Origin of the sequence: Yersinia vastinensis (assembly GCF_902726565.1) — a bacterium.
Classification (GTDB): Bacteria; Pseudomonadota; Gammaproteobacteria; order Enterobacterales; family Enterobacteriaceae; genus Yersinia; species Yersinia vastinensis.
On sequence record NZ_CACVAF010000011.1, the window covers coordinates 57,672 to 114,600 of the forward strand.

Here is a 56,929-nt window from a genome sequence, read left to right on the forward strand (position 1 = left end):
GTTAGCAGAATAAATGATTGAGGCGACTTGGTAGTCGCCTTTTTTTTGCCTGCTAACGCAGATTCAGCGCGTTGATACACGTATCGTGATGAATCAGGTTGGCGGTGTATCCAATAACTAAACAAAGTGATTAACGAAAGCGGTCACAATCTGGAGAGGAGAAGTACCAATGAAAGCCTATCAGCGCGAGTTTATCGAGTTTGCGCTTAACAAGCAGGTGTTGAAGTTTGGCGAGTTTACCCTGAAGTCAGGGCGAATTAGCCCCTATTTCTTTAATGCAGGGTTGTTTAATACCGGGCTTGATCTGGCAAAACTCGGGCGCTTTTATGCTGCAGCATTAATGGATTGTGGTGTCGAATTCGATCTCTTATTCGGGCCAGCTTATAAAGGTATTCCGATTGCGACTACCACCGCAGTTGCTTTGGCGGAACATCATAAGCGCGATGTACCTTACTGCTTTAACCGTAAAGAGGCCAAAGATCACGGTGAAGGTGGCAGTTTGGTGGGCAGTCCGTTGCAAGGTCGGGTCATGCTGGTGGATGATGTGATAACTGCGGGAACTGCAATTCGTGAATCCATGGAGATTATCAATGCACATGGCGCGACTTTGGCGGGGGTGATGATTTCACTGGATCGCCAGGAACGTGGGCGTGGTGAAATTTCTGCAATTCAGGAAGTTGAGCGCGATTATCACTGCCAAGTGATTTCTATTGTGACCCTGAAAGATGTCATCAGTTATCTGGAAGAGAAACCTGAAATGGCTGATCATTTGGTGGCGGTACGTCAGTATCGTCAAAAATACGGCATCTAAGGCTTCTTTAACCAAAAAGGGCCAAATGGCCCTTTTACATTGTTTCTAACCGGCGCTGACCTCAGTTTATTGTAACTGAGCCACAATCAGTGGCCAGCGGGCATCAAACTCTTGTGTTGGTCGGTAACGAAATTCTGAACGAACAAAGCGCGATAGCATCCCTTCACAAAATGCCAGTAGCTGAGTTGCCAGCAGGGCTTCGTCATGGATAAAACCTTGCCCATCACGCAGCTTTTTCTCGCGAAGCACTTGACGCAACTGCACTTCAATACGTTCAAACAACTGGTTAATTCGCCCTTGCAAGCGGTCTTGCTCAAACATCAGTGCATGCCCGGTCATAATTCGGGTTAGCCCTGGGTTGCGTTCTGCAAAGCCTAATATCAACAACAAGATAAGCCGGAGGCGGTTAAACGTCTCTTTTTCATCTTGTAGAATCAAATTAATGCGGGACATCAGACTGTCTTCAATAAACTCGATTAGGCTATCAAACATCCGCGTTTTACTGGGGAAATGCCGATAAAGCGCTGCTTCAGAAACCCCCACATTCGCGGCGAGTTTGGCGGTAGTAATGCGTTGGCTGCCATCGCTGGATTCCAGCATCTGCGCTAAAGCCTGCAAAATTTCCTCGCGCCTATTCCTTTTCGTATTTTCTTTTTCTGCCATGTCCGAGTAGACCCTTGCTAAAAATAACTTAATAACAAAAACCCAAATACCGGCCGCTCTGGGGTCAGGCCCCGGCGGCTTATGTGATAGCTTTTTTACGATATTGAGGTCTAGGGTAGGTTATTGGCGCCCAGAATGACCAAAACCACCGGTACCACGTTCACTCAGGTCAAAATCTTCAACCAGATTGAATTCTGCTTGAACAACGGGAACGAACACCATCTGTGCAATACGTTCACCAGGTTCGATAGTGAAAGGTTGTTGACCACGGTTCCAGACGGAGACCATCAACTGACCTTGATAATCAGAGTCAATAAGCCCGACCAGATTACCTAATACCACGCCGTGTTTATGCCCAAGCCCTGAACGTGGCAAAATGACTGCTGCCAGCGCGCTATCGCCGATATGAATTGCCAAGCCAGTCGGCAACAAGGTTGTTTGCCCCGGCAGTAAATCTACTGCTTCGCTCAGACAAGCACGCAAATCCAGACCGGCAGAGCCTTCTGTCGCATAAGTTGGTAAAGGAAATTCATTGCCAACACGTGGATCCAGAATTTTAATGTCGATTTTTTTCATCATAACGGCTGACAATCTCGTCTATTAAATACTGACTGAGGAGCTGCTTATCGCAAAGCGGTAAACGTTTCTCGCCAGTCGGCCAAAAAAGGTGCAAGGCATTAGTATCACTGTTAAAACCATGCTCTGCGAGCGATACATCATTAGCGCAAATAAGGTCTAGTTTCTTTCGTGCCAATTTCTGTCGCGCGTATTCTTCCACATTCTGGGTTTCGGCAGCAAATCCTACAACAAAAGGACGATTTTTAGCCATCGCAGCAACCCCTGCGACAATATCGGGGTTTTTCACTAACTTAAGGGTAATTTCATCACCCTGCTTTTTTATTTTCTCGTCAGAAACCTGCTCGGCACGGTAATCCGCTACCGCAGCACAAGAAATAAAAATATTCTGCTGGGCGACCAAGTTCTGGACGGTCTGTTGCATCTCAAGCGCACTGACAACATCAATGCGCTTAACACCTGCGGGCGTTGGCAGTGTTACAGGCCCAGCTACCAGAGTCACATTTGCGCCTCGGGCGGCGGCGGCCTGAGCAATCGCGAAGCCCATCTTGCCTGAACTTTGGTTGCTGATAAAGCGCACCGGATCAAGTGCTTCTCGTGTTGGTCCGGCGGTAATCATGACACTCAAATGTTGCAGATCTTGCTTAGCAGAAAAATAATCTTGTGCCAGTGCGACAATTTCCAATGGGTCTAGCATTCTGCCTGGGCCAACATCGCCACACGCCTGGCTGCCGCTGTCCGGCCCCCACAGTAACATTCCACGGTTGGCGAGGGTCTGTAGGTTCGCTTGCGTTGCTGATGCTCGGTACATCTGCTGATTCATGGCCGGTACGGCGGCAATAGGTGCGGATGTTGCAAGACAAACTGTGGTCAGCAGGTCATTTGCCATGCCAGCTGCCACTCTAGCTAGTAAATCGGCGGTGGCTGGGGCCATAATCACCAAATCAGCCCATTTACCCAGCTCAATGTGGCCCATGGCCGCTTCTGCCGCAGGATCGAGTAAATCATCGGAGACGGGATACCCCGAGACTGCCTGCAACGTGAGTGGCGTAATAAACGCTTTGGCGGCGCTAGTCATCACCACACGCACTTCTGCACCTCTGTCACGCAAGCGGCGTACCAGCTCAGGAGATTTATACGCGGCAATGCCCCCGCTAATCCCGAGCACAATATGTTTGCCGGAAAGTCCCGTCATCATGATTGTCCGAATGAAAGCTGTAAGAGGCGATATTTTAGCATAACCGTAGTGGAGATTAGCTATCAGGGCATCTCCTGATGCCATCAATCATCAAATTTGCGAGACGCTACGCATGCTGATAACCATAAGGTCGTCAGCCACAACGCCTTCAGGCATGCTGCTCGCGCTGCTTAGGGATAACAGGAACCAAGGAATGGATGAGTGGAACGGGTCGTTGGCCCCAAGGGAGAAATTACTGAAATATGGAGCTGCCGTACTAACTGATGCCGAGTTGCTCGCTATTTTTCTGCGCACCGGTATTCCGGGCATGCATGTCATAAAAATGGCTGAATATCTGATTGAAGAATTTGGTTCGCTGCATGGGCTGCTATCGGCAGATTATTCAGCATTGTGTGCAAAAAAAGGGATTGGCGTTTCGAAATATAGCCAGATCCAGGCCATTGCAGAACTGGCCGGTCGCTGTTTTTCATCTCATCTTATGCGGGAAAGTGTTCTGCTCAATCCCGATATTACTCAAAAATTTCTGCAAAATATTCTTTCGCACCGTGAGCGTGAAATTTTTTTAGTCATGTTTTTAGATAACCAGCATCGTGTTATTCGCCATGAGGAGATGTTTACTGGTACCATCAGCAGCGTAGAAGTCCATCCGAGGGAAATTGTGCGTGCAGCGCTGAAGGTTAATGCCGCCGCGCTAATTCTGGCGCATAATCACCCTTCGGGTAAGGCTGAACCGAGCCAAGCCGACCGTTTGATGACTACGCAGGTCGTAAAAGCCTGCTCATTATTAGATATTCGAGTGCTCGATCATTTGGTGGTTGGACGGGGTGAATGTGTCTCATTTGCCGAACGCGGATGGCTTTAGCGAAAGAATAATTGATCCTTTCGGGATCTTTAGCTGTTCGGGACTTGAGCACTTACGCTTCAGAGCGTATACTACGCCACCTTTGAGAATCTTGGGTTTGGCGTGAAGAGCCTATCTCAGCAGGTTTATAGCCTGGTGACAGGGGTTTCTGACCTGATGACAGTGAGTCTTCTCAGTGAATTTGCTGAGATGGGCTCTAAAGCCTGACGAGGCGGCCAAATCCTATACGAAGCTCGAGCTGATTTGATTTTTGGAGAATAGACATGTCCCGAGTCTGCCAAGTTACTGGCAAGCGCCCGGTGAGCGGTAACAACCGTTCCCACGCAATGAACGCGACCAAACGCCGTTTTCTGCCGAACCTTCACTCTCACCGTTTTTGGGTTGAGGGCGAGAAGCGCTTTGTAACTCTGCGCGTATCTGCTAAAGGTATGCGTGTTATTGATAAGAAGGGTATCGAAACGGTCTTGGCCGAAATTCGCGCCCGCGGTGAGAAGTATTAAGGAACTGAATCATGGCTAAAGGTGTTCGCGAGAAGATCAAGCTGGTTTCTTCTGCTGGTACTGGTCACTTCTATACCACTACGAAGAACAAGCGTACTAAGCCGGAAAAATTGGAATTGAAGAAATTCGATCCAGTTGTCCGTCAACACGTGATCTACAAAGAAGCTAAAATTAAATAATTTTAATTTTGGTGGATTAAGAAAACCCGGCCTCGGCCGGGTTTTTTATTATATAAAGTTCAGTGAAATACGGTTAGGGAGGTTACATGCCTGAATTACCAGAAGTTGAAACCAGCCGACGCGGGATTGAACCTTACCTTGTCGGCCAAACCATTCTGTATGCCGTGGTGAGGAATGCTCGTTTACGCTGGCCGGTATCGGATGAAATTCTCGCGCTCAGTGACCAACCTGTATTAAGTGTTCAACGCCGAGCAAAATATTTGCTGATCGAACTGAAAACGGGTTGGATTATCGTCCATCTGGGGATGTCAGGCAGCCTGCGCGTTCTATCTGAAGAGACTGAGCCAGAAAAACACGATCATGTTGATTTGGTTATCGGTAATGGAAAAATACTGCGCTATACCGACCCGCGTCGCTTTGGGGCCTGGTTATGGGCGAAAGACCTTGCAACCAGTAACGTATTAGCACACTTGGGGCCAGAGCCTTTGAGTGATGAATTTACAACTGAATATCTGCTTGAAAAATCACGGAATAAACGTACCGTGATTAAACAGTGGCTGATGGACAACAAAGTGGTGGTGGGGGTTGGTAATATTTACGCCAGTGAATCTTTGTTTGCCGCAGGTATTTTACCTGATCGCGCTGCCGGTTCATTAACCGAGTCCGAAATCGCATTGTTGGTTGCCACGATAAAAGCAGTGTTATTGCATTCTATTGAGCAAGGTGGCACAACGTTGCGTGACTTTTTACAGTCAGATGGCAAGCCGGGCTATTTTGCTCAAGAATTACAGGTATATGGAAGGGCGGGAGAACTTTGCCGCCGTTGTGGGAATGTAATTGAAATTGCAAAACACGGGCAGCGCAGTACGTTCTTTTGCCGCTACTGCCAGCATTAACGCTATTTATTTAGCTAATTTGCTCATCAAAGCCTGAGTAACTGGTGCTGGAAGGAATGGCGTGATGTCTCCACCATGTCGCGCAACTTCCTTCACCAGTGAGGATGAGATAAATGACCACTTTTCAGATGGCATCAAGAAGACACTTTCCAATTTTGGCATCAGATGACGGTTCATATTTGCCAACTGCCATTCATATTCGAAATCTGAAACTGACCGTAAGCCACGTACCAAGATATTCGCATCATGCTTTTTGGCAAATTCGGCCATTAGTTCACTGAATCCCAAGACTTCAACATTCTCCAGCGAGGCGGTCACTTGTTTTGCCAAATTAACCCTCTCAGCCAGAGTAAACATGGGTTTTTTACTGGAACTGTCCGCAATAGCCAAAATCACGTGGCTAAACATTTTTGAAGCGCGGGTAACTAAATCCAAATGCCCATTGGTCATAGGGTCAAATGTCCCCGGATAGATGGCTTTAGTGGTCATGAATTCTCACTTTTCTGATATTGATGGCTCAATGCCCACAGAGCCGCATATTTATTAAAGGTATATTGCGCATTTACCACTGCCAGCAATAGCCCCTGTTTACCATCGAGGAAACCAGCACGTAATAGCCATGTCTTACAAAATGCCCCGAGAGTATGGCTGAGAATTGAAAAGTAACGGCAACTTTTGCCTTGTTGATGGCGCTGCTCCGCCCATGCTTGAGCATAGTTAAGTTGCTTACGTTGGAAAGCAAAAAAATCACGGCAAGTCAGATGCAGTAAATCACCCGTCAATGGAATAATTTTAGCAGAACCACTGTTGAGTGATTCATGAACTAAATCGTCGTTATAGTGGTATTGGTGGTGCGGATACAATCGTGTCACTCTATCGGGATACCAGCCGCTATGGCGCATAAAGCGGCCTAAAAATAGGTTTCGCCGAGCACAGCTATAAACGGCCCCCTCTTCAGGTGCTGATAAGGCGGTTTCAATCGCGGTTTTAAGCTCGGGGGTAACACGTTCATCAGCATCCAGCATCAGAATGTAATCGCCAGTGGCATATTGCTGGGCTAATTGCCGTTGTTTGCCATAACCGGGCCATTCGGTGTTGCTGTAAACTTTTGCGCCAAATTGTTGGGCCAATGTGACGGTTTCATCTTCACTGCCAGAATCCAATACCACTATTTCATCAGCCCAAGTAACTGATGCCAAACAATCTGCCAGTAGTGAGGCTTCATTTTTGGCGATCATCACCACTGACAGGCGTTTTCTTGCACTCATTTAGTGGCTCCGTTGCGGCAGATAAGGCTCCAGCAAGTGCAATAACCGTTGTAGTGCACCTTGATTTTCATGCAAGACATCAACTGCATGACGGCCATAATAGAGGCGACAATCCTCATCTGTCAGCAGCATGGTAATTTCTTTTACCAACGAGGAGGTATCGGTGACGGTAATCAGCCCTTCTGCTTGTTCTAGCTTTGCACAGATATCTTTAAAGTTGAACCTATGTGGCCCCATCAGCACTGGAATAGCGTGGGCCGCAGCCTCTAACGGGTTATGACCACCACGTTCAACCAGACTCCCGCCAACAAAAGCTAAATCAGCAATGCCATACAGTAGCATCAGCTCGCCCATGGTATCGCCAATCACGACTTGTGTATTGGTCGATGGGACTTCGCCTTTGCTGCGCAATGTGTAACTCAGACCGGCTTTTTGCGTTAATTCAACCGCTTTTGGGAAACGTTCTGGATGACGGGGCACCAATATCAGCAATAATGTCGGGAAGTGCTGCAATAACTGACGATGGGCCTCCAGCAAGATAGTTTCTTCGCCGTCATGCGTACTGGTGGCAATCCAAACTGGGCGATGTGGTGCCCACTGGCGGCGCAATGTTATGGCTCTGGCGGCTAATTCAGGTGTGACGGAAATATCAAATTTTAAGCTACCCGTGACGGTCAGTTGCGAACGCTTAAGACCCAACTCGATAAAACGATCGCCATCTTCTTGATTTTGCGCGGCAATCAGTGTGATTCGTTGCAGTATGTTGCGTATAAAACTACCGATCTTTTTATAACCCGCGGCAGACCGGGCAGAAAGACGTGCGTTAGCAATCACCAAGGGTATTTTGCGGCGATGCAGTGCATTGATCAGGTTCGGCCATAATTCAGTTTCCATGATAATGACCAGTTTGGGATTGACCTGATCAAGAAAACGATTCACCGAACCGGGAAGGTCATAAGGAAGATAAACGTGGTGAACATCTTTACCAAAAGCCGACTGGACGCGCTCAGAGCCGGTGGGGGTCATGGTGGTCACGGTAATAGGCAATGATGGATAACGATGGCGCAGCGCCCTAACTAATGGGATAGCAGCCAGTGTTTCACCGACTGAAACGGAATGCAGCATAATGCCGCCGGCAACAACTTTACCAGCACAAAAACCATAGCGTTCCCCCCAGCGCTTGCGATAAGCAGGGGCTTTACGGCTACGTAACAGCAACCGCAGCCAAATCAGAGGTTGAATAAGGTAGAGTAATACCTGATATAAACGCAGCAACATTCTATCAATTTCATTTATATGGATTATTAAGAATAATACCATATTTGAGCAAGAAAGGCTCTTTTCGACTGGAGCCGCCTGATAACCTGAGCAGAGTCAGGTCATTCATAAAAAAGAATATAAATTTTCAACAAATGGTAAGTCGTAAAATTGATTTTTTATGTTTAAAAATGAGAATCATTGTCATTATTGCTTGGTGGGTGTCATGGTGTAGCCGTAGATTCCACCCGCTTATTTAATTGTGATATTTTTATCTGATAATTTTTGTATCCTCAGTGGTTTATCACTGACTCAATAGCGTCTATTTTATCGAAATAGTATTGAGTCATTAATTGGGTATGTAAAAGAACCGCATGCAGTTATTAACCCGATGTGAATTAACGAACATGCTTAATAACTTAAATAATCAATTAATGGCGCTTAACAATCAGAATACTGAGAACAATTGACTCCGATAATTAACAGAGCCAATTGTTATTACACAATTTAGAAAATCAGTGTTTCCAATCGTGCCATGATGGTTTCAGCCGAAATGGTATCCATGCTTTTTTGCTCAGAAATAACCGCAATCTGGTTTTTTCCATAACCGCCAATCAAGCCAGGATCAGTTGGGCCGAACAGCGTTATGTTGGGGCGGTCCAGTGCGGCGGTCAAATGACTTAAGCCGGTATCCACGGAGACGACAGCTTTTGCTCCCGCCAGAACCTCAGCGACTTGCTGAAGACTGAGTTTAGGTAATACCTCAACATGAGGAAAATCCGCGGCTAACCGCAAAGCGCGCTGATATTCATGTTCCGCGCCCCAAGGCAGCTTTATTTTTAAGCCTGTCGGCGCGACCAGCTCAATCAATTTGAGCCAATGGCTTTCAGGCCAATGTTTGCTGTCGCGGGTTGTTGCATGCAGGAAAACCAAATACTGACCTGCATCGGTTGGTAATTGGCTTAAAAAACGCGGCGCGATGGCGTAGTCGCCGTAACTCTCTGGTTTGTCGTAGCCGAGGCTTTTGGCAAATAGTTGGCGTATGCGCTCGACGGCATGCAGTTTGGTATCAATTTCATGGCGGGAGTTATAAAACCAACTAGCAAACGGTTCGCGCGCGCTTTTGCAATCTGGGCCATGTTTAATTCCTTTGGCGATACGAGTAATCAGTGCGGCACTTTTAATTAGCCCCTGAGCATCGATCACCACATCGTAGCTGCGCTGCTGTACAACACGCTTAAAATCGCAGCGCTCTTGCCGAGTATCACTACCAAACCAGTTTTTACGCCAACGACGAATTGCCACCGGGATGACTTTATCCACCGCAGGGTGCCAACTGGGGATCTGGCTGAATCCCTCTTCTACTACCCAATCAAAACGAATGCCGGGAATAGTATTCATTGCATCCGTCAGTGCAGGCAACGTATGTAAAACGTCACCCATTGAAGAGGTTTTAACGATCAATACATGCATTAATCAGCCTCACTGACAGCGCTTTTGCATGCAGATAGTTGCGCCTCGAGCGCCGCCATCACTTGCTCTGGCTGGATATCAATCAAGCTCTGATGATAACCCTGAGCGCTATCACCTTTACGCACTTTATGGTAACCGGTAATCAGGCGGATCACGGTGGCTTTATCAGACAGTGGCGGGGTGAAGTCCGGGCTGCTTGGGCCATACAAGGCCACTAATGGCTTGTCTAATGCCGCCGCAACATGCATTAAACCGGAGTCATTACTGACCACTGCGTTACAGGCAGCAATCATTACCACAGCTTGGTCTAACGAGGTTTGGCCCGCTAAATTGAGGCAGTATTCGCGCGTGCTTTCGCCCAGAGCCTGACGGATTTCCTCACCGGCTTCATTATCTTTGGCAGACCCCAATAAGATAACGCGATAGCCAGCATCAATCAGTTTCTGGGCAAGTTGTGCATAGTGATAATGTGGCCAGCGTTTTGCGGGGCCAAACTCAGCACCTGGGCAGAATCCAATAATAGGCCGGCTATCGGTGAGATTGAATGAAGCGGTAACCTCTGCAATCTCTTCATCTCGAACCTCTAATTTAGGCCAGAGCAAAGGTTGCGGTAAATCGTCGGCTGAATGAATACGTTCTTTATCATAGGCCAGTGCAACATAGCGCTGAACCATCATCGGGAAGGCGTGTTTATCCAAAATGCGCATATCATTGAGCAAGAAGTAACGCATCTCGCCCCGCCAGCCAATCCGCTGCTTAATCCCAGAGAAATAAGGGATCAGGGCAGATTTAAACGAGTTTGGTAGCACATAAGCGCGGTCATAGCCTGTCTCACGCAATGCCAGACCCAAGCGGCGACGCTCATCAAACGCAAAAACCCCATGACCTAATGGCATAGGGACTGCGTGACGCACTTCTGGCATTCTGGCCAAAAGTGGACGGCACCACGCGGGTGCCATCACATCAATATCTGCTGCCGGATATTCGGCCTTCAGGGTACGGTAAAGACTTTGCGACATCATCATATCGCCAACCCAAGAAGGGCCGATGACCAGTATTTTCATACCGTTTATCAATTCCTTGCAGCAAGTGATTTAGACTGAGCGATTGAGCCAGGTCAGATATTCTTTGACGCCTTCAGCGACGGTTTTGAAGGGTTTGTCATAACCGGCAGCACGCAAATTGGTTAAGTCTGCTTGCGTGTATGCTTGATAACGACCTTTCAGTTTCTCTGGGAATTCAATGTATTCCACTGGTCCGCTTTGGTGGAAATCCACTACCGCATCAGCAACAGCCTGGAAAGATTCAGCGCGACCAGTGCCGCAGTTGAAAATGCCAGAGACACCGTTTTTCCAGAACCACAGATTAACGTCAGCCACATCACCCACATAGATGAAATCGCGTTTGAAATTTTCGCTGCCGGAGAACAGCTTAGGATTTTCACCTGCATTGATCTGATTATTCAGGTGGAAAGCAACGCTTGCCATGCTGCCTTTGTGGCCTTCACGTGGGCCATAAACATTGAAATAACGGAACCCACAAATCTGTGAGTCAGCTTGCGGCAGAATCTCACGCACATACTGATCAAACAAGAATTTGGAATAGCCATAAACGTTAAGTGGCTGTTCGTACTGACGGTCTTCGATGAAGTTATCAGTACGTCCACCGTAGGTTGCCGCCGATGAGGCATACAAGAACGGAATGCCGCGATCCAGGCAGAAGTGCAGGATATCTTTAGAGTACTGATAGTTATTATCCATCATGTACTTACCATCCCACTCGGTGGTGGAAGAACAGGCACCTTCATGGAAAATGGCGTCGATATCACCCATATCATCACCGGCAACAATACTGGCAACGAAATCTTCTTTATCCATGTAATCAGCAATATCCAAGTCAACCAGATTGACGAATTTGGTACCGTCTTTCAGGTTGTCTACCACCAGAATATCTTTATAGCCGATATTATTCAGTGCCTTAACGATGTTGCTGCCAATGAAACCGGCGCCGCCAGTGACGATAATCATCAGGTTCACCCTTGCTAATCTTCTTGGTCGGGCACAATGCCCCACACTAATTTGTCGTTATCATAACATTTCATAGGATAGCGCACAGCCGAAAGGGGCTAATCTGTCAGTTTCTATGCGGGTTTAGGAATGTTCACCGTGATATGTGCTGCATTTTTTATAATATAAGCCAAGGTTTCTCGTCAGTTCATCCGTCAAGCAGTAAAATATACGGTGAAATTGCCCATCCTGGAGATAACTGCATGTCCCTGCCTTTTGTTAGAAACCCTTTTTATCAGCAATTAGAACAACAACTCGAAACGACCCGTGCTGAAGGGCTGTATAAAAACGAACGGATCATTACCTCTGCTCAACAAGCAGATATTGCTGTGGCTGATGGCCGCCATGTAATCAATTTTTGCGCCAATAACTATTTAGGTCTGGCAAACCATCCACGGCTGATCGAGGCCGCGAAAAAAGGCATGGATACCCATGGTTTTGGTATGGCCTCGGTGCGTTTTATCTGTGGAACTCAAGATACTCATAAAGAACTGGAGCAAAAGCTGGCCAGTTTTCTGGGCATGGAAGATGCCATTCTCTATTCCTCCTGCTTTGATGCCAACGGTGGCCTATTTGAAACCCTGCTGGGGCCAGAAGATGCCATTATTTCTGATGCGCTGAATCATGCTTCTATTATTGATGGCGTGCGGTTATGTAAAGCGAAGCGTTACCGCTATGCCAACAATGATATGAGCGAGCTGAAGGCCCAGCTTGAGCAAGCCAAATCAGACGGTGCGCGCCATATCATGATAGCCACCGACGGTGTGTTCTCCATGGATGGGGTGATTGCCAACTTGAAAGGGGTCTGTGACTTGGCTGACGAGTATCAAGCATTGGTGATGGTTGATGACTCCCATGCGGTAGGTTTTGTCGGTGCCAATGGTCGCGGGACTCATGAATACTGCGAAGTGATGGATCGCGTCGATATTATTACTGGCACCTTAGGTAAGGCATTGGGCGGAGCATCAGGGGGTTATACTGCGGGGCGTAAAGAAGTGGTTGAGTGGCTACGTCAGCGTTCACGCCCTTATTTGTTCTCAAACTCATTAGCTCCAGCAATTGTTGCTGCTTCAATTGAAGTGTTATCACTCTTGGAAGAGGGCGCAGAACTGCGCGATCGTTTATGGGCTAATGCTCGTTTATTCCGCGAGAAAATGAGTGCCGCGGGTTTCACTCTGGCCGGTGCTGATCACGCTATTATCCCGGTGATGCTGGGCGATGCGGCATTAGCGCAAGAGTTTGCCAATGCGTTGCTGAAAGAGGGGATTTACGTCACCGGTTTCTTCTATCCGGTAGTGCCAAAAGGGCAAGCGCGCATCCGTACCCAAATGTCAGCAGATCACACACCAGAGCAAGTCGAGCAGGCTGTTGAAGCCTTCGTGCGTATTGGTAAACAGCTTAACGTTATTGCGTAAGGAATGGTTCATGAAAGTTTCGTCTATGAAAGCGCTGTCCAAACTGAAAGCAGAAGAAGGTATTTGGATGACCGAGGTGCCACAGCCAGAGCTGGGTCACAACGACATCATGATCAAAATTCGCAAAACGGCCATTTGCGGCACTGATGTACATATTTATAACTGGGATGAATGGTCGCAAAAAACTATCCCTGTCCCGATGGTTGTTGGCCACGAATATGTGGGCGAAATTGTGGCGATTGGTCAGGAAGTTAAAGGTTTTAATATTGGTGACCGGGTGTCTGGCGAAGGCCATATTACGTGTGGGCATTGCCGTAACTGCCGTGGTGGCCGTACCCATCTTTGCCGCAATACCGTGGGTGTCGGTGTGAATCGTCCGGGTTCTTTTGCCGAATATCTGGTGATCCCAGCCTTTAATGCATTCAAAATACCCGACAATATCTCTGATGAACTCGCCGCTATCTTTGACCCCTTCGGCAATGCCGTACATACCGCGCTGTCCTTTGATTTAGTCGGGGAAGATGTGCTGGTGTCTGGCGCGGGTCCGATTGGTATTATGGCCGCGGCAGTGTGTAAGCATGTGGGCGCCCGTCATGTTGTTATCACTGATGTAAATGAATATCGTCTGGATCTGGCGCGTAAAATGGGCGTGACGCGAGCCGTCAATGTTAGTAAAGAAAATCTGAATGATGTGATGGCCGAACTGGGTATGACCGAAGGGTTTGATGTAGGACTAGAGATGTCCGGCGCACCTCCTGCATTCCGCACATTACTGAACTCAATGAATCACGGTGGGCGCATTGCGATGCTGGGAATACCGCCGTCTGACATGTCCATCGATTGGAATCAGGTCATTTTCAAGGGGCTGTTCATCAAGGGGATTTATGGCCGCGAGATGTTTGAAACCTGGTACAAAATGGCGGCTCTGATTCAATCTGGTTTGGATTTAACCCCGATTATTACTCACCGTTTCTCTATTGATGAATTCCAGCAAGGGTTTGATGCTATGCGCTCCGGCAAGTCTGGGAAAGTGGTATTGAGTTGGGATTGATTTAATTTAAAAATATCAGATAGTTAAATAAATCGGGGCAGTCAGTGATGGCTGCCCCGTTGTTATCTATTGGGTTGTGGATTTATCTGCGGGTGGCGCTACTGTTTCATTTTCAGGCGCGATCGGCATTGGCGGGAAGTATTGCTGCCAATGTCGCTGTACAAATACCACGGCTGGATTTTGCATTAGGCTTTCACCTAACAGCGTAAACATCTTATCGGCATAGAGTTTCTCTGGTACGTAGCTGGCTTTCGCGTTGCATTGCTTGATAACCTTCAAGCGGCCATTTTTCGTCGGATCACGCGGTTTTGTTTTGTCCGGAGAGACGTTGCCCCCGCCGCTATAATTGTGCACAGGTTCATTTAGCAGTGCACTAGGCCTAACCAAAACGATGTCAGAAGGTAGCTGAGGCAGCATTTGTTGCAGCACCTTAATCGTGGAAGGATGTGGATGCCCGATAGCTATTGCGGAGCCGTTACGGCGCGCGAGATCGACTGCCCGATTAAATTGTTGTCGAATGGCCGCTTCGTTTTGCGAGTCATCCAAAAAGACTTTTCGCTTGATCACTTTGACGCCAGTTCCCTCTGCCGCCCTACTGGCCTGACTATTGCCGATAGTCACGCTGTCGAGGAAATAGAGCTGGTAATGCTCCAGCGTCTGCATCACTTTCTGCATCCCTGAAAAACTTGACGTCATCGCGCTACCCATATGGTTATTCATGCCGCTGGCGTAGGGAACGTTATTCACCGCTTGGCGAATGATGCGCTGAATTTCTTCGCTGCTCATGGAGGGCTGCAAAGTGTCGCGCTCTAATGGCTGCTTACTCAGTGGTGCCATAGGCAGGTGAATCAGAATTTCTCGCCCTTGATTGTGGGCTTTGACTGCCATCTCTTTGGCGTATGGAGCATTAGGTAGGATCGCCACTGAAATTGGCAGTGGCATCTGTAATATCTTGTTTTCGTTCTGGGGACGATAACCAAAGTCATCAATAACAATGGAAAGTTTGCCCGCTTGTGCGGCATTGGCGATGAGCAGGGTGCTTACGATGATAAATCGGCGTGTGTTGAAATAGCGCAATACATGTTCCCTAACGTTGTTCCCTATCTTCCTAACCAGGGTTGTGGGTTAACAGCTTGTCCTTGGCGGCGGATTTCAAAATAGAGTGAAGGTTCACCTTGGCCGCCACTGGTCCCAACGAGCGCAATCGGCTGGCCCGCTTTCACTTGCGCACCAACATTGACTAACGCACTCTGGTTGTAGCCATATAAACTCATATCCCCTTTGCCGTGCTCAACAACCACAACCAAACCATAGCCCTGTAGCCAGTCAGCCAGAAGCACCCGACCATCGGCGATGGCTTTGACTTCACTGCCTTCCGGTGCGGAAATCACCATCCCTTTCCAGCGTAGTTCACCTTGCAGTGCTTCACCGAAACGATGGGTCACATTACCGCGAACTGGCCAGACGGCCTGAGCACTTGGCCGCCCTAAACCACCGGTTCTGGCCATTAATGAGCGCTCACTCTCACTTGGCTTATAGCTGGAACCGGTTTTCTTAGCTTGCTGTTCTTTCGCTTTCACTTGCTCGCGTACCCGAGCCGCTTCTTTCGCTTCCCGTTCAGCTCGGGCTTTGGCTTCCCGCTCTGCTTTGGCGATTTGATCACGCAGACGTGATTCGTTCAGTTTTAACTCGGCCAGACCCTGCTGATTTTTTTCCAGTGAGGCTTCTAGCGAAGTGAGGGTTTTCTTGCGCGCAGTACGTGCTTGTTCCAGCTTCTCTTGCTGCGTTTTCTGCTCATCCAATAACGCTTTTTGCTGATTTTTCTTTTGTTCTAGTGTCTTTTTCTCAGCCGACAGATCAGTACGAGTTTGTTCCAGTTCTGTAATCGATTTTTGGCGAGCTTCATTGAGATAACTGAAATAGGCCAAAATACGCTCACTGCGCTGGCTCTCTTCACCACTTAAAATAAGCTGCAAACTGCTGTGCTGGCCTTGTTTAAAGGCGGCATCCAATTGTTTTGACAGAATATCTTGTTGCTGAGATTGTTTGCTTTGTAGCTTGGCGATTGAGGCGGTGAGGCTGGAAATCTCTTTGTCTAGCTCAGTCAGTGTACCTTGAGTTTCACGCAGGCTGCGGCTGGCTTGAGCAATGGTATTTTCCTGCTGTTTCAACTGATCGAGTAGCGAACTGCGTTGCTGTTTTTGCTGCTGAACACTTTTTTCTTTCTCAGCGATATCTTGCTGAATAGTCTTCAACTGGGTTTTGTTATCTGCCGTTTTTACAGTTTGAGGGGCATCAGCTGCGTGGCCAATCAGTGGCAACAGCAATACGCCAGCGCAAAAAACGCCGGCGTACAGTGCTGACCACGGACGACGTACCACTTCACTCGGCAACAGGGAGATGCTCTCTTTGTTGCCGGTGATGGTATCTTCCGTAACCATTGATATCGCAAATGATGCCCTTTCCTTCATAACGAAGGATTATTCCACGATGAACAGCGGCTTACCAGTCATCTCTTGCGGGATTTCCATTTCCATCAGTGACAGCATGGTTGGTGCGATATCTGAAAGTTTGCCACCTTCAACCGTTTTAACCTCTTTATTACCGACATAAATCAAGGGTACAGGCAGGCTAGTGTGGGCGGTGTGTGCCTGACCCGTCGCCGGGTCGCGCATCTGCTCAGCGTTGCCGTGGTCGGCAGTTATCAGCAATTGACCATCAACGGCTTTCACCGCAGCAACAACTTGCTCAATGCAATTATCCAGCGTTTCTACTGCTTTTACTGCCGCATCATAATCACCGGTATGACCGACCATATCGCCATTTGGATAGTTACAAATGATCACATCATATTTGCCGCTGGCAATTGCACCGATGAGTTTTTCCGTCAGTTCTGCGGAGCTCATTTCAGGTTGCAGGTCATAAGTGGCCACTTTCGGTGAGTTAACCAAAATACGATCTTCACCTTTAAATGGTTCTTCAACGCCGCCGTTATAGAAGAAAGTGACGTGAGCATATTTTTCAGTTTCAGAAATACGAAGCTGAGTTTTGTCATGCTTCATCAACCATTCACCGAAAGTATTTTCCAGAGATGCCGGTGGATAAGCACAAGCGACTTTAATATCCGCAGCATATTCAGTCAGCATCACGAAATCGCCGAAGTTCACCACTTTATCGCGTTTGAAACCGTCAAAATCGGCATTAACAAAGGTGCGGGTGATTTGACGAGCACGGTCAGCACGGAAGTTCATGAAGATTAATGCATCGCCATCATTCATGGCCGCATCGGCTTCACCTGCGGCTTTAATCACCGTTGGTCGAACAAACTCGTCATTTTCATCACGCGCATAGGCCGCTTGTAGACCGGCAACAGCACTGTCTGCGGTGAACTCGCCTTTGGCCTGAGTCAGCAAATCATAAGCCAGTTGTACACGATCCCAGCGGTTATCGCGGTCCATGGCGTAGTAGCGGCCAATAATAGAGGCAATGCGGCCTTTACCTAGCTCTGCAAATTTCTCAGTGAATCGTTTCAGTGATGACTCAGCACTGCGTGGTGGAGTGTCGCGTCCATCGAGGAAGGCATGCAGATAAATAGCTGTCGCACCGCGTTTGGCCGCCAGTTCAACCATCGCCAGAATGTGGTCTTCGTGGCTGTGAACACCGCCGGCAGACAGCAGGCCCATGATATGTACCGCTTTGCCAGCTTTGACCGCTTTATCAACAGCGGCAGTCAGTGTTGGATTTGTGAAAAAGTCACCGTCTTGGATTTCTTTGTCGAGGCGAGTCAAATCCTGATAAACAATACGACCAGCACCGAGATTGACGTGACCCACTTCGGAGTTGCCCATCTGCCCATCAGGCAAGCCGACATCCAAACCGGAAGCCGCAATTAATGTGTGGGGTTGTTGTTGCCATAAACGGTCCATAACCGGTGTTTTGGCATTTAAAATGGCGTTATCTTGCTGTTCTTCACGGTGGCCGTAGCCGTCCAGGATAGTGAGAACCAGTGGTTTTTTCGTGCTCGACATTGCATAACCTTTTTATTATGTAGAAAGGCGGTAATTTACTACAAAACCGGTTAAAAATAGCCCAAAGAGATCAACATTGGTGTGGGGTTTTGGGTAAATATCATCAAAGCGGAGATAAAACTTCCCGAGATTGCTCGCAGTTTCTGCAATAGCACTTGCATATTGGCTGTATTTGCCGCAACGCGCAGGTATACTCTGTCCCCTTGAATATTATCCCCTAACTAACGGGAGTTTTTACCCCCATGTTGCAAGAAATTATGCAATTCATTAGCCAGCATCCGGTTTTGAGTCTGGCCTGGGTAGCGTTGTTCGTTGCCGTTATTTTCACCAGTTTTAAAACTACGCTGTCAAAAGTGAAAGAGATTACTCGCGGTGAAGCGACGCGTCTGATTAACAAAGAAGATGCGGTTGTGGTTGATATCCGCACGCGTGATGATTACCGCAAGGGCCATATCGCCAGTTCTATTAATTTACTGCCAAGTGATATTAAAAACGGCAGTCTGGGCGAGTTGGAAAAGCACAAAGCACAGCCTATCATTGTAGTTTGTGCCACCGGGACAACCTCCCGCGCTTCTGCCGAGTTGCTGAATAAAGCCGGTTTTGAGCGAGTGTTTACCTTGAAAGAAGGTATCTCTGGCTGGAGTGGCGAGAACCTGCCACTGGCACGCGGTAAGTAATTGTTATAAAGATTAGTCATATCAATAGATTATAAATTTAACTGAGGTTCACCATGGCGAAAATTGAGATTTATACCAAAGCAACCTGCCCTTACTGCCATCGTGCTAAAGCACTGCTGAACAGCAAAGGAGCGGCTTTTCATGAAATCGCTATTGATAATGACCCGGCCAAACGTGAAGAGATGATTGCTCGCAGCGGGCGGACGACGGTGCCTCAGGTATTTATTGATGGGCAGCATATCGGTGGCTGTGATGATTTACACGCCCTGGATGCGCGCGGTGGGCTTGATCCACTGCTTTAACTCGCCAGTGGGCCTCATTATATTAATGGAAAGAGCCCACGGCGGCTGTGCTGTTTAATAAGGACGTCTAACTTTAGGGTATCTATACACATGTCAGAACAAAACAACACCGAGATGGCTTTCCAGATCCAACGTATCTACACCAAAGATATCTCTTTCGAAGCACCTAATGCTCCGCAGGTTTTCCAGCAAGATTGGCAGCCAGAAGTTAAACTTGATCTTGATACTGCTTCCAGTCAGCTGGCTGAAGATGTGTATGAAGTGGTACTGCGTGTGACGGTAACGGCCTCTTTGGGCGAAGAAACTGCATTCCTGTGTGAAGTACAGCAGGGTGGTATCTTCTCCGTTGCCGGTATCGAAGGCACCCAACTGGCGCATTGCTTAGGTGCATATTGCCCGAACATTCTGTTCCCGTATGCGCGTGAATGTATCACCAGTCTGGTTTCTCGCGGTACTTTCCCACAGCTGAATCTGGCACCGGTTAACTTTGATGCCCTGTTCATGAACTATCTGCAACAGCAGGCTGAAGGCGAAGGTGCTGAACAACGTCAGGATGCCTGATGAACACCACCCATGCTTCAATGACTGTCATCGGTGCCGGATCTTACGGCACCGCATTAGCCATTACGCTGGCGCGTAATGGCCATCAAGTCGTGTTATGGGGCCATGACCCTAAACACATTCAGGTTCTACAACAAGACCGCTGTAACCAAGCCTTCCTGCCCGATGTTCCTTTCCCAGAGACTTTGCTACTGGAAACTGACCTCGCACGCGCGTTGGCAGCCAGCCGTGACGTACTGGTCGTCGTCCCCAGCCATGTTTTCGGCGCGGTATTGAATCAGCTCAAACCTCATTTACGCCCCGATGCACGCATTGTTTGGGCGACCAAGGGGCTTGAGGCTGAAACGGGCCGTTTGCTGGCAGATGTGGCGCGAGAAGCGCTGGGAGAAACTATCCCACTGGCTGTTATTTCAGGCCCAACTTTTGCCAAAGAACTGGCTGCGGGTCTCCCTACTGCGATTGCGCTAGCATCAACGGATGCGCAATTTAGTGAAGATCTACAACAGTTATTGCACTGTGGTAAAAGTTTCCGGGTTTACAGTAATCCCGATTTTATCGGGGTGCAGCTTGGTGGCGCGGTTAAAAACGTTATTGCGATTGGTGCCGGGATGTCCGATGGTATTGGCTTTGGTGCCAATGCTCGCACAGCCTTGATAACTCGTGGCTTGGCTGAAATGTCTCGTTTAGGTGCGGCATTAGGTGCTGATCCCTCCACCTTTATGGGCATGGCGGGGTTAGGTGATTTGGTGCTAACCTGCACGGATAATCAATCCCGTAACCGCCGTTTTGGCATCATGTTGGGTCAGGGATTGGGCGTGCAAGAAGCGCAGGACAACATTGGTCAGGTGGTTGAAGGTTACCGCAATACCAAGGAAGTTCTGGCATTAGCGCAGCGTTATGGCGTTGAGATGCCAATAACTGAACAAATTTATCAAGTGCTGTATTGCCACAAAAATGCTCGCGAAGCGGCGCTGACCTTGTTAGGTCGAACCAAAAAAGATGAAAAAAGCGGCATTTGATAGGTTGAGTGGGTTGGCTGCAATAAAATAATAATGATATATCCACACCATTGGGGTTACTGGCTCAATGTAAAGGGTATGGGGTTGCTTTGGCCGTTCCCCGAAGCGACTTGTTTATGGGCAGGAGTAGGCAATGTCGTCAGAAGAGTTAGAGCTGGTCTGGAGTAGCATTAAATCAGAAGCTAGAGCACTGGCAGAGTGTGAGCCAATGCTGGCGAGCTTTTTTCACGCGACATTATTGAAGCATGAGAATTTAGGCAGTGCATTGAGCTATATTCTGGCGAATAAGTTGGCTAATCCTATCATGCCGGCTATTGCTATCCGTGAGGTCGTTGAAGACGCCTACCGTGCGGATGCGCAGATGATAGTCTCTGCTGCGCGTGATATTTTGGCGGTGCGGTTGCGTGACCCTGCTGTTGATAAGTATTCCACGCCATTACTTTATCTTAAGGGTTTTCACGCCTTACAGGCTTATCGTATTGGCCATTGGTTGTGGGCGCAAGATCGCAAAGCACTGGCGATTTACCTGCAAAATCAAGTCTCTGTCGCTTTTGGTGTGGATATTCACCCAGCGGCGACCATCGGTTGCGGCATCATGCTAGACCATGCCACTGGTATCGTGATCGGTGAAACCGCAGTGGTTGAAAATGATGTTTCCATTCTGCAATCCGTCACTTTGGGCGGGACCGGTAAAACCAGTGGTGATCGCCATCCGAAGATCCGTGAAGGTGTGATGATAGGTGCGGGCGCAAAAATTCTGGGAAATATTGAAGTTGGGCGTGGTGCCAAAATCGGTGCCGGCTCAGTCGTGTTGCAAGCTGTTCCTGCCCACACTACCGCCGCCGGTGTACCCGCGCGAATTGTTGGCAAGCCAGAGAGTGACAAACCGTCACTGGATATGGACCAGCATTTTAATGGGATGAGTCATGGGTTTGAGTACGGTGACGGCATCTGACCCCTTTCGTCCTTGACGCTACAGGGTTGCTGGTCGGCTGCATTTGCTCACCCGAATCACTTACTCGTGTAAGTTCACCAAGGCTGATTCATCTGCCGCTTACCTGCAACTCCAATGGCTTTGGGGATATGTCGTTATAGGTGGCAGCGAAGTATGTTGCCGCTGCCCTATATTCGCTATTCTTTCAGTAATGCACCCGGATAACCCAATTGCCGCCAAGCTTCATACACCACAACCGATACTGCATTTGACAGATTCATACTGCGGCTTTCGGCTAGCATCGGAATTCTGATTTTTTGTTGAGCCGGTAAGGCATCCAGTACATAGGGTGGCAAGCCACGGGTTTCTGGGCCAAACAGCAGATAGTCATTAACCTGATAACTGACAGCGCTGTGAGCGGGTGTGCCTTTGGTTGTCAGTGCAAATAAACGGGCCGATTGTGGGCCAGTAGATTGCGCGCCATCAAGGTTTTCACTGTCAAGAAAAGCCTGATAGTCATGATGATGCTTAATGTTAGCAAACTCATGGTAATCAAGACCCGCGCGGCGTAAGCGTTTGTCATCCCAGGTGAAACCCAAAGGTTTAATCAGATGGAGCTGGCAGCCAGTATTCGCACACAACCGGATAATATTACCGGTATTGGGCGGGATTTCGGGTTCAAATAGAACGATATTAAGCATATGTCCCCCAATAATAAGGGGCGCAGGATATCAGAAAGCCTCTATCAGTGCAGCGGTTGCCGGTTGAGTCGTAAAACAAAAATTTAAAAGCAAGGAGCGGAGAGCACGAAGTCTGGTGATTTTATATGCTGATTCCACTGTCAGTATCAATGGGGTACTCATCATGACATCAGTTAACGGGTTGATAGATACAGCGCAAGATTCGCGTTGGCTTGCGATAAAAAATCGCGATAAAGCGGCGGATGGCCAATTTGTTTACGCGGTGAAAACGACCGGTGTGTATTGCCGGCCCTCTTGCCCATCCCGTCGGGCCAAAGCAGAACACATTGAATTTTTTGCTGATAATCATGCCGCCGAGCTTGCAGGCTTTCGCCCTTGTAAACGGTGCCAGCCCACAGAGCTATCCAAAGAGCAGCAGCAGGCAGAAAAAATCAGTCAGGCGTGCCGTTTAATCGAACAGGCTGAAACACCCCTTAAGCTTGATGAGTTGGCGGCAAAACTGAATCTCAGTCCTTTCCATTTTCATCGGCTATTTAAAGCCTTTACCGGGCTCACTCCTAAAGCGTATGCCACTGCAACTCGAAGTGCGCGTATCCGCACGCAATTGGCGGGACAAGGTTCAGTGACGGATGCCATTTTTGACGCCGGTTATAACTCTAGTGGTCGATTTTATGAACAATCTAATCAATTACTGGGCATGACGCCGACACGCTATCGTAAGGGCGGGCGTGATGCCACGTTACGCTTTGCCGTGGGAGAAAGTTCTCTCGGCGCGATTTTGGCGGCAAAAAGTGACCTGGGCATTTGTGCCATTTTATTGGGCGATGATCCGCTGCTGTTGGTGCAGCAATTACAGGATAAGTTTCCGCAGGCCGAGTTAATCGGGGGGGATGCCGAATTTGAGCAATGGTTTGCTCAGGTGGTCGGCTTGGTTGAAGCACCCCAGCTTGGGCTTGATTTGCCATTAGACATTCGTGGTACCGCTTTCCAGCAGCGAGTATGGCAGGCATTGCGTGAAATCCCAGTGGGAAAAACGGCCAGTTATGCCGATATTGCCGCGAAGGTTGGTTCACCCAAAGCGGTGCGTGCTGTTGCTGGTGCTTGCGCGGCCAATATATTGGCTGTGGCAATTCCGTGTCATCGGGTTATTCGCCAGGATGGGGCGCTGTCAGGATATCGTTGGGGGGTCGAGCGCAAGAAGCGGTTGTTGGAAAAGGAAGGGCGGGGGTCTGAATAAGCATTAAAAGCCCGCAGCTACCCGATCAAACTTATCAGGTAGTTGCGGGATTGATGCTGGTTTACGGTTTATGACTTGAGTGGGTGTAGTGGTAGCCAGAGAATCAAGCGCAGACCGCCCAGCGGGCTATCTTCGGCTCGCACCCATCCGCGGTGCTGATTGACGGCTGTTTCGACAATCGCCAGCCCCAAGCCTGTCCCGCCAGATTCACGATCACGGGCTTCATCCGTGCGGTAGAAGGGGCGGAATATCTGCTCGCGGTCTTCTGGGCTGACACCTGGGCCATCATCGTCGACAGTGATAGTAATACCCTGATTATCAGAGCTGAATGCCACGGCAATGTGATGATGAGAATAACGCAGTGCATTACGCACGATATTCTCCAGCGCACTGTCAAGGGCCGCTGGATTACCAAAGAGAGTCCATGGCCCCGGCGGTGCTGTCACCTCCAGCGTTTTGCCCATTTGGTCAGCTTCGAATTGCGCGTTTTCCAGTACATCAGACCATAAAGCATTCGCCTTAATAGGCTCACGATGTAACTCATTTTTATGCTGACTGCGAGATAGCACCAGCAAGTCATTGATCATGCTATCTAGCCGCTGTGCTTCCATTTCGATACGCTCCAGCTCCTTCCCCTCTCCGTGGCGGCGGCGCATTAACGCAGTAGCCAGTTGCAGGCGAGTCAGCGGGGTACGTAACTCATGAGAAATATCAGAAATCAGCCGCTGCTGGGCGACAACCATTCTATCGAGAGCCCCAATCATTTGGTTGAAACTGGCCCCGGTGGCCAGAAACTCTTGTGGCCCGGACTCCAATTCAGGGTGCGGTTTCAGATTACCTCTTGCGACGTCATCAGCCGCATTTTTCAATTTACGTGCCGGTTTTGCCAGACTCCACGCCAACCATAACAGCAAAGGAGCACTGATCAACATCGTGGCTATCAATAGCAGCAGTGGCCGGTCAAACATCAAGTTAATAAAATCTGACTGCGGGCTATTGGCTGGGCGTATGAGGTAGAGCTGATAATTATCTTCTCCATCACGGATGGAGAAAGGGCCGACGAGCTCGACGCGGCCATACTTTTTCTTCTTCGGTTGATCAGCATTATCTGACTGGCCGATAAAGTTACGCACAATTTGCATTTCGTGGCGTTGCGCGCCGATCACTCGACCTTCGGTGGTGACAAGGACTAAATGCTGACCCGGTGGTGCCCATTTTTCAATAGCGCGGTAAAGCCGACGCCACCACATAAGGTCATTCGCCGGGTCACTTGCCAGCTCGGCTTCAATATGTTGCTCCAGCATCGTTCCTTGGCGCTGTTCACTGTCGAGCAAGGTAGTCAGTTGACGCGAGTCGAGCTTTGGCACCATGAGCACCAGCATTAACACCAGTGCTAAGGTAAACCAGAAAATAGCAAAAATTCGCGTCGTTAAACTGTTAATCATGTTTCAGAAACCATCAGATACCCGCGACCACGCAGGGTTTTAAACCAAGGTAGCCCGTCTTTACGGTCTGGTAATTTACGGCGCAAATTGGATATGTGCATATCAATGGCACGGTCAAAAGGCGTCAATCGTTTCCCCAGCACTTCTTGGCTGAGATGCTCCCGTGAAACCACTTGGCCGAGATGTTGAGCCAGTAAGTAGAGCAAGGTAAATTCAGTGCCGGTCAATTCCAGTGATTGGCCTTCAAAGCTGGCTTCCTGACGGCCCGGATTCAATTGCAAACAATCCACCTCCAGTATTGGCGCGCCCTGATCAACATTTTGTTGCTGTTCACTCCAGTTAGAGCGGCGCAAAATAGCGCGGATACGTGCGACAAGTTCACGGTCATTAAAGGGTTTGGCCAGATAATCGTCTGCACCCAATTCCAAACCCAGTACGCGATCCAATTCGCTGCCACGGGCAGTCAACATGATCACGGGGGTCTGGTGGTGTTGACGCAGCTCTTTCAATGTCTCGATACCGTTTTTGCGCGGCATCATAATATCAAGTAATAACAAATCGATAGAACTGTCCAGCAGGTTTAATGCCTGTTCGCCATCGTGGGCAACAACAATATTAAAACCTTCCATTTCCAGTAATTCTTTCAACAGCGACGTCAGTTCACGATCATCATCAACTAATAGGATTTTATGCATGATTGTTTCTCCTCTTGACGCAAAATACGTTATCAATTGCCGGTATTCCATGACTTTACTTAGCTTTACATGCACTGACTCCAGTTTTACATCCTACTGACGCTAGTTTGCAGCCGGGCCGCTAGACTGCTTCTCATTGAAACGCAAAGCACTAAATTGCAGAGCAGATAGAAACCAGGAGTTAATAATGCGCAAAGTAACTAAAGTATCAACGTTAATCATGGCGTCAATGTTAGTTCTCGGCTCTCATGCCGCCTTCGCCGCTGATAAGCCCGTAGCCACTGATGGCTGGTGCCACGGTGACGGTATGATGATGAATAAGAAAGACGGTCGCGGTCACCATAACATGTTTGATGGGGTCAACCTGACCGAACAGCAACGTCAGCAAATGCGCGACTTAATGCGCCAATCTCGTCAAGGTCAGCCTCGCATGGATATCGCTGACCGGGAAGCCATGCACAAGCTGGTTACCGCTGATAAATTCGACGAAGCTGCGGTAAGAGCCCAAGCTGAGAAAATGTCCAAAAACCAAATTGATCGTCAGGTCGAAATGGCGAAAGTCCGCCACCAAATGTTTAACTTGCTCACACCAGAGCAAAAAGCTGCCTTGAACCAAAAGTATCAGCAGCGCATTGAGAAAATGCAGCAGGCACCGGCAGCACAACCCTCTTCTGCCCAGAAGTAAGTAGTACCCTGTAATACCCAGTAGTACCAAGTAATACCCTGTTTTCCTTGCCATAGACACCATCCCTGTCTTTCCCCGCCATGATGGCGGGGCTTTTTTTTGTTCATTTCCGTTATACTGATCATCCTTAAATATCATTTGGGATGAGTTATGGATCCGCAATATGCGCGACTGGTTAAAGCCGCTGCGCTGAGTGCCACTGTGTTGGCATCAACCTTACTGATTATTAAAATTTTTGCCTGGTGGCATACCGGTTCAGTGAGCTTGTTGGCAGCATTAGTCGACTCGCTGGTGGATCTGGGGGCCTCGCTGACAAACCTTTTTGTCGTGCGTTACTCTTTGCAGCCTGCCGATGAAGAACATACTTTTGGTCATGGAAAGGCGGAGTCTCTGGCTGCATTAGCGCAAAGTATGTTTATCTCCGGCTCGGCACTTTTCCTGTTCCTGACAGGGTTCCAGCATTTAGCTTCACCTGAGCCGTTGCAAGATCCTAGTATAGGTATCTGGGTAACGTTAGTTGCATTATTCAGTACACTGATATTAGTCACATTTCAGCGTTGGGTCGTACGAAAAACTCACAGTCAGGCCATTCGTGCCGATATGTTGCACTATCAATCCGACGTCATGATGAATGGTGCTATCCTTATTGCATTGGCATTGAGTTGGTATGGCTTCCACCGTGCGGATGCATTGTTCGCATTGGGTATCGGTGTTTATATTCTTTATAGCGCATTGCGTATGGGATATGAGGCGGTACAAGCTTTGCTGGATAGGGCATTGCCTGATAATGAGCGGCAGGAAATTATTGATATCGTTATGTCATGGCCGGGGGTGATTGGTGCCCATGACTTACGCACTCGTCAGTCGGGGCCAACTCGCTTTATTCAGCTTCATCTTGAAATGGAAGACATGCTGCCATTGATGGACGCGCATAGATTAGCAGAGCAGGTTGAGCGAGCATTGTTGCATCGCTTCCCCGGTGCTGATGTGCTTATTCATCAAGATCCCAGCTCTGTGGTGCCAAAAGAGCGTCATGCGCATTGGGAGTTATAATTTCTTCATCGGTTATTGCTACATTAACTATTGCTGCCTTAGCAGCAGGTAAATTGTGGTTACATAATGGTTATGTCGTGAAGAAAATACCGCCAAATGGCATGACTTGAATCAATTCAGCTTGGTGTTTTTGCTATAATATTCGATATTAAGCTCATGAAGCTGATTTTCTGTACTGTTCGCCTGTGCAAGACATAATCGGCAAATAAAGAATTTTAAAAAATCGCATCTACAAGTTCAGAGGTAGTCATGGTCAAGAAAATCGGTGTACTCACAAGCGGCGGTGACGCGCCAGGTATGAACGCAGCCATTCGTGGAGTTGTTCGTGCAGCTTTGTCAGCAGGATTAGAAGTTTACGGTATTGAAGATGGCTATCTTGGCTTGTTTGAGAATCGTATGAAAAAGCTGGACCGCTATAGCGTGTCCGATATGATTAACCGCGGCGGCACCTTCTTGGGTTCTGCGCGTTTCCCTGAATTCCGTGACCCAGAAAAACGTAAAGTTGCACTACAGAATATGAAGGACCGTGGTATTGATGGCCTAGTGGTTATCGGTGGTGACGGTTCTTATGCTGGTGCAGACTTGCTGACCAAAGAAGGCGGTATTCACTGCGTCGGCCTGCCGGGCACTATTGATAACGATGTGGCTGGTACTGACTACACGATCGGTTTCTTCACTGCATTAGGGACTGTGGTTGAAGCTATTGACCGTTTACGTGATACCTCTTCTTCACATCAGCGTATTTCCATTGTTGAAGTGATGGGTCGGTATTGCGGTGATTTGACTCTGGCGGCGGCCATTGCTGGGGGCTGTGAATTTATCGCCATCCCTGAAGTTGAATTTAAACGTGATGATTTAGTTGAAGAAATCAAAGCCGGTATCGCTAAAGGTAAGAAGCACGCTATCGTTGCCATCACTGAAAAACTGGACGATATCGATGAACTGGCTAAGTACATCGAGAAAGAAACGGGTCGTGAAACCCGCGGTACCGTATTGGGCCATATCCAGCGCGGTGGTGCTCCAGTCGCTTATGACCGTATTTTGGCTTCCCGTATGGGGGCTTATGCTGTGGACCTGCTTTTGCAGGATCATGACTATAAACAAGGCGGTTTCTGTGTCGGCGTACAAAACGAGAAAATGGTGCATGAATTAATCTCCGTTTGTATCGCGCCAGAGAATAAGAAAAGTAAATTTAAAGAAGATTGGTACGACACGGCGAAAAAACTGTTCTAAAACAGTTGATAGCCTGAAAAGAAAGCCTCCGTTCGCGGGGGCTTTTTGCATTTAATTAGCGGTATATTTCGTATTGATATAATCAGAACTTTTTTATTCTTTAGTTGAAAGAAAAGTTTCTGGCACGCTCTGTATCAAGCCAACCAATTGGGTTGATTAGCATTTAGGTTAATAACATTGAGTTAATAACAACAAATCTGGGGAGCGGGTCAATGCGTAAATGGGGTGTAGGTTTGTCATTACTGCTGCTGGCATCGGGTGCCATGGCAAAAGATATTCAATTGCTGAACGTATCATATGATCCGACACGCGAGTTTTATCAGGAATATAACCAGGCATTCAGTAAACACTGGCAAGAACAAACCGGCGATAAGGTGACAGTGCGCCAATCACATGGCGGTTCTGGTAAGCAAGCGACCTCGGTTATTAATGGCATTGAAGCTGACGTTGTGACTCTGGCTCTGGCTTATGACGTCGATGCTATTGCTGAACGTGGTCGTATTGATAAAAATTGGATTAAGCGCCTACCGGATAACTCTGCGCCTTATACCTCCACGATTGTATTTCTGGTACGTAAAGGGAATCCAAAGCAAATTCATGATTGGTCAGATTTAGTGAAACCGGGGACTTCGGTTATCACGCCAAATCCAAAAACCTCTGGTGGCGCACGCTGGAATTATCTGGCGGCGTGGGGTTACGCGTTAGAGCACAACAATAACGATCAGGCTAAGGCGCAAGAGTTTGTCAAAACGCTGTATAAGAATGTCGAAGTGTTGGACTCAGGTGCTCGCGGTGCGACGAATACCTTTGTTGAACGCGGCATCGGAGATGTATTGATTGCTTGGGAAAATGAAGCGTTGTTGGCTGTTAATGAAGTGGGTAAAGACCAATTCGATATCGTGACGCCAAGTGTCTCTATTCTGGCTGAACCAACGGTATCTGTGGTGGATAAAGTCGTCGATAAGCGCGGAACTCGTGATGTGGCTGATGCTTATTTGAAGTACCTGTATTCACCAGAAGGCCAAACTATCGCTGCGAAGAATTACTACCGCCCGCGTGATCCGGCGGTTGCCGCCAAATTCGCCAGTGAATTCCCGCAACTCAAATTGTTTACCATTGACGAAGTCTTTGGTGGCTGGACTAAAGCACAGCAGGTACATTTTGCTACTGGTGGCGTTTTTGATGAGATCAGTAAACGTTAACATGAAGTCTTAATTGACTCAGCGCCCGTAGGTTAATTCTTACGGGCGTTTTACTTGGTAAATTATATCTCTTTGTTGATGATCCCCATTTCCTCATTATTTTCATTATTTCTCTCATTCTTACAGATAAGAACTCCTCGATTCGGCATATGGAACTAAATGCGCTATTTATCTCAACTGATTGAGCTGACAACTTTATAGGGAGAGGAATATGCAAATTACTAATAACCATAGTAGCTTGAATCCAATACTGGAAAGTGACGAGAAACAACCTTTATTAAGCGAATATATACAGACGGAGTACGAAATAGGTGCGTCATTTAGTTCTGCATATGGGATATTAGAACCGGAGCATGTGAGTAATATTGAGACCTATCATTCGTCTGCCGCAATAGAAAATGAAAAGGACCCCTACGGGGTAAAACTAAGTCAATTCGCAGGTAATGTAAAAACATGCGTAGGTAATGTAAATAAATACGTAGAGTGCGAGGAGATGAATAGTAAAAATAGTTATGTAGAGCGTTATTTATTAGAAAACATCAATCGTAATGGTAAAGCCCCTTTATTATTAAGGCCTTTGGCGGCTTTACTTGCCTTATTTGGGATTCATGGTTTTGGACAACAGAATTGCATATCTTGTGCCACCGCCGTTATTGATTCATTAGAAAAAGATATCCCATTGACTGCTCTACCTAATTTGCGGGGGGCCTCTGTTGCAGACAATATGAACATCCGCTTCCATCAAGGGATATTCACGGAAGAATTGATCGTTCAATTAAGTTATTATCAAAAAAGTGATGAACTCAATGCTCTTCTCGCCATTAACCGTCCAGCAATAATGCGTATGCTACCGGGTGCGACACAAGGGCATGCTTGTAATCTCATTAAATTTAAAGATAGCGATGTTATTCATTTTCTTGATACTCAAAAGAGAACACATTTTAGCTGTAACTTGAAGGAGATTGAGAAAAAGGGGGCAGAGATAAAGAAATTCCTCGGTTCAGTCGGGGCTGAGGGGATTGATGTATGGAAAGAGAGACCAGAAGAAATATATATATAAAGCCGGAGCTATGACCCCGGCTTTATCAGCAACTTAAAAGCAAAGATTAAGCTTTTTTAGCTTCTGCAGCAGCTTTCACGATAACAGCGAAAGCATCCGCTTTCAGAGATGCACCGCCAACCAGCGCGCCATCGATATCTGGCTGGGTGAACAGTTCTGCTGCATTTTTATCATTTACAGAACCGCCGTACTGAATGATAACTTGTGCGGCAACAGCAGCATCTTGTTTAGCAATATGGTCGCGGATGAATTTATGAACCGCTTGAGCCTGTGCTGGCGTCGCTGATTTGCCAGTACCGATAGCCCAGATGGGTTCATAAGCAATCACTGCGCCTTCGAACGCTTTGACACCGAGAGTGTTCAGCACGGCATCCAGTTGTTTAGCACAAACCGCTTCAGTTTGGCCCGCTTCGTTTTCTGCTTCGGACTCACCGATACACAATACTGGGATCAGACCCGCATCTTTCAACACGCCGAATTTCTTCGCGATGAACTCATCACTTTCTTTGTGATAAGTACGGCGCTCAGAGTGGCCAATAATGATGTATTGCGCGCCAATATCTTTCAGCATTTCAGCAGAGGTTTCGCCGGTAAATGCGCCAGACAGATTCACATCAACATTCTGTGCGCCCAGAGCGATACGGCTGCCTGCTAAGGCATGTTTAGCTTGGCTCAGGTAGATAGCGGGTGGGGCAATAGCTACGCCACAGCCTTCAACGGTGCTCAGTTCTTTACGCAGGCCAGCGATAAGCTCGTTAACCATGTGAGTGCTACCGTTCAGTTTCCAGTTACCCATAACTAATGGATGACGCATGTTTCTTCCTCCAACAAGGGGACACGAGGGTCAATAATAATGACTGCCCGACAGGCAGTTTACCTGTCCAACAGTATAGAGATGATTAGCGGTAATGGCTTTGCTTTTCGTCATTAATTGCAGCGAGATTATGCTTCAGATAGTGACAGCTTAATCGGTTCAACAGCGAAGGTTAGCCCTTTTTCGCCGTTATCTGCTACAACATAGCGAATTGCACCGACAGGATGGGCGTAGAAAGGCAAGCCTTTACCTTGTGTCAGCAGCTGCTGCACGTTGTCGAGGCTTTGTTCGACAGTGAGTGTCGGCTCAAATTGGCGCATCAGCGCCGCCATATAGTTCACTGCAACACGCCGAGCTGCTTTTTCTTCATTTCCTTTAATGGGCAAATAGGTAATTTGGAGAGTCTTAATCTTACCTGTCCCTTTTTCCAATGCGGTTGAAGCATAAAGATTTTCATTAATCTTGCTGGCCGCACGCGTCAGTGGCGGAGCATCACCCTTCACGGTGATGGCGTGGAACTCACTGATGGGGAGTGTCGGGTTAGCACGATTATAGCGCTCACGAAATTTCACCAGTGTTAAATCAAAGGTGGGGGCGCCCGAAAGCAGATAAGGGGCTGTTGGCTGCGTTTCTACTGCTGGCTTATCATCGCCATCGGTAGGGTCGGCATGAGCGCGGCTGACCGTTGCTATCAGCAGCAGTATTGTCAGCATTGCGGTTATTTCATTTCTCATGACTTACGCCGTGGTTCGAAGTGTATAGGGGATTAAAGCGGTAATGGGCAGTGAATGTCAAAATTCACTGCAAAGATTATAGGTTAGTTGGGGTGTTAGGTTACACTTTGGCAAAATTATATCAGGTAAATGGATAGAGTCATCGATGACAATACAGCAATGGTGTTTCTCGTTTAGAGGCCGTATAGGGCGACGAGATTTTTGGATCTGGATTGGCTTGTGGCTGTTGGCGATGCTGGTGATTTTTACTCTGGCAGGGAAAGATTGGATACCGATTCAGACTGCCGCTTTCGCTATTGTTTTTCTGTTGTGGCCGACGGCAGCGGTGGTGGTTAAGCGGCTTCATGACCGCAATAAAGCGGGTTGGTGGGCATTGTTGGTTGTACTGGCCTGGATACTGATGGCGGGTAATTGGCAGATGTTGGCCCCAATTTGGCAGTGGGGCGTTGGGCGATTTATTCCCACACTTATTATTGTCATGATGTTTATCGACTGCGGCGCATTTCTTGGTACGCAAGGGGATAACCGTTTTGGCCCGGAAGCGGTGCCAGTGAAGTTTCTCGCAGATAAAGCACAGTAGAGAATGTGGGTAAAGCAAAAGGGCGCAATCGCGCCCCTAGATATTTAGATTATCAATATTACTTCTTACCAATACTGCTCACTGGTCATATGCCCCGGTTTACGGCGTAAATGTTTACGCATCCCCCGCTGATCCTTCAGCAATTGCTGAGTATCACGCACCATTTGCGGGTTACCACACAGCATTACATGGCTATCTTCAGCATCAATCTTCAAGCCAACTGCGGCTTCCAGAGATCCATTTTCAATCAACGCGGGGACTCTACCGGTTAATGAACCGGGGGATTCTTCACGGCTCACTACTGTCTGAATACGTAATTTGCCGTTATAACGTTGCTCAAGTTGTTGCATCAGCGGCAAATAACTGAGGTCACGGGCAAAGCGGGCAGCATGAACCAACACGATATTTTTGAAGCGCTCTAAATCGCGCCCCTCTTGTAAGATAGACAGATAAGGCCCAATCGCGGTACCGGTTGCCAGCATCCATAAAGTATCGCAATCTGGGATTTCTTCCAGCACAAAGAAGCCAGCGGCTTGCTTGGTCACCATCACTTCGCTACCCACCGCCAGTTGGTCCAGCCGTGGGCTGAGTTTCCCCTCTGGTACCGTCACCAGATAAAACTCCAGATTATCGTCGCTCGGGGCGTTGACGTAGGAGTAGGCCCGTTGCACCCGCTCGCCATTAATATCTAATGCCAGCTTGGCAAATTGACCGGCGGTAAAGGGATCGACGGGCGCATTGACCCGAATACTAAACAAAGCGTCTGTCCAGTGTTCGACGTGAGTAATCTTACCACTAACCCATTCAGCCATATTTATGGTCCCTGTTATTCAATGATGCTCAAAGCGCAGGCGCTATTTTAGGGGATCTCGTTGAAAAGTATTATCGATTAAATGTTATCCCGTCGATCCTTGGCTTCACTCACTAATCTGGACACTTTAGTTTACGTCGCTGGTGTTTTTATCTGCCAGTTACCCATTTGGCAATATGTCATGCTGGCTCGCTAAAAAATCTGAATTTGTTAGCTTATGCGCCAATAGTGAGGTGTGCCCCAAAATACGGTTTTTTAGCTGTCTGTTGTGGCACGATGTCCGGCTAACGATTAGTTAAGATAATGAGAAAAATAGAGAATTTCCACCTGCTGGTGATGTTGATTCTGTTGGTCGCTGTCGGTCAAATGGCACAAACCATTTATGTACCGGTTATTGCGGATATTGCCCGTGATTTATCGGTTCGTACTGGTGTGGTACAGCGCGTCATGGCGGCTTATTTGTTGACCTACGGCTTCTCGCAATTGATTTATGGCCCACTCTCCGACCGCGTTGGGCGTCGGCCCGTTATTTTGGCGGGCATGATGATATTTATGCTCGGTGCATTGGGGGCTTGGCTGGCTGGTAGCTTGACGATGTTGGTGGCCGCCAGTGCTTTGCAGGGGATGGGGACTGGGGTTGCGGGCGTGATGGCGCGAACCATGCCTCGGGATTTATATGCAGGTACGGCACTGCGCTACGCTAATAGCATGTTAAATATGGGTATTTTGGTTAGTCCACTGATAGCTCCAGTCATTGGTGGAGTGCTGGCGAGCCTGTTTGGCTGGCGTGCTTGCTATGCTTTCTTGCTCTTTTTGTGTGGTGGGGTGGCCTTTTGCATGTTCCGTTGGTTGCCGGAAACCCGCCCACTGCAAACCGAAAAACGGCGTATGTTAGCGAGTTTCCGCTTGCTGTTATCTGATCGTTCTTTTAGCGGCTATTTGGTGATGCTCATTGGAGCGTTGGCAGGGATTGCTGTCTTTGAGGCCAGTGCTGGTGTGCTGATGGGCGGGGTATTGGGGTTGAGTGGGGTAACCGTCAGTATTCTATTTATCTTGCCGATTCCTGCCGCATTTTTTGGTGCTTGGTATGCGGGCCGTGATGGTAAAACTTTCCATAGTTTGATGTGGCACTCGGTTATTAGCTGCCTGTTGGCAGGGTTGATGATGTGGATACCCGGCTGGTTTGGCGTGATGAACATTTGGACGTTGGTGATACCGGCGGCGCTGTTTTTCTTTGGCGCTGGGATGCTGTTTCCATTGGCCACCACCGGTGCGATGGAACCTTTTCCTTATTTAGCGGGCGCTGCTGGGGCTTTAGTGGGCGGGTTGCAGAATGTTGGGTCAGGTTTAGCCACTTGGCTGTCCGCCATGCTGCCACAAACCGGGCAGTTCAGTCTGGGGTTGCTAATGTTTGCAATGGCGGTACTGATTTTGCTGTGCTGGTGGCCATTATCCCATCGGATGCAACCACAAGAACACCGCGTTTAATCAATAGAATACACGAAGACTAAAAACGGGCATCGCTTGAATGTGATGCCTGTTTTTAATTAATGCCCGCAATATCGGTGAACCGAATTATAGTAAGAATTCATGTAGCGCGGGATCTTTGCGATCCAGAAAATGGGTCGAGCGAATACGGCGGATAGTGCGGGATTTACCACGAATTAGCAGTGTCTCGGTGGTCGCCATGTTCCCTTTGCGGTAAATACCTTCTAGCAAATCACCTTTGGTAATCCCGGTAGCAGAGAAAATCACATTGTCATTGCGGGCCATATCACCTAGCAACAACACTTTACCTGCCTCAATACCCATGGATTTACAGCGTGCTAATTCTTGTTCACCGATACGGCGGTTGTCTTCGTTATCACCCTTAACTTGATGGCGCGGCAGTAAACGGCCTTGCATGTCGCCGTCGAGTGCCCGGATCACTGCCGCTGAAATGACCCCTTCAGGCGCGCCGCCGATGCAATACATCACATCCACTTCACTTTCTGGCATGCAGGTCAAAATAGAGGCTGCAACATCACCGTCTGGAATGGCGAACACTTTCACACCGAGTTGCTGCATTTCGGCGATAATCCCATCATGGCGCGGTTTAGCCAGCGTGATAACGGTTAAATCGGTCAAGGGTTTATTGAGCTTGATGGCGATGTTGCGCAGATTGAGTTTCAACGGCAGGTTAAGGTCGATAGCGCCTTTTGCACCGGGGCCAACTACCAACTTTTCCATATACATATCCGGCGCATGCAAGAATGTGCCTTTATCTCCCACTGCCAACACAGCCAGTGCATTAGCCTGACCCATCGCCGTCATGCGAGTACCTTCAATGGGGTCAACAGCGATATCCACGGCATCACCTTGGCCGGAGCCGACGCGCTCGCCGATAAACAGCATCGGTGCCTCATCGATTTCACCTTCACCAATAACAATTTGCCCATCAATATTGACCTGATTGAGCATAATACGCATGGCCCGTACAGCAGCGCCGTCGGCAGCATTTTTATCGCCCCGACCCAGCCACTTATAGCCCGCCAGTGCGGCAGCTTCAGTGACACGGGAAAACTCGATGGCTAATTCACGTTTCATGGTTCGACCTGTTGATTGCGATATGGGAGAACGGATATAGGGCGAGAATTCTATCACATTGAAGAATAAGCCGAGGTAGGCATGAATAAAAAACGCGCCACCGGGGGAGTGATGGCGCGTTAGCAATAGAAGAGACGTTCAGTATAAAACAGGCGAATCGTTACTCGTCGTGCTCTTCCCATGCCTGAGCGCGTGCTACAGCTTTCTTCCAGCCTTTGTAGCGGAAGTCACGCTCAGTAGTTTCGATCCCAGGGCGGAATTCGCGGTCAATAGTCGCTTTGCTCCGCACTTCGTCTAAGTCATTCCAGAAACCTGTTGCCAGACCTGCCAGGAATGCGGCACCCAACGCGGTACTTTCACGCACAACAGGACGTTCAACACGGGTGCCCAGAATATCGGCTTGGAACTGCATCAAGAAGTTGTTGGCTACTGCACCACCATCAACACGCAGTGATTTCAGACGTTCGCCAGAATCGGCTTGCATCGCATCCAGCACATCGCGAGTTTGGTAAGCAATTGATTCCAGTGTTGCGCGGATAATATGGTTGCTGTTCACACCACGGGTCAGGCCAAAAATAGCGCCACGGGCATACGGGTCCCAATAAGGTGCACCTAGGCCGGTGAAGGCAGGCACCACATAGACCCCATTGCTGTCTTTAACTTTCGTAGCAAAATATTCAGAATCGAATGAGTCACTAATCAATTTCAGCTCATCACGCAGCCATTGGATAGAGGCGCCACCAATAAACACAGCACCTTCCAGCGCATAGTTCACTTCGCCTCGAGGGCCACAAGCGATAGTGGTTAATAGACCATTTTTGGATTCAACCACTTCAGTACCGGTGTTCATCAGCAAGAAGCAGCCTGTACCGTAAGTATTTTTCGCCATACCCGGTTGTACACATAACTGGCCGAACAGTGCAGCTTGTTGGTCGCCAGCAATACCTGCGATTGGAATACGAGTGCCGCCTTTACCACCAATGTTGGTTTGGCCGTAAATTTCAGATGATGGGCGAACTTCAGGCAGCATGGCACGTGGAATATTCAGCGCTTTCAACATGCGCTCATCCCACTCTTTGGTACGGATATTAAACATCATGGTGCGTGATGCGTTGGTGTAATCCGTCACGTGTACGCGGCCCTGCGTCATGTTCCACACTAGCCAAGTGTCTACAGTACCAAACAGTAACTCGCCACGTTCAGCACGATCACGTGCGCCTTCTACGTTATCGAGGATCCATTTGACCTTGGTGCCAGAGAAGTAAGGGTCGACCACTAAACCGGTGTTATGGCGGATATACTCTTCCAGCCCTTCTTTTTTGAGTTTCTCACAAATTTCGGCAGTACGACGGCATTGCCAAACAATCGCGTTGTACACCGGTTTACCGGTCGCTTTATCCCAAACAATGGTGGTTTCACGCTGGTTAGTAATGCCGATACCGGCGATTTCATCAGAACTGATACCGGCTTTAGCCAGTACTTCGACCAGTGTTGAGCTTTGAGTTGCCCAGATTTCCATTGGGTCATGCTCAACCCAGCCCGCTTTCGGGTAAATTTGGGTGAATTCGCGCTGAGAAACACTCACGATATTAGCATCGTGGTCCAGTACCACAGCTCTGGAACTGGTCGTTCCCTGATCAAGCGCGACAATGTATTTCTTTTGAGTAGTGTTTTCAGTTGTCATAGTTAGCCTACTTTTAAGTTGCCGTTTATACCCGTTATCTTTCATGGCGTTGGTACGTTGGCTGTGCCATGAAATCTACCGGGTATATTAGATTATCTATTAATTACGCTTTGCGTTCTGTGGTCGTCACCGTGGTTTCTTCATCATCAATGGCACACACATCGCAAGGTAAGTGGCGGCCAATCAGAGCACGATAGCCAAAAGCACCGACCAAAGCGCCGACGATAGGCCCTAAGATAGGGACTAGGAAGTAAGGAATGTCACGCCCGCCAGTGAAGGCGACTTCACCCCAGCCGGCAAAATAAGCAAATAGTTTTGGACCAAAATCACGTGCTGGGTTTAATGCGAAGCCTGTCAGCGGCCCCATTGAACCACCGATAACAGCAATCAGAATACCAATGAGTAACGGTGCCAGTGGGCCGCGAGGAATACCATTACCATCGTCAGTCAGTGCCAAAATCAGGCACATCAAAATAGCAGTAATGACGGTTTCAACCAGGAAAGCCTGGAAAACAGAAATGTGCGGATTTGGATAAGTAGAGAAGATACCGGCCAAGTTCAGGCTTTCAACACTGCCACGAGCTATCTGATGGGTTTGTTCAAAATCGACAAACAGGTTGTAGTAGAGACCATACACTAATGCCGCTGCACAAAATGCCCCTGCAATTTGCGCCACAATGTAGGGAATGACTTTACGGCGATCGAAGCAGGCAAATAACCACAATGCAATGGTTACCGCCGGGTTAAGATGAGCGCCAGAAATTGCTGCTGTTAGGTAGATGGCCATGGCAACACCCAGGCCCCAAATGATACTGATTTCCCACTGCCCAAAACTGGCGCCTGCCAATTTCATTGCAGCAACACAGCCCACACCAAAAAAGATGAGTAGAGCAGTACCGAGAAACTCCGCGATACATTGGCCCTTCAAGGTCGAACTAGCGGTTTGGCTCATAGTAGATGTCCTAGAGACAGAGATTTATAGGGTATTTCTTATTTTTGCCCTTCAGACAACGAAGGGAGTGATGTAAATTTATCGTTAACGAGCACAAACGAGAAATAGCGAAATCAAAATGTGTGTGGTGTGTCATAAAAATGAGCGATTTCGCGTTATTCACGGACGTTAAGGTACTTTGAAAGTGTGATCAGACCAGTACTTTTGTTTTCAGTTGTTAAGGGCATGTATAACTTTACAGGATTGGTCATAAGGGTTTTTCAGTTTTTGCTGATGGTTCCTGAAACGAAATTGCTACAGAGTGTGGTTTGTACGGGTATGGCGCTAGACAGGGGGGGGCTGGCTACATACAATCGTTTCACAGGGTCATCGTTTTTATCAAGCGGCGTTGCTTTGATGAGGAACGCGTTAAACCAGCGCTTGTTACACGAGTTCGATAGCCATATAGCGCGATAAGTATTCACAGCAGTTTCATCTGCTAGTTGTTGTTTTAGTTAGAGCAGCAACTCAAGCTAAAAATGATGACTGCGACCAAGAGATGTACGCCTTGCTACCATAAGGGGACCGAAGAATGTCATTTGAAGTATTTGAGAAATTGGAAGTTAAAGTTCAGCAGGCGATTGATACCATCACTTTGTTACAGATGGAAATTGAAGAGCTGAAAGAGAAGAATAACACCCTGTCCCAAGAAGTTCAGGAAGCGGCTGGTGGCCGTGAAGCGCTAGTGCGCGAAAATGAGCAACTGAAACAAGAACAGCATGTTTGGCAGGATCGTCTGCGGGCTTTGCTGGGAAAGATGGAAGAAGTTTGATTTTGGCGGTTAACGTGTAAACAATAACCGGCGTCAAATGAGAAGGGTAAAGGGCGATATCGACATCGCCCTTTCTTATGAAATCAGTGGTATATTACTCAATATCCAACGGTTCTTCTGACAGAATAATACCGGTGTTGTCTGCGTACAAATGGTCGCCGGAGAAGAACGTCACACCGCCAAAGTTCACGCGGATATCACTCTCGCCGATACCTTCATCTGCAGCACCCACCGGGATGGCTGCCATCGCTTGGATACCAATATCCAACTCAGCCAGTTCATCAACCTGACGAACTGCACCGTAAACAACAATACCTTCCCACTCGTTTTTCAGCGCCAGGTCAGCTAATTCAGCATTAATTAATGCACGGCGAACTGAGCCACCGCCATCAACAACCAGGACACGGCCCAGACCATTTTCTTCAAGTAGGTCAAATAATAAGCCGTTATCTTCGAAACATTTTACAGTGGTTATCTTGCCACCAAATGAAGTACGTCCGCCAAAATTGGAGAACAGTGGTTCTACCACATTTACCTCTTCATGATAGATATCACAGAGATCGGAAGTATCATATTTCATAGGATTAACGTCTGGTTGCGGCTGGGATGTTAAGTATATCCCTTTCTGGCTACTGTTGGCAAAATCATCAATTGTTAAATTTCTCCGAGTAGACTTTATTAGCCGCCACCCGGAGAAAGAAAGCGGCGAGATTAGCTGAGTACTAGGCCGACGGCAAATAGGATATTGGTCAATAGCGCGGCTTTAACCATATGCTCAAGCATGGGGCGCATTCCCGCAGCCGTAGGTTCGCGCAAGACAAATAGGGCGTGTTTGACCAACAATGGAACAGCCAGAATAAAGATCCAACCCTTCCAAGTGTGCAGATTTAATAGGCTAAATAAGGCCAGACAGAAGATAGCGGCAGTGATCAATAGAGCATGGTAATAGCGTGCGATGACTGGGCCTAAACGCACCGCCAGTGTATTTTTACCATTGGCCTTGTCATTTTCGATATCGCGCAAATTATTAATATTGAGAACTGCGGTGGCCAGTAAACCACAAGCCGTGGCGGGAAGCATGACGATGCTGTCAAAGTGCCCAGCCTGAAGATAGTAAGTCCCGGCAACACTTAACCAGCCGAAGAATACTAAGACGGAAATATCACCTAACCCCATATAACCATAGGGTTTGTTACCTACGGTATAGGTAATCGCCGCCACAATGGCCATCAACCCAAGCAGTAAAAAGCCTAAAATATCACTGGGTTTTTCACAGGCCACAGCGATAAGTGCAATACCAGAAATAATGGTCAGGCTTACAGTAATGATCAGCGCCACTTTCATCTGGTGACGAGTAATCATCCCTTTTTGCATGCCGCGCAGTGGCCCGATGCGCTCTTCGGTATCACTGCCCTTAATAGCATCGCCATAATCATTGGCCAGATTAGACAGAATTTGCAGCAGGCCAGCTGTTAGCAAAGCAAGCAATGCGACTGCGGGTTTAAAACTATCGAGCCAGACAGCAAGCGCTGAACCGGTAACGATAGAGGCAAAAGCCAGTGGTAGTGTTCGTGGCCGCAGGCTTTCCAGCCAAGCCTGAGTCTGGCTGGTGTTGGTTGATAGGCTCATTTTCCGCTTCATTTTATTATTTACCTTCCATTATTGAAGCCGCAGGGGTTAGCTAAGTTCATTGGCCGCCTACCTGCAACGCCACTAACGTCGGGTATTAGGAGTCTGGTCCGCCTATTATTGGCGAGTTAAAAAAATCATTCGATAAAAATAAGAGTGGGAGGCGATGCCTCCCACTCAATATTATTTTGGCGAACCATTTTATCCAGCATAGGCTTATAAAGCGAATTATAGGATAAAACGACTCAGATCTTCATCTGCTACCAGCTCATCCAGATGCTTACCGACATATTCCGCATCAATAGTAATGGACTGGCCATTGCTTTCACTAGCGTCATAAGAGATATCCTCCATCAGACGTTCCAGCACGGTATGCAAACGGCGAGCACCAATATTCTCGGTACGCTCGTTAACCTGCCAGGCTGCTTCAGCGATTTTGCGGATACCTTCGCGGGAGAACTCAACAGTCACTCCTTCGGTCGCCATCAGTGCTTTGTACTGTTCGGTCAGCGATGCACTCGGTTCAGTCAGAATGCGCTCGAAATCATCTGTAGTCAGTGCTTGCAATTCTACACGGATTGGCAAGCGACCTTGCAATTCCGGAATCAGGTCAGACGGGCTTGAGACCTGGAATGCACCGGAGGCAATAAACAGAATATGATCTGTTTTCACCATACCGTGTTTAGTCGATACGGTGCAGCCTTCTACCAGTGGCAGCAAGTCACGCTGTACCCCTTCGCGAGACACATCCGGGCCTGAAGTCTGGCCGCGTTTACAGATTTTATCGATTTCATCGATGAATACGATCCCGTGTTGCTCAACCGCATCAATCGCTTGCTGTTTTAGCTCTTCAGGATTAACCAGCTTCGCGCCTTCTTCCTCAATCAGCAGTTTGAATGCATCTTTGATTTTGATTTTACGCGGCTTTTGTTTCTGACCAGCAATGTTCTGGAACATGGATTGTAACTGATTAGTCATCTCTTCCATGCCCGGAGGTGCCATAATTTCAACTCCAACCGGAGCGGCTGCCAAATCGATTTCAATCTCTTTGTCATCCAGTTGACCTTCGCGCAGTTTTTTGCGGAAAGCCTGACGAGTCGCAGATGGCTCTTGGGTTTCATCCGGTTGGCCCCAGTTATTTTTGGCCGGCGGAATGAGCACATCCAGAATGCGCTCTTCGGCTAATTCCTCAGCCCGATAGCGCATTTTTTCAATTGATTGATGGCGAACCATTTTCACGGCTGCATCGGTCAGATCGCGGATAATCGAATCCACCTCTTTACCCACATAGCCCACTTCGGTGAATTTAGTCGCTTCAACTTTGATGAACGGTGCATTAGCCAGTTTTGCCAGACGGCGGGCAATTTCGGTTTTACCCACACCGGTTGGGCCGATCATCAGAATGTTTTTTGGAGTAACTTCATGGCGCAACTCTTCATTAAGTTGCATCCGACGCCAGCGGTTACGCAGGGCAATGGCCACTGCACGTTTAGCTTTATCCTGGCCGATAATGTAGCTATCAAGTTCGCTGACGATTTCGCGTGGGGTCATTTCAGACATGTCACTCTATCCTTACGCTTTGTATGTTAATAACGTTTAGTACGTTAATTCTTCGATGGTTTGGAAGCGGTTGGTATAGATACAAATATCCCCCGCAATGCTCAGAGATTTCTCAACGATATCTCGAGCACCCAATTCGGTGTTTTCCAGCAGAGCGCGTGCCGCTGACTGGGCATAAGGCCCACCAGAACCGATAGCAATCAAATCATCTTCAGGCTGAACTACATCGCCATTGCCTGTGATGATCAGTGACGCGGTTTCATCAGCGACGGCTAGCAGTGCTTCAAGCTTGCGTAGCATACGGTCGGTTCGCCAATCTTTGGCTAACTCGACAGCTGCTTTCGTCAGGTGGCCTTGATGCATCTCTAGTTTGCGCTCGAACAGCTCAAACAGCGTAAAGGCATCAGCCGTACCGCCAGCAAAACCGGCAATCACTTTATTGTTATAAAGGCGACGTACTTTTTTGGCGTTACCTTTCATTACGGTATTACCCAGAGTGACCTGGCCATCGCCACCGATAACGACATGACCATCACGGCGTACACTTACAATTGTTGTCACGAGCGGACCCTCGTTGCAGACTGAATGAGTCCCCATACTGCCTTTCAGAAAAACAGTATGGGGTATATTGAGATTATAAATGGGGGAGGATTACTGCTTTTCAACCCCCAACAGCGAGGGGAATGCATCCTGATTGACCTGCGCTTTTCAAACGCTGCAAGGCATTATCTGCGGCAGCCTTGGTGCTGTATGGGCCGAGCACCACACGATTCCAACCACCACCGGCGGTTATACGGCTTTCAATACCTTCAAATGCTAATTGAGCACGAATAGATTCGGCCTGATCGGCGGCTTTGAATGAACCACATTGCACCATCCAGCGCTGTGCTTTCTCTTTCTCTTTCTCTTTCTCTTTTTCCGGCTTCGGTGGTGTTGCGGCCTGTGTAACCGGTGCCGTTGGCTGTTGTGCTCGCGGCGGCTGTACCGGTACTTGCTGCTGTACTGGCGCAGTCGTTTGACGCGGCGGTGTTAACGGTTGCTGCTGCACATTGGTTGCCGGTGGTGTGATGGTCACCGAAGAGCGGGGCACTTGTACGCCTTGGTTATAAGGCACCTCTGACAGCTGTGTTGGTTGCTGACGCATGTCCGCCTGCATTTGCTCAAGCAATTGGCGCTGCTCATTGGTCAGTTGTGTCTTGGAATTCACTTCACCACCGGCAGAGGGTTCTGTTGGTGTAGGGACGCCAATCTGGCGATTTTCCAGCTCTTTAATATAGCGCCAGCGCTCTTCCGGTTTCGGCGGTAGCCCATTGCCCGCACGAGGGTCATGGCTAGGCAGTAGCGGAAGATCACCCGGCTTGTTGTGGGTAATGAAATAAAGTCCACCAACAAATACTACTAATAGCGCGACAGCCAGTGCCATCACGGTTTTAGATACTGCTGGAGCACTGCGTTTTTTTCGGCTGGTGCTTTTGCGCCGCGCTCCTGAGCGCCCTCGGCTTACATAATCTCTTTGTGCCACTGTCGTTTCGCTGCGTCGTGATGATGGAATAAGTCCGTCATGTTACTGAACCCCTGAATATTTGCCTAGCGTTTAGGCGCAGCAGTACTTTCCCTGATGATTAATTCGGTGTCTAACAAGCGGGAGCCACTTTGTACTGAATGCCCTTGTAACTGCTCAAGTAATAGTAACATGGCTTGCTGACCAATTTGATAGCGTGGTTGCGCTACGGTGGTCAAGGGAGGATCACAATACTGTGACAGCTTCAGGTCGTCAAAGCCAACCACTGAGATATCCTGCGGGACGTGCAACCCCATTTTCTTGGCTTGCCACATTGCCCCTATCGCCATTACATCATTGTGACAAAATATTGCAGTAGGTGGTTGTGGTAGCGCCATGAGTGTGGCAAAAGCCTCAGCACCAGCCTCGTAACTAAAGTCACCCCGCAGAATATAGTCGCTGTCGACCGCAATACCGTTACGGCGTAGAGCCTGAATATAGCCCTGTAGCCGATACTGACACAGCGGAAAACTCTCAGGCCCAGCCACACAGGCAATACGTTTGTGACCTAACTCGTGCAGATAGTTTACGGCTTCATAGGCTGCGGTCAGGTTATCGATATGCACCGTTGGTAGTTCCAGTTCTGGTGTAAATTCGTTTGCCATGACCATGGGCGGCAAATTGCGTTGCTCTTCTTTGCTGGCATCAAACGGCAGATTGGAGCCTAGCAACAACATGCCATCAATTTGTTTGGTGATGATTAAATTAACAAAGGTGCGCTCTTGCTGTGTCTGTTGCGCGCAATCGCCAATTAATATCAGATATCCTTGCTGGGCGGCAGCATGCTCAATGCCTTGAATGATATCAGCAAAAAATGGGTCACTGATATCGGGGACAATCACCAGAATAGTGCGTGACTCATTGCGTTTAATATTGCGAGATAAAGCATGAGGAGAGTAACCCACAGCCAGTACGGCTTGTTCCACTTTTTGCCGGGTCACGGTAGAAACCTTCTCGGGGTTCATTAGTGCACGCGATACCGTCGCAGTTGAAACACCTGCCATTTCGGCAACGTCTTTCATGGTGGCCATCGTGAATTCTTTCTTCTGTTCCAACGCCTTTCTCCTTGCTCTGGCTCCGAGCCAGCACGAATGCTTGAGATATCCTGTGGCCCGTGGCTCAGAATATTAACGGGTTGTCACACGTAAACCGGTATGCCCGGTTAGCGCGCTCATATCCTTTCATGGCAGTGTGGTTTCGGTTAAATACTGACTTTCCGTCATTCTATACAGATAGTGAGGGCAATTTGTTACCTAATTTGCATTAAAAGTGTGACATAAGTAGGTTTTTTCGAACTGGCTCGCACAAAGCAGGGTAAACGATTGCTTAGAGTGGCAAATCAAACAATAAATTACGTAAATAACCAGCGTTACAACTTCGAGTAAGCAGGTGATTTAGCTGTCGATTGGATCCACATCTAACGTCCACTTAACTTTTCGCGCTTGCGGTAGCGTGTTGATCAACGGCTGAGAGGTTTTAATCAGCCGTTGCAATAATTGCCGTGAAGGGTGCTGTAACAATAATTGCCAGCGGAAGCGGCCACCACGTTTAGCTTGCAATGCCGGAACTGGCCCCATAATCCATAGCGCATCATCTTTCAGTGGGCTAGCCTCCAGCAAATTACGTAGCTGTTGCAGGAACAGTGCTGATTGCTGGTTATCGTGGTCTTCACTGCGCACGATGATATGACTGGTATAAGGCGGTAAAAATACGCTTTTACGTTCGGCCAAAGCCTGTTTGGCAAAAGCGTCATAGCCTTGCTGGAGTAGAATTTGCAGTAGTGGATGCTCAGGATGGTGCGTTTGTAAAATGACTTCACCTTGTTTACCCGCACGGCCTGCGCGGCCAGATACTTGGGTATAAAGCTGTGCAAAACGCTCCGCCGAGCGAAAATCGGCGGAAAACAGCGCTCCGTCAACATCCAGTAATGCGACCAGCGTGACATCAGGAAAGTGGTGGCCCTTCGCCAGCATTTGGGTACCAATCAAGATGCGCGCGCCTCCCTGATGAACATCAGCCAGATGCTGTTCCAGTGAGCCTTTACGGCTGGTGGTATCGCGATCAATTCGGGTAATTGGGGTATCAGGGAATAGCGGCGCAAGCTCATTTTCTAACTGTTCTGTACCAACGCCAACCGAGACTAAGTGAGTTGAGCCGCATTTGGGGCACTGTTGCGGCACGGGCCGTTGGCTATCGCAATGATGGCAACGCAACTGGCGGTGATTCTGATGGAGCGTGTAATAGTGGTCACAGCGCTGGCACTCGCCAATCCAGCCGCATTCATGGCACAACAGGGCGGGTGCATAACCCCGGCGGTTGAGGAATAAAATCACTTGATTGTCAGCTTGCAAATGGGCTTTCATGCGCTTTAGCAGTGGCTGAGAAAGGCCAACTTTTAACGGTAGCCCTTTGAGATCCAATAAGTGTTGTACTGCGGGTTTTGCATTACCCGCCCGTTTCGACAGTGTGAGCTGGCGATATTTCCCCATCTGCACGTTATGTAATGTTTCCAACGCGGGGGTCGCCGTGCCCATCACGATGGGAATATTTTCTTCGCGTGCACGGAATACGGCTAAATCTCTGGCATGGTAGCGCCAGCCTTCCTGCTGTTTATAAGAGCTATCATGTTCTTCATCGATAATGATGACCCCTAGCCGCGAGAAAGGGGTAAACAGGGCGGAGCGAGTACCAATCACGATGGCGGCCTCGCCGTTGCGCGCCCGCAGCCAGACAGACAAACGCTCGCTGTCATTTAAGCCGGAATGGAGTACCTCAACCGGTGCCGTGAACCGTTCGCGAAAACGCGCAATGGTCTGCGGTGTCAAGCCAATTTCAGGTACTAAAACTAGCGCCTGACGGCCCTGCGCCAGAATGTTTTCCAGTACACTGAGATACACTTCGGTTTTGCCAGAACCGGTCACCCCCGCCAATAACCAGGCAGAAAACTGGGTATCTTCACTGCGGATCGCCCCAACGGCAGTGGCCTGTTCGGTATTGAGCCGCAGGCGCTCGCCTAATACCGAAAAGCCAACACGCCAGTCGATGGTAGCGGCTTCCTGAGCGCGTAGGTCAACTAACCCTTTGCTGCGCAAGGCTTGCAGCGCACTTTCCGTGAGTGCCATGTCATTAACTTGATGGCGATAGACTGGTTTTTGTAATAATGCAGCGAGGGCCTGCTGCTGTTTCGGCGCACGTTTTAAACTTTCCGGCGGAGTGGCTCGCCCAAGTTCAGTAGCGAACCATTGCCACAAAGGGGCGGATTGTGCCGGTTTCCCTTGGCGCAGCAAGATGGGTAGGGCATGAAACAGGACTTCACCAATGGGGTAATGATAATACTCGGTCGCCCAACAGAGTATGCGCCACAGACTGGGGGGAAATAGGCTGTCACTATCCAACACGGCATCAACGGTTTTGAGTTGTTCGAGGGGGAAGGCGCTGGTATCACTGATACCCACGACAATCCCAATGGCTTTGCGTTTACCAAATGGCACACTGACGCGTGCACCCACCACCGGGCAGGCCATGGCACTGTCTAAACGGTAGTCAAAGGTACGGCTCAGTGGGACGGGTAAGGCCACTTGGACAACGAACATGTATTGCCATCCTGAATAAAAAACGGGCTTGAATAAAAAAAGATTGAATAGTTTACACTGAGTGCTTCAGAATGTGCGGATTCGATTGCGCGGTTTGGTCAAATTCTGTATGATTCGCCGCCTTTGATAGAATTCGATATCAAATCCTGTTAACAAGCGTTGTTTATTTTATCGACGATTGTTATTTATCAATCGTGTGGTGTCTGGCGGAACAGGGCTGGATAGCGACACGGCCTAAATATAGAGGTTTTCCATGAAACAAGGTATCCACCCTAAATACGAAGAAGTTACTGCTTCTTGCTCTTGCGGTAACGTTATCAAGATCAACTCAACTGTTGGTCATGACCTGAATCTGGACGTGTGCGGCGAATGCCACCCGTTCTACACTGGCAAGCAGCGTGATGTTGCTACCGGTGGCCGTGTTGACCGCTTCAACAAGCGTTTCAGCGTGCCGGGTGCTAAGAAGTAATTATTGCCCGTCAGACGAAAAAGGCGCCTTGGGCGCCTTTTTTCATTTCAGCAGCCCGGTTCATTTGACTTATGAACCGGGCTGCTGCCGGAAATCAATATTCCCAGGTATCGGGATCAACACCCAACTCACGCATTAAAATCTTCGCGGCTTCCGGGATTTCATCACTGCGCTCTTTACGCAGGTCTTCATCATTCGGCAGCGGTTGTCCGGTAAATGCATGCAAAAAAGCCTCGCATAACAATTCACTGTTAGTCGCGTGGCGCAGGTTGTTCACCTGACGGCGGGTCCGCTCATCGGTGAGGATTTTTAATACCTTCAGCGGAATGGATACCGTAATTTTTTTGACCTGCTCGCTTTTCTTACCGTGTTCAGCGTAAGGGCTGACATACTCGCCGTTCCACTCAGCCATGGGACACCTTAAATTTGTCGGAAAATACAAAATTCTGAAAACCGGCCAATTATGCCCGATCTTCGCTGTTCTCACTAAATAAATGTCGATTTTACTAGACTAAGGTCACTGAAATAACCCTTTTTGCTATTTATTGATAGCTATTACCTTCTATACCTATCATCTTTCAAGCTGCTGGGGGCTGACTGCCATCATTCACTCAAGTCATTGAGTTAGCTAAACTCCTTGAGTTTATTCTGTTGTTGCTGACCTGCAACTTGAAAACTATTGGGTATAAGCCATTTTTTGCGATTAAAACAAGATCCCCACCGAAATCTGACTGACATCATTAAGATATCTAAAACCTACATAATTTTAGCGGTTATTATTCCATTGCTCAATCTATACGCAAAGAAGTTTAGATGTCCAGATGTATTGACGTCCGTAATTTGTGCGTCTACTCTGGCATAACATTTTCTCGATCCCGGCTGGTGGAAATCCTTATGACGCGTAAACAAGCAACAATAGCAGTCCGTAGCGGGTTGAACGATGACGAGCAATATGGCTGCGTCGTCCCCCCGATTCACCTCTCCAGTACCTATAATTTTATCGACTTTAATCAGCCTCGCGCCCATGACTATTCACGTCGTGGTAATCCAACACGCGATGTAGTACAGCGGGCATTGGCTGAACTGGAAGGGGGCGCGGGTGCTGTTATGACCAGCAGCGGGATGTCAGCGATTCATTTGGTTTGCACCACATTTCTCAAACCGGGCGATCTATTGGTGGCGCCACATGACTGCTACGGCGGGAGTTACCGTTTATTTAATAGCTTAAGTCAGCGCGGCGCATATCGAGTGTTGTTTGTTGATCAAGGTAATAAAGAGGCATTGAGTCAAGCCTTGGCTGAGAAGCCTAAGCTGGTGTTGATTGAAACCCCAAGCAACCCCTTGTTACGTGTCGTTGATATCGCAGCAATTTGTGAAGCGGCACATGCGGTTGGTGCGTTAACGGTTTGCGATAATACTTTCCTCAGCCCGGCATTGCAGCAACCTCTCTCTTTAGGCGCGGATTTGGTCGTGCATTCCTGCACTAAGTATCTCAATGGGCATTCAGATGTGATTGCGGGGGCGGTGATTGCCAAAGATCCTGAACTGGCGGTTGAGCTGGCATGGTGGGCGAATAATATCGGCGTAACGGGGGCTGCATTTGATAGTTACTTGTTATTACGTGGTTTACGTACCTTGTCACCGCGTATGGCTCAACAGCAACGTAACGCAGATGACATTGTTCGCTATTTACAGCAGCAGCCTTTAGTGAAAAAGCTGTATCATCCTTCTCTGCCACAACATCCCGGCCACGAAATTGCTTGCCGTCAGCAGTCAGGTTTTGGTGCGATGCTCAGTTTTGAGCTTGATGGTGATGAACAGGTACTGCGTCGTTTCCTCTCTGCCCTTGAACTTTTTACCTTGGCAGAATCGTTAGGTGGCGTCGAAAGCCTGATTTCCCATGCCGCAACCATGACTCATGCGGGTATGGCGCCAGAAGCGCGCACTGCCGCAGGTATTACCGACAGCTTATTGCGTATTTCCGTGGGTATTGAAGATAGCGAAGATTTGATTGCCGATTTGGAAAATGCCTTCCAGTTGGCGGGAACGAGGTAAGCATGAATGCAACAGCGGTAGCAGCGGCGGTGACGGGTCGTCAACTGCATAAATTTGGTGGTAGTAGCCTTGCAGATGTGAAGTGTTACTTGCGAGTGGCCAATATTATGGCCAACTACAGTCATCCCGGCGATCTCATGGTGGTGTCTGCGGCAGGTAGTACAACTAACCAGCTGATAAGTTGGTTGAAACTGAGTCAAAGTGATCGTCTTTCTGCTCATCAGGTACAGCAGAATTTACGCCGTTATCAACACGATCTGATTAGTGGCTTATTGCCACCAGAAATAGCCGAGCGGCTGATCAGCGAGTTTATCCATGATTTGGAGCGCCTGGCCGGCCTGCTGGATAACAAAGTTGATGATGCAATTTATGCTGAAGTGGTCGGGCACGGTGAGATTTGGTCGGCCCGCTTAATGGCTGCAGTACTGAATAAGTTGGATATGGATGCTACTTGGCTTGATGCCCGTAGCTTCCTGCGTGCGGAACGTGCGGCACAGCCACAAATTGATGAAGGTCGTTCTTATCCGTTGTTGCAACAATTGATGGCGCAACATCCGCATCAGCGCTTGGTAGTGACCGGTTTTATCTCGCGTAATAATGCCGGTGAAACCGTGTTGTTGGGGCGTAATGGCAGTGACTACTCTGCGACCCAAGTTGGGGCGTTGGCAGGTGTTGAGCGCGTTACCATCTGGAGTGATGTTGCCGGGGTATACAGCGCTGACCCGCGCAAAGTGAAAGATGCCTGCTTGCTGCCTTTACTGCGTTTGGATGAAGCCAGTGAACTGGCTCGTCTGGCAGCACCTGTACTACATACCCGCACGTTGCAGCCAGTTTCAGGCAGCGATATCGATTTGCAACTGCGCTGTAGCTATCAGCCGGAGCAAGGTTCAACTCGTATTGAGCGCGTACTGGCTTCGGGATCTGGTGCCAAGATTGTTACCAGCCATGATGATGTTTGCCTGATCGAACTACAGATTGCCAGTCATCACGATTTTTCGCTGGCACAGAAAGAAATTGATTTGCTCCTGAAACGTGCGCAAATCAAACCGTTAGCGACAGGTATCCATCCTGATCGCAATCTATTGCAACTTTGCTATACCTCCGAAGTGGTCAACAGCGCACTCAGGGTGCTGGAAGATGCCACCCTGCCGGGGAAATTATCGCTGCGTGAAGGGCTGGCACTGGTGGCATTAGTCGGTGCGGGAGTGAGCAAAAACCCATTGCACAGCCATCGTTTTTACCAGCAACTTAAAGATCAGCCGGTTGAGTTTATCTGGCAGGCCGAAGACGGAATCAGCATGGTTGCTGTTTTGCGTCTTGGGCCAACTGAACACTTGATTCAGGGTTTACACCAGTCGTTGTTCCGTGCGGAGAAGCGTATTGGTCTGATGCTGTTCGGTAAAGGCAATATCGGTGCGCGCTGGTTGGAGTTGTTTGCCCGTGAGCAAAAAAACATTTCAGCCCGCAGTGGTTTTGAGTTCGTGTTGGCTGGTGTTGTCGACAGCCGCCGTAGCCTGTTGAGTTATGACGGGTTGGATGCGAGCCGGACACTGGCATTTTATGATGATGAAGCCAAAGAACAGGACGAAGAATCACTATTTTTGTGGATGCGGGCGCATCCGTTTGATGACTTGGTGGTGCTGGACGTGACGGCGAGTGAGTCACTCGCCGAGCAGTATCTGGATTTTGCCAGCTATGGTTTCCACGTGATCAGTGCCAATAAATTAGCCGGAGCTTCGAGCAGCAATAACTACCGCCAAATCCGCGACGCTTTTGCGAAAACAGGTCGTCATTGGCTGTATAACGCGACTGTCGGTGCGGGGTTACCCGTGAACCACACCGTGCGTGATCTGCGTGATAGTGGCGACAGCATTTTGGCGATCAGCGGTATTTTCTCCGGTACGCTGTCTTGGTTATTCCTGCAATTTGACGGCACTGTGCCCTTTACTGATCTGGTGGATCAAGCTTGGCAACAAGGGTTGACCGAGCCTGACCCTCGGGTGGATCTTTCAGGCCAGGATGTCATGCGCAAACTGGTGATTTTAGCCCGTGAAGCTGGTTACGACATCGAACCAAATCAGGTGCGAGTGGAGTCATTGGTGCCCGCAGGGGCGGATGTTGGGTCCGTGGATCAATTCTTTGAAAATGGTGAAGCATTGAATCAGCAAATGATTCAACGCTTAGAGGCAGCAAATGAAATGGGGCTGGTATTGCGTTACGTTGCGCGTTTTGATGCCAATGGTAAGGCGCGCGTGGGCGTTGAAGCGGTACGTACTGACCATCCACTGGCGTCCTTGCTGCCGTGCGATAACGTGTTTGCCATTGAGAGCCGTTGGTATCGCGATAACCCGTTAGTGATTCGTGGCCCGGGGGCGGGACGTGATGTTACCGCAGGAGCCATTCAGTCAGATTTAAATCGCTTGTCTCAACTGCTATAAACCTGCATTAAATTGCCTCCTCTACTTTTTGCGTCGGGGAGGCAAAATATCACGTGATCCCCTACATGAATTTTCTGCGTGTTGCGTGTGAAGATTAATCATCGGCCTAAACTTATTTAAAAGTTGACTCTTTCGCCAACTTCGGTCATTTTCTATTTAGACGTCTAAACGTATAGACGCTCATAAATGGACAGTGACAGATAACATAAGTCGTCAAAGCGACAATCATAGGCAATGGAGTAACAGGGTATGAGTTTTTTTCACGCAAACCAGCGGGAAGCGCTAAATCAAAGTCTGGCAGAGCTGCAAGGCCAGATTAATGTTTCTTTTGAATTTTTCCCGCCGCGTACCAGCGAGATGGAAGATACTCTGTGGAGCTCAATTGACCGCTTGAGCACCCTAAAGCCAAAATTTGTCTCAGTGACTTATGGTGCTAACTCCGGTGAGCGTGATCGCACCCATAGCATTATCAAAGGCATTAAAGAGCGCACCGGTCTTGAAGCTGCGCCACATTTGACCTGCATTGATGCTTCCCCAACCGAGTTACGTGATATTGCGACGGATTATTGGAATAGTGGTATTCGCCATATTGTTGCTTTACGTGGTGATTTACCCCCAGACAGTGGCAAGCCGGAAATGTATGCCTCTGATTTAGTGACGTTGCTGAAGGATGTGGGCGATTTTGATATCTCTGTTGCAGCTTATCCGGAAGTACATCCAGAAGCGAAGAGTGCACAGGCAGACCTCATTAACTTAAAACGTAAGATTGATGCAGGTGCCAACCGAGCGATCACTCAATTCTTCTTTGATGTCGAAAGTTATCTGCGTTTTCGTGACCGCTGTGTTGCTACAGGGATTGATGTTGAGATAGTTCCTGGCATTTTGCCCGTTTCCAATTTTAAGCAGCTTAAGCGCTTTGCCACGATGACCAATGTGCGAGTGCCAAATTGGATGAACACTATTTTTGATGGGCTAGATGATGACCCTGAGACTCGTAAAATGGTGGGCGCATCTGTTGCGATGGACATGGTGAAGATTTTGAGCCGCGAAGGGGTGAAAGATTTCCATTTCTACACCCTGAACCGCGCAGAATTAAGTTATGCAATTTGCCATACCCTCGGGGTAAGACCGTAGATTTTTAAAGGGGGAGTCTCCTCCCCCTGCCTCTCTCTAACCTGTATTGCGCATTCCCGCGGCCACACCGGCTATCGTCACCATCAATGCCTGCTCAACACGGGCATCTGGGTGTTCTTGCTGGCGCGAACGATGCAACAACTCGGCTTGCAAGACGTTTAGTGGGTCGGTATATACGTTACGTAACGCGATAGACTCCGCAATCCACGGTAAATCAGCCATTAAGTGGTCATCGTTGGCAATGGCCAGCACCACTTTAATGTCAGCTTCCAATTGGTCGCGTAATTGCTGACCTAACGGCCATAGCGATTTATCCACCAGACGCTGATCGTAATATTCAGCCAGCCACAAATCGGCTTTAGCGAATACCATCTCCAGCATGCCAATGCGCGTTGAGAAGAACGGCCAGTCACGGCACATCGTCGCCAATACTTCTTTCTTACCGGCATCAATTGCTTTTTGCAACCCGGCACCGGCGCCCAACCAAGCTGGGAGCATCAAGCGGTTTTGTGTCCAGGCAAAAATCCATGGTATGGCACGCAGGCTCTCGACACCACCGTTCGGACGGCGTTTAGCCGGGCGTGAACCCAGAGGTAATTTACCTAATTCCAGTTCTGGCGTTGCTGCACGGAAGTAAGGGACAAACTGTGGATTTTCACGCACGTAACCGCGATACATATCGCAAGATGCATCCGACAGCAGATCCATCACCTCAACCCATTCTTTCTTCGGTTCCGGTGGGGGCAATAAATTGGCTTCCAGAATCGCACCGGCGTACAGCGCCAAGCTGCTGATAGTGACTTCTGGCAGACCAAACTTAAAGCGGATCATCTCGCCTTGTTCTGTGACGCGTAACCCCCCTTTCAGACTACCCGGAGGCTGAGAGAGTAGGGCTGCGTGAGCAGGAGCACCACCGCGGCCAATAGAACCACCACGGCCATGGAACAGTGTCAAAGAAATGCCTGCTTTCTCACAGGTTTTGATTAATGCATCTTGCGCCCGATATTGCGCCCAAGAGGCAGCCATCACACCAGCATCTTTTGCTGAGTCAGAATAGCCAATCATCACCATTTGCTTGCCTTGAATCAGGCCACGATACCAGTCGATATTCAACAACTGGGTCATCACATCGTCGGCGTTATTCAGGTCATCCAGAGTTTCAAACAGTGGCGCGACCGGCAGCGTGAATGGGCAACCTGCTTCTTTCAGCAGCAAATGTACCGCCAGCACGTCCGATGGCACTTTTGCCATGGAGATGACGTAAGCGGCGATAGAGCCTTGTGGCGCTTCGGCAATCACTCGGCAGGTTTCCAGCACTTCCTGCGTATCGGCGCTTGGCTCCCACTTCAGTGGAACCAATGGGCGCTTGGAGTTCAGTTCGCGAATCAGGAAGGCTTGTTTATCTGCTTCAGACCAGCTTTCATAGTCACCGAGGCCCAAATAGCGGGTCAGTTCAGCAATGGCATCGGTGTGACGAGTACTTTCCTGACGCACATCGATACGCACCAATGGCACGCCAAAGCAGCGCACGCGGCGTAAGGTGTCCAGCAATTGGCCGTTGGCGATAATTTCCATGCCACAGGCTTTCAGGGACTGATAGCACGCGTAGAGCGGATCCCATAATTGATCATTACTAACCAGTAAATCCGTTGGTGGCAATACGCGCTCGCCTTTCAAACGGCTTTCTAAATAGGCTTGAGTATTGGTCAACTGCGTGCGTACACGCTTCATCAACTCACGATAAGGCTCAACAACTTCTTCACCGCCAGCCAGCTCGTGCAGTTCTGGCGTACATTCCGACATGGAAAGTTCAGAGACCAACACCTGAATATCACGCAGGAATAAATCGGTCGCTTTCCAACGGCTCAGTAGCAGCACATGACGAGTAATTTCGGCAGTGACGTTCGGGTTACCGTCGCGGTCGCCACCCATCCATGAGGTGAAACGAATGGGTACCGCCTCGACAGGTAAGCGGTAATCAAGGGAGTCCTGCAACTGCTCGTTAAATTCACGCAGGAATGCAGGCACACCTTCCCATAGGCTGTTTTCAACCACAGCAAAGCCCCATTTGGCTTCATCAACTGGGGAAGGGCGAATTTTACGAATTTCGTCAGTATGCCAAGATTGTGCAACTAACTGGCGCAAACGACGCATGATCTTGTTGCGTTCGTAGTCGGCCAAATCATTGTGATCCAACTGACTCAGGCAGGAATTTACTTCAACCAGTTTATGAATCAGAGTGCGGCGAGTGATTTCCGTTGGATGAGCGGTCAGTACCAGCTCAATGGATAACTCATCAACTGCGCTGCGCATGTCCTTCTCGCTCAAATTTTTCTCTTTTAAGCGGGTAAACAGTTGGGCCAGGGCTTCCGGATTACTTGCGGCTTCGCCGTGTGGCGAAATACTGTGGTATTGCTCTGCCGTATTCGTCAGATTGAGGAATTGGCTAAAAGCACGGGCCACTGGCAGCA

General features: G+C 48.6%; 56 protein-coding genes (2 of these 56 only partly in view). 26 read left to right on the forward strand and 30 right to left on the reverse strand.

The genetic code is table 11. From position 1 onward, the window contains the following. Positions 1–13, forward strand: partial view of a ribonuclease PH gene (rph, locus tag HUZ92_RS16175; RefSeq protein ID WP_050101104.1) — the 3' portion only. 704 nt of this gene lie to the left of the window's left edge; only the last 13 of its 717 coding nucleotides appear in the window; its start codon lies off the left edge, out of view; its stop codon occupies positions 11–13. Between the two features lie 156 nt (positions 14–169). Beyond that, on the forward strand, positions 170–811 hold the full coding sequence (gene pyrE, locus HUZ92_RS16180; protein WP_050141067.1) for an orotate phosphoribosyltransferase: 642 nt from the start codon (positions 170–172) through the stop codon (positions 809–811). Positions 812–877: 66 nt separating this feature from the next. Here the strand turns inward: pyrE and slmA are convergent, their stop codons facing one another. The 3 genes from slmA to coaBC all read right to left on the reverse strand — a co-directional run bounded on the left by slmA (position 878) and on the right by coaBC (position 3,248). Then, positions 878–1,474 carry a nucleoid occlusion factor SlmA gene (gene slmA, locus HUZ92_RS16185; protein ID WP_004710465.1) on the reverse strand — a complete coding sequence of 199 codons (597 nt, stop codon included), beginning with the start codon at positions 1,472–1,474 and terminating at the stop codon, positions 878–880. A gap of 120 nt (positions 1,475–1,594) precedes the next feature. Beyond that, the gene (gene dut / locus HUZ92_RS16190) at positions 1,595–2,053 is read right to left on the reverse strand and encodes a dUTP diphosphatase (RefSeq protein WP_050101102.1); all 459 of its coding nucleotides are present in this window, start codon (positions 2,051–2,053) and stop codon (positions 1,595–1,597) included. Continuing rightward, positions 2,031–3,248, reverse strand: coding sequence for a bifunctional phosphopantothenoylcysteine decarboxylase/phosphopantothenate--cysteine ligase CoaBC (gene coaBC / locus HUZ92_RS16195; RefSeq protein ID WP_050141068.1), 1,218 nt, complete (start codon positions 3,246–3,248; stop codon positions 2,031–2,033). Before coaBC ends, dut begins: the two co-directional genes overlap by 23 nt. Before the next feature lie 193 nt (positions 3,249–3,441). Here coaBC and radC point away from each other — a divergent pair, with 193 nt between their 5' ends. The 4 genes from radC to mutM all read left to right on the forward strand — a co-directional run bounded on the left by radC (position 3,442) and on the right by mutM (position 5,685). Then, positions 3,442–4,110 carry a RadC family protein gene (radC, locus tag HUZ92_RS16200; RefSeq protein WP_050101100.1) on the forward strand — a complete coding sequence of 223 codons (669 nt, stop codon included), beginning with the start codon at positions 3,442–3,444 and terminating at the stop codon, positions 4,108–4,110. Positions 4,111–4,373: 263 nt separating this feature from the next. Then, positions 4,374–4,610 carry a 50S ribosomal protein L28 gene (gene rpmB, locus HUZ92_RS16205; protein ID WP_005164747.1) on the forward strand — a complete coding sequence of 79 codons (237 nt, stop codon included), beginning with the start codon at positions 4,374–4,376 and terminating at the stop codon, positions 4,608–4,610. Positions 4,611–4,621: 11 nt separating this feature from the next. Beyond that, positions 4,622–4,789 (forward strand): 50S ribosomal protein L33, encoded by a 168-nt coding sequence (gene rpmG / locus HUZ92_RS16210; protein ID WP_004392084.1) that lies wholly within the window; start codon positions 4,622–4,624, stop codon positions 4,787–4,789. Positions 4,790–4,875: 86 nt separating this feature from the next. Continuing rightward, complete coding sequence (mutM, locus tag HUZ92_RS16215; protein ID WP_050101099.1) at positions 4,876–5,685, forward strand: bifunctional DNA-formamidopyrimidine glycosylase/DNA-(apurinic or apyrimidinic site) lyase; 810 nt, start codon at positions 4,876–4,878, stop codon at positions 5,683–5,685. Positions 5,686–5,691: 6 nt separating this feature from the next. Here mutM and coaD read toward each other — a convergent pair whose 3' ends face one another. The 6 genes from coaD to rfaD all read right to left on the reverse strand — a co-directional run bounded on the left by coaD (position 5,692) and on the right by rfaD (position 11,710). Then, entirely contained in the window at positions 5,692–6,174 is a 483-nt protein-coding gene (gene coaD, locus HUZ92_RS16220) for a pantetheine-phosphate adenylyltransferase (RefSeq protein ID WP_050101098.1), read from the reverse strand. After that, positions 6,171–6,953 (reverse strand): glycosyltransferase family 2 protein, encoded by a 783-nt coding sequence (locus tag HUZ92_RS16225; protein ID WP_050101097.1) that lies wholly within the window; start codon positions 6,951–6,953, stop codon positions 6,171–6,173. Before HUZ92_RS16225 ends, coaD begins: the two co-directional genes overlap by 4 nt. Further along, positions 6,954–8,231: a lipid IV(A) 3-deoxy-D-manno-octulosonic acid transferase gene (gene waaA, locus HUZ92_RS16230; RefSeq protein ID WP_145579463.1), complete on the reverse strand. Its 1,278-nt coding sequence runs from the start codon at positions 8,229–8,231 to the stop codon at positions 6,954–6,956. It lies immediately after the preceding gene. Positions 8,232–8,717: 486 nt separating this feature from the next. Beyond that, a complete protein-coding gene (gene rfaC, locus HUZ92_RS16235; protein ID WP_050296335.1) occupies positions 8,718–9,683 on the reverse strand; it encodes a lipopolysaccharide heptosyltransferase RfaC in 966 nt (321 codons plus the stop codon). Continuing rightward, entirely contained in the window at positions 9,683–10,747 is a 1,065-nt protein-coding gene (rfaF, locus tag HUZ92_RS16240) for an ADP-heptose--LPS heptosyltransferase RfaF (protein ID WP_050101094.1), read from the reverse strand. Before rfaF ends, rfaC begins: the two co-directional genes overlap by 1 nt. 30 nt (positions 10,748–10,777) lie before the next feature. Next, the gene (rfaD, locus tag HUZ92_RS16245; RefSeq protein WP_050101093.1) at positions 10,778–11,710 is read right to left on the reverse strand and encodes an ADP-glyceromanno-heptose 6-epimerase; all 933 of its coding nucleotides are present in this window, start codon (positions 11,708–11,710) and stop codon (positions 10,778–10,780) included. Positions 11,711–11,952: 242 nt separating this feature from the next. Between rfaD and kbl the strand changes: the two genes are divergently transcribed. Next, positions 11,953–13,164: a glycine C-acetyltransferase gene (kbl, locus tag HUZ92_RS16250; RefSeq protein WP_050101092.1), complete on the forward strand. Its 1,212-nt coding sequence runs from the start codon at positions 11,953–11,955 to the stop codon at positions 13,162–13,164. A 25-nt stretch (positions 13,165–13,189) separates the two neighbouring features. Beyond that, positions 13,190–14,215 carry an L-threonine 3-dehydrogenase gene (gene tdh / locus HUZ92_RS16255; protein ID WP_004710489.1) on the forward strand — a complete coding sequence of 342 codons (1,026 nt, stop codon included), beginning with the start codon at positions 13,190–13,192 and terminating at the stop codon, positions 14,213–14,215. Positions 14,216–14,281: 66 nt separating this feature from the next. Here tdh and HUZ92_RS16260 read toward each other — a convergent pair whose 3' ends face one another. Genes HUZ92_RS16260 through gpmM form a run of 3 tightly spaced genes read right to left on the reverse strand, consistent with a single transcriptional unit; the run spans position 14,282 to position 18,243 of the window. After that, a complete protein-coding gene (locus HUZ92_RS16260) occupies positions 14,282–15,292 on the reverse strand; it encodes a divergent polysaccharide deacetylase family protein (RefSeq protein ID WP_050101091.1) in 1,011 nt (336 codons plus the stop codon). A gap of 23 nt (positions 15,293–15,315) precedes the next feature. Further along, positions 15,316–16,686, reverse strand: a complete 1,371-nt coding sequence (envC, locus tag HUZ92_RS16265; RefSeq protein WP_050101090.1) for a murein hydrolase activator EnvC — start codon at positions 16,684–16,686, stop codon at positions 15,316–15,318. A gap of 9 nt (positions 16,687–16,695) precedes the next feature. Further along, complete coding sequence (gene gpmM / locus HUZ92_RS16270) at positions 16,696–18,243, reverse strand: 2,3-bisphosphoglycerate-independent phosphoglycerate mutase (protein ID WP_050296336.1); 1,548 nt, start codon at positions 18,241–18,243, stop codon at positions 16,696–16,698. A 242-nt stretch (positions 18,244–18,485) separates the two neighbouring features. Here gpmM and HUZ92_RS16275 point away from each other — a divergent pair, with 242 nt between their 5' ends. From HUZ92_RS16275 to cysE, 5 genes are all read left to right on the forward strand, one after another. Continuing rightward, entirely contained in the window at positions 18,486–18,920 is a 435-nt protein-coding gene (locus HUZ92_RS16275; RefSeq protein WP_050101088.1) for a rhodanese-like domain-containing protein, read from the forward strand. A 53-nt stretch (positions 18,921–18,973) separates the two neighbouring features. Next, positions 18,974–19,222 carry a glutaredoxin 3 gene (gene grxC, locus HUZ92_RS16280; RefSeq protein ID WP_050101087.1) on the forward strand — a complete coding sequence of 83 codons (249 nt, stop codon included), beginning with the start codon at positions 18,974–18,976 and terminating at the stop codon, positions 19,220–19,222. Positions 19,223–19,312: 90 nt separating this feature from the next. Further along, positions 19,313–19,783: a protein-export chaperone SecB gene (secB, locus tag HUZ92_RS16285; RefSeq protein WP_050101086.1), complete on the forward strand. Its 471-nt coding sequence runs from the start codon at positions 19,313–19,315 to the stop codon at positions 19,781–19,783. Next, positions 19,783–20,802: an NAD(P)H-dependent glycerol-3-phosphate dehydrogenase gene (gene gpsA, locus HUZ92_RS16290; protein WP_050101085.1), complete on the forward strand. Its 1,020-nt coding sequence runs from the start codon at positions 19,783–19,785 to the stop codon at positions 20,800–20,802. The genes secB and gpsA overlap by 1 nt, the downstream gene beginning before the upstream one ends. A 133-nt stretch (positions 20,803–20,935) precedes the next feature. Then, complete coding sequence (cysE, locus tag HUZ92_RS16295) at positions 20,936–21,757, forward strand: serine O-acetyltransferase (protein WP_050101084.1); 822 nt, start codon at positions 20,936–20,938, stop codon at positions 21,755–21,757. Between the two features lie 176 nt (positions 21,758–21,933). Here cysE and trmL read toward each other — a convergent pair whose 3' ends face one another. Further along, positions 21,934–22,437: a tRNA (uridine(34)/cytosine(34)/5-carboxymethylaminomethyluridine(34)-2'-O)-methyltransferase TrmL gene (gene trmL, locus HUZ92_RS16300; RefSeq protein ID WP_145579462.1), complete on the reverse strand. Its 504-nt coding sequence runs from the start codon at positions 22,435–22,437 to the stop codon at positions 21,934–21,936. Between the two features lie 163 nt (positions 22,438–22,600). Here trmL and ada point away from each other — a divergent pair, with 163 nt between their 5' ends. Beyond that, positions 22,601–23,674, forward strand: a complete 1,074-nt coding sequence (gene ada, locus HUZ92_RS16305) for a bifunctional DNA-binding transcriptional regulator/O6-methylguanine-DNA methyltransferase Ada (protein WP_072086731.1) — start codon at positions 22,601–22,603, stop codon at positions 23,672–23,674. A gap of 68 nt (positions 23,675–23,742) precedes the next feature. Here ada and cpxA read toward each other — a convergent pair whose 3' ends face one another. Both cpxA and cpxR read right to left on the reverse strand, forming a co-directional pair. Beyond that, a complete protein-coding gene (gene cpxA / locus HUZ92_RS16310; RefSeq protein ID WP_050101082.1) occupies positions 23,743–25,119 on the reverse strand; it encodes an envelope stress sensor histidine kinase CpxA in 1,377 nt (458 codons plus the stop codon). Beyond that, positions 25,116–25,814: an envelope stress response regulator transcription factor CpxR gene (gene cpxR, locus HUZ92_RS16315; RefSeq protein WP_050101081.1), complete on the reverse strand. Its 699-nt coding sequence runs from the start codon at positions 25,812–25,814 to the stop codon at positions 25,116–25,118. Before cpxR ends, cpxA begins: the two co-directional genes overlap by 4 nt. Positions 25,815–26,001: 187 nt before the next feature. Here cpxR and cpxP point away from each other — a divergent pair, with 187 nt between their 5' ends. From cpxP to HUZ92_RS16340, 5 genes are all read left to right on the forward strand, one after another. Next, positions 26,002–26,499 (forward strand): cell-envelope stress modulator CpxP, encoded by a 498-nt coding sequence (cpxP, locus tag HUZ92_RS16320; protein ID WP_050296337.1) that lies wholly within the window; start codon positions 26,002–26,004, stop codon positions 26,497–26,499. A 150-nt stretch (positions 26,500–26,649) separates the two neighbouring features. Then, positions 26,650–27,552: a CDF family cation-efflux transporter FieF gene (gene fieF / locus HUZ92_RS16325; RefSeq protein WP_050101079.1), complete on the forward strand. Its 903-nt coding sequence runs from the start codon at positions 26,650–26,652 to the stop codon at positions 27,550–27,552. Between the two features lie 249 nt (positions 27,553–27,801). Then, positions 27,802–28,785 (forward strand): 6-phosphofructokinase, encoded by a 984-nt coding sequence (pfkA, locus tag HUZ92_RS16330; protein ID WP_050101078.1) that lies wholly within the window; start codon positions 27,802–27,804, stop codon positions 28,783–28,785. 212 nt (positions 28,786–28,997) lie between these two features. After that, complete coding sequence (locus HUZ92_RS16335) at positions 28,998–29,987, forward strand: sulfate ABC transporter substrate-binding protein (protein WP_050101077.1); 990 nt, start codon at positions 28,998–29,000, stop codon at positions 29,985–29,987. Positions 29,988–30,198: 211 nt separating this feature from the next. Beyond that, the gene (locus tag HUZ92_RS16340; RefSeq protein ID WP_050101076.1) at positions 30,199–31,047 is read left to right on the forward strand and encodes a hypothetical protein; all 849 of its coding nucleotides are present in this window, start codon (positions 30,199–30,201) and stop codon (positions 31,045–31,047) included. Positions 31,048–31,093: 46 nt separating this feature from the next. Here HUZ92_RS16340 and tpiA read toward each other — a convergent pair whose 3' ends face one another. Together tpiA and HUZ92_RS16350 are read right to left on the reverse strand one after the other, a co-directional pair. After that, positions 31,094–31,861, reverse strand: a complete 768-nt coding sequence (gene tpiA, locus HUZ92_RS16345) for a triose-phosphate isomerase (RefSeq protein ID WP_050101075.1) — start codon at positions 31,859–31,861, stop codon at positions 31,094–31,096. 128 nt (positions 31,862–31,989) lie between these two features. Then, on the reverse strand, positions 31,990–32,595 hold the full coding sequence (locus tag HUZ92_RS16350) for a DUF1454 family protein (RefSeq protein ID WP_050101074.1): 606 nt from the start codon (positions 32,593–32,595) through the stop codon (positions 31,990–31,992). A 145-nt stretch (positions 32,596–32,740) separates the two neighbouring features. Here HUZ92_RS16350 and HUZ92_RS16355 point away from each other — a divergent pair, with 145 nt between their 5' ends. Continuing rightward, complete coding sequence (locus HUZ92_RS16355) at positions 32,741–33,175, forward strand: DUF805 domain-containing protein (protein ID WP_050101073.1); 435 nt, start codon at positions 32,741–32,743, stop codon at positions 33,173–33,175. Between the two features lie 65 nt (positions 33,176–33,240). Here the strand turns inward: HUZ92_RS16355 and fpr are convergent, their stop codons facing one another. Beyond that, entirely contained in the window at positions 33,241–33,987 is a 747-nt protein-coding gene (gene fpr / locus HUZ92_RS16360) for a ferredoxin--NADP(+) reductase (RefSeq protein ID WP_050101072.1), read from the reverse strand. A gap of 302 nt (positions 33,988–34,289) precedes the next feature. Here fpr and emrD point away from each other — a divergent pair, with 302 nt between their 5' ends. Further along, on the forward strand, positions 34,290–35,474 hold the full coding sequence (gene emrD, locus HUZ92_RS16365; RefSeq protein ID WP_145579461.1) for a multidrug efflux MFS transporter EmrD: 1,185 nt from the start codon (positions 34,290–34,292) through the stop codon (positions 35,472–35,474). Between the two features lie 87 nt (positions 35,475–35,561). Here emrD and glpX read toward each other — a convergent pair whose 3' ends face one another. The 3 genes from glpX to HUZ92_RS16380 all read right to left on the reverse strand — a co-directional run bounded on the left by glpX (position 35,562) and on the right by HUZ92_RS16380 (position 39,208). Next, entirely contained in the window at positions 35,562–36,572 is a 1,011-nt protein-coding gene (gene glpX, locus HUZ92_RS16370) for a class II fructose-bisphosphatase (RefSeq protein WP_050141079.1), read from the reverse strand. A gap of 160 nt (positions 36,573–36,732) precedes the next feature. Then, positions 36,733–38,256, reverse strand: a complete 1,524-nt coding sequence (glpK, locus tag HUZ92_RS16375) for a glycerol kinase GlpK (RefSeq protein WP_050101069.1) — start codon at positions 38,254–38,256, stop codon at positions 36,733–36,735. Positions 38,257–38,359: 103 nt separating this feature from the next. Next, positions 38,360–39,208, reverse strand: coding sequence for an MIP/aquaporin family protein (locus HUZ92_RS16380; RefSeq protein ID WP_050101068.1), 849 nt, complete (start codon positions 39,206–39,208; stop codon positions 38,360–38,362). 571 nt (positions 39,209–39,779) lie between these two features. On the opposite strand from HUZ92_RS16380, the gene zapB reads away from it, so the two are divergent. Next, positions 39,780–40,019: a septal ring assembly protein ZapB gene (gene zapB / locus HUZ92_RS16385; protein WP_004392238.1), complete on the forward strand. Its 240-nt coding sequence runs from the start codon at positions 39,780–39,782 to the stop codon at positions 40,017–40,019. Between the two features lie 94 nt (positions 40,020–40,113). Here the strand turns inward: zapB and rraA are convergent, their stop codons facing one another. From rraA to priA, 7 genes are all read right to left on the reverse strand, one after another. Continuing rightward, positions 40,114–40,599 (reverse strand): ribonuclease E activity regulator RraA, encoded by a 486-nt coding sequence (rraA, locus tag HUZ92_RS16390; RefSeq protein ID WP_004714419.1) that lies wholly within the window; start codon positions 40,597–40,599, stop codon positions 40,114–40,116. Positions 40,600–40,730: 131 nt separating this feature from the next. After that, a complete protein-coding gene (locus HUZ92_RS16395) occupies positions 40,731–41,648 on the reverse strand; it encodes a 1,4-dihydroxy-2-naphthoate polyprenyltransferase (protein WP_050101067.1) in 918 nt (305 codons plus the stop codon). Between the two features lie 228 nt (positions 41,649–41,876). After that, positions 41,877–43,208 carry an HslU--HslV peptidase ATPase subunit gene (gene hslU / locus HUZ92_RS16400; protein ID WP_004710539.1) on the reverse strand — a complete coding sequence of 444 codons (1,332 nt, stop codon included), beginning with the start codon at positions 43,206–43,208 and terminating at the stop codon, positions 41,877–41,879. A gap of 36 nt (positions 43,209–43,244) precedes the next feature. Further along, entirely contained in the window at positions 43,245–43,769 is a 525-nt protein-coding gene (gene hslV / locus HUZ92_RS16405; RefSeq protein WP_002208942.1) for an ATP-dependent protease subunit HslV, read from the reverse strand. Positions 43,770–43,869: 100 nt separating this feature from the next. After that, positions 43,870–44,730 (reverse strand): cell division protein FtsN, encoded by an 861-nt coding sequence (ftsN, locus tag HUZ92_RS16410; RefSeq protein ID WP_128451836.1) that lies wholly within the window; start codon positions 44,728–44,730, stop codon positions 43,870–43,872. Between the two features lie 65 nt (positions 44,731–44,795). Continuing rightward, entirely contained in the window at positions 44,796–45,824 is a 1,029-nt protein-coding gene (gene cytR / locus HUZ92_RS16415; RefSeq protein WP_050101065.1) for a DNA-binding transcriptional regulator CytR, read from the reverse strand. A gap of 339 nt (positions 45,825–46,163) precedes the next feature. Beyond that, a complete protein-coding gene (priA, locus tag HUZ92_RS16420) occupies positions 46,164–48,362 on the reverse strand; it encodes a primosomal protein N' (RefSeq protein WP_145579460.1) in 2,199 nt (732 codons plus the stop codon). A gap of 253 nt (positions 48,363–48,615) precedes the next feature. Between priA and rpmE the strand changes: the two genes are divergently transcribed. Further along, on the forward strand, positions 48,616–48,831 hold the full coding sequence (gene rpmE / locus HUZ92_RS16425) for a 50S ribosomal protein L31 (RefSeq protein ID WP_050101063.1): 216 nt from the start codon (positions 48,616–48,618) through the stop codon (positions 48,829–48,831). Positions 48,832–48,925: 94 nt separating this feature from the next. Here the strand turns inward: rpmE and metJ are convergent, their stop codons facing one another. Further along, a complete protein-coding gene (gene metJ / locus HUZ92_RS16430; protein ID WP_004392248.1) occupies positions 48,926–49,243 on the reverse strand; it encodes a met regulon transcriptional regulator MetJ in 318 nt (105 codons plus the stop codon). A gap of 482 nt (positions 49,244–49,725) precedes the next feature. On the opposite strand from metJ, the gene metB reads away from it, so the two are divergent. The 3 genes from metB to metF all read left to right on the forward strand — a co-directional run bounded on the left by metB (position 49,726) and on the right by metF (position 54,458). Next, complete coding sequence (gene metB / locus HUZ92_RS16435) at positions 49,726–50,886, forward strand: cystathionine gamma-synthase (protein WP_145579459.1); 1,161 nt, start codon at positions 49,726–49,728, stop codon at positions 50,884–50,886. A 2-nt stretch (positions 50,887–50,888) separates the two neighbouring features. Beyond that, positions 50,889–53,324: a bifunctional aspartate kinase/homoserine dehydrogenase II gene (locus HUZ92_RS16440; RefSeq protein WP_050101061.1), complete on the forward strand. Its 2,436-nt coding sequence runs from the start codon at positions 50,889–50,891 to the stop codon at positions 53,322–53,324. A gap of 249 nt (positions 53,325–53,573) precedes the next feature. Next, positions 53,574–54,458 (forward strand): methylenetetrahydrofolate reductase, encoded by an 885-nt coding sequence (metF, locus tag HUZ92_RS16445; protein WP_050141095.1) that lies wholly within the window; start codon positions 53,574–53,576, stop codon positions 54,456–54,458. Between the two features lie 36 nt (positions 54,459–54,494). Here the strand turns inward: metF and ppc are convergent, their stop codons facing one another. Continuing rightward, positions 54,495–56,929 carry the 3' portion of a phosphoenolpyruvate carboxylase gene (gene ppc / locus HUZ92_RS16450; protein WP_050101059.1) on the reverse strand. Its footprint extends 202 nt past the window's final position, so only the last 2,435 of its 2,637 coding nucleotides appear in the window; its start codon lies off the right edge, out of view — the gene reads right to left on this strand; it ends in the stop codon at positions 54,495–54,497.

Coding starts and splice junctions, on each gene's coding strand:
- cpxP (WP_050296337.1), top strand. CDS start 26,002: ATGCGCAAAGTAACTAAAGTATCAACGTTAATCATGGCGTCAATGTTA.
- zapB (WP_004392238.1), top strand. CDS start 39,780: ATGTCATTTGAAGTATTTGAGAAATTGGAAGTTAAAGTTCAGCAGGCG.
- HUZ92_RS16395 (WP_050101067.1), bottom strand. CDS start 41,648: ATGAGCCTATCAACCAACACCAGCCAGACTCAGGCTTGGCTGGAAAGC.
- HUZ92_RS16275 (WP_050101088.1), top strand. CDS start 18,486: ATGTTGCAAGAAATTATGCAATTCATTAGCCAGCATCCGGTTTTGAGT.
- HUZ92_RS16335 (WP_050101077.1), top strand. CDS start 28,998: ATGCGTAAATGGGGTGTAGGTTTGTCATTACTGCTGCTGGCATCGGGT.
- HUZ92_RS16440 (WP_050101061.1), top strand. CDS start 50,889: ATGAATGCAACAGCGGTAGCAGCGGCGGTGACGGGTCGTCAACTGCAT.
- waaA (WP_145579463.1), bottom strand. CDS start 8,231: ATGTTGCTGCGTTTATATCAGGTATTACTCTACCTTATTCAACCTCTG.
- coaBC (WP_050141068.1), bottom strand. CDS start 3,248: ATGATGACGGGACTTTCCGGCAAACATATTGTGCTCGGGATTAGCGGG.
- tdh (WP_004710489.1), top strand. CDS start 13,190: ATGAAAGCGCTGTCCAAACTGAAAGCAGAAGAAGGTATTTGGATGACC.
- HUZ92_RS16380 (WP_050101068.1), bottom strand. CDS start 39,208: ATGAGCCAAACCGCTAGTTCGACCTTGAAGGGCCAATGTATCGCGGAG.
- gpmM (WP_050296336.1), bottom strand. CDS start 18,243: ATGTCGAGCACGAAAAAACCACTGGTTCTCACTATCCTGGACGGCTAC.
- HUZ92_RS16225 (WP_050101097.1), bottom strand. CDS start 6,953: ATGAGTGCAAGAAAACGCCTGTCAGTGGTGATGATCGCCAAAAATGAA.
- trmL (WP_145579462.1), bottom strand. CDS start 22,437: ATGCTTAATATCGTTCTATTTGAACCCGAAATCCCGCCCAATACCGGT.
- slmA (WP_004710465.1), bottom strand. CDS start 1,474: ATGGCAGAAAAAGAAAATACGAAAAGGAATAGGCGCGAGGAAATTTTG.
- mutM (WP_050101099.1), top strand. CDS start 4,876: ATGCCTGAATTACCAGAAGTTGAAACCAGCCGACGCGGGATTGAACCT.
- cysE (WP_050101084.1), top strand. CDS start 20,936: ATGTCGTCAGAAGAGTTAGAGCTGGTCTGGAGTAGCATTAAATCAGAA.
- kbl (WP_050101092.1), top strand. CDS start 11,953: ATGTCCCTGCCTTTTGTTAGAAACCCTTTTTATCAGCAATTAGAACAA.
- tpiA (WP_050101075.1), bottom strand. CDS start 31,861: ATGCGTCATCCATTAGTTATGGGTAACTGGAAACTGAACGGTAGCACT.
- cpxA (WP_050101082.1), bottom strand. CDS start 25,119: ATGATTAACAGTTTAACGACGCGAATTTTTGCTATTTTCTGGTTTACC.
- grxC (WP_050101087.1), top strand. CDS start 18,974: ATGGCGAAAATTGAGATTTATACCAAAGCAACCTGCCCTTACTGCCAT.
- coaD (WP_050101098.1), bottom strand. CDS start 6,174: ATGACCACTAAAGCCATCTATCCGGGGACATTTGACCCTATGACCAAT.
- HUZ92_RS16340 (WP_050101076.1), top strand. CDS start 30,199: ATGCAAATTACTAATAACCATAGTAGCTTGAATCCAATACTGGAAAGT.
- hslU (WP_004710539.1), bottom strand. CDS start 43,208: ATGTCTGAAATGACCCCACGCGAAATCGTCAGCGAACTTGATAGCTAC.
- secB (WP_050101086.1), top strand. CDS start 19,313: ATGTCAGAACAAAACAACACCGAGATGGCTTTCCAGATCCAACGTATC.
- fieF (WP_050101079.1), top strand. CDS start 26,650: ATGGATCCGCAATATGCGCGACTGGTTAAAGCCGCTGCGCTGAGTGCC.
- rfaF (WP_050101094.1), bottom strand. CDS start 10,747: ATGAAAATACTGGTCATCGGCCCTTCTTGGGTTGGCGATATGATGATG.
- HUZ92_RS16350 (WP_050101074.1), bottom strand. CDS start 32,595: ATGAGAAATGAAATAACCGCAATGCTGACAATACTGCTGCTGATAGCA.
- metF (WP_050141095.1), top strand. CDS start 53,574: ATGAGTTTTTTTCACGCAAACCAGCGGGAAGCGCTAAATCAAAGTCTG.
- gpsA (WP_050101085.1), top strand. CDS start 19,783: ATGAACACCACCCATGCTTCAATGACTGTCATCGGTGCCGGATCTTAC.
- envC (WP_050101090.1), bottom strand. CDS start 16,686: ATGAAGGAAAGGGCATCATTTGCGATATCAATGGTTACGGAAGATACC.
- glpK (WP_050101069.1), bottom strand. CDS start 38,256: ATGACAACTGAAAACACTACTCAAAAGAAATACATTGTCGCGCTTGAT.
- rraA (WP_004714419.1), bottom strand. CDS start 40,599: ATGAAATATGATACTTCCGATCTCTGTGATATCTATCATGAAGAGGTA.
- fpr (WP_050101072.1), bottom strand. CDS start 33,987: ATGGCTGAATGGGTTAGTGGTAAGATTACTCACGTCGAACACTGGACA.
- priA (WP_145579460.1), bottom strand. CDS start 48,362: ATGTTCGTTGTCCAAGTGGCCTTACCCGTCCCACTGAGCCGTACCTTT.
- rfaD (WP_050101093.1), bottom strand. CDS start 11,710: ATGATTATCGTCACTGGCGGCGCCGGTTTCATTGGCAGCAACATCGTT.
- ada (WP_072086731.1), top strand. CDS start 22,601: ATGACATCAGTTAACGGGTTGATAGATACAGCGCAAGATTCGCGTTGG.
- metB (WP_145579459.1), top strand. CDS start 49,726: ATGACGCGTAAACAAGCAACAATAGCAGTCCGTAGCGGGTTGAACGAT.
- rpmB (WP_005164747.1), top strand. CDS start 4,374: ATGTCCCGAGTCTGCCAAGTTACTGGCAAGCGCCCGGTGAGCGGTAAC.
- rpmG (WP_004392084.1), top strand. CDS start 4,622: ATGGCTAAAGGTGTTCGCGAGAAGATCAAGCTGGTTTCTTCTGCTGGT.
- rfaC (WP_050296335.1), bottom strand. CDS start 9,683: ATGCATGTATTGATCGTTAAAACCTCTTCAATGGGTGACGTTTTACAT.
- dut (WP_050101102.1), bottom strand. CDS start 2,053: ATGATGAAAAAAATCGACATTAAAATTCTGGATCCACGTGTTGGCAAT.
- rpmE (WP_050101063.1), top strand. CDS start 48,616: ATGAAACAAGGTATCCACCCTAAATACGAAGAAGTTACTGCTTCTTGC.
- emrD (WP_145579461.1), top strand. CDS start 34,290: ATGAGAAAAATAGAGAATTTCCACCTGCTGGTGATGTTGATTCTGTTG.
- metJ (WP_004392248.1), bottom strand. CDS start 49,243: ATGGCTGAGTGGAACGGCGAGTATGTCAGCCCTTACGCTGAACACGGT.
- pfkA (WP_050101078.1), top strand. CDS start 27,802: ATGGTCAAGAAAATCGGTGTACTCACAAGCGGCGGTGACGCGCCAGGT.
- glpX (WP_050141079.1), bottom strand. CDS start 36,572: ATGAAACGTGAATTAGCCATCGAGTTTTCCCGTGTCACTGAAGCTGCC.
- HUZ92_RS16355 (WP_050101073.1), top strand. CDS start 32,741: ATGACAATACAGCAATGGTGTTTCTCGTTTAGAGGCCGTATAGGGCGA.
- radC (WP_050101100.1), top strand. CDS start 3,442: ATGGATGAGTGGAACGGGTCGTTGGCCCCAAGGGAGAAATTACTGAAA.
- cpxR (WP_050101081.1), bottom strand. CDS start 25,814: ATGCATAAAATCCTATTAGTTGATGATGATCGTGAACTGACGTCGCTG.
- pyrE (WP_050141067.1), top strand. CDS start 170: ATGAAAGCCTATCAGCGCGAGTTTATCGAGTTTGCGCTTAACAAGCAG.